This is a genomic window from Staphylococcus sp. HMSC13A10, assembly GCF_001808005.1.
Classification (GTDB): Bacteria; Bacillota; Bacilli; order Staphylococcales; family Staphylococcaceae; genus Staphylococcus; species Staphylococcus pasteuri.
Window position 1 is genome coordinate 1 of record NZ_KV791863.1, and the last position, 57,671, is coordinate 57,671.

General features: G+C 31.7%; 55 protein-coding genes. 37 read left to right on the forward strand and 18 right to left on the reverse strand.

What is annotated here, in order from left to right; all coding sequences use genetic code 11:
* Positions 1–44: 44 nt before the first annotated feature.
* Entirely contained in the window at positions 45–602 is a 558-nt protein-coding gene (locus HMPREF3125_RS08080) for a choline uptake/conversion transcriptional regulator CudC (protein WP_070453015.1), read from the reverse strand.
* A gap of 383 nt (positions 603–985) precedes the next feature.
* On the opposite strand from HMPREF3125_RS08080, the gene betB reads away from it, so the two are divergent.
* The 14 genes from betB to HMPREF3125_RS08150 all read left to right on the forward strand — a co-directional run bounded on the left by betB (position 986) and on the right by HMPREF3125_RS08150 (position 19,636).
* Entirely contained in the window at positions 986–2,476 is a 1,491-nt protein-coding gene (gene betB, locus HMPREF3125_RS08085) for a betaine-aldehyde dehydrogenase (protein WP_070453018.1), read from the forward strand.
* A 144-nt stretch (positions 2,477–2,620) separates the two neighbouring features.
* Entirely contained in the window at positions 2,621–4,330 is a 1,710-nt protein-coding gene (gene betA / locus HMPREF3125_RS08090; RefSeq protein WP_017636651.1) for a choline dehydrogenase, read from the forward strand.
* Between the two features lie 156 nt (positions 4,331–4,486).
* Positions 4,487–5,662: an amidohydrolase gene (locus tag HMPREF3125_RS08095; RefSeq protein ID WP_070453021.1), complete on the forward strand. Its 1,176-nt coding sequence runs from the start codon at positions 4,487–4,489 to the stop codon at positions 5,660–5,662.
* Between the two features lie 388 nt (positions 5,663–6,050).
* A complete protein-coding gene (locus HMPREF3125_RS08100) occupies positions 6,051–6,260 on the forward strand; it encodes a YozE family protein (protein ID WP_017636649.1) in 210 nt (69 codons plus the stop codon).
* 31 nt (positions 6,261–6,291) lie between these two features.
* Positions 6,292–6,765, forward strand: a complete 474-nt coding sequence (locus HMPREF3125_RS08105; RefSeq protein ID WP_070453024.1) for an antibiotic biosynthesis monooxygenase family protein — start codon at positions 6,292–6,294, stop codon at positions 6,763–6,765.
* Between the two features lie 173 nt (positions 6,766–6,938).
* The gene (mbcS, locus tag HMPREF3125_RS08110; protein WP_070453027.1) at positions 6,939–8,528 is read left to right on the forward strand and encodes an acyl-CoA synthetase MbcS; all 1,590 of its coding nucleotides are present in this window, start codon (positions 6,939–6,941) and stop codon (positions 8,526–8,528) included.
* A gap of 241 nt (positions 8,529–8,769) precedes the next feature.
* Positions 8,770–11,400: a pyruvate, phosphate dikinase gene (gene ppdK / locus HMPREF3125_RS08115; RefSeq protein ID WP_017636646.1), complete on the forward strand. Its 2,631-nt coding sequence runs from the start codon at positions 8,770–8,772 to the stop codon at positions 11,398–11,400.
* Between the two features lies 1 nt (position 11,401).
* Entirely contained in the window at positions 11,402–12,226 is an 825-nt protein-coding gene (locus HMPREF3125_RS08120) for a pyruvate, water dikinase regulatory protein (protein ID WP_070453030.1), read from the forward strand.
* A 256-nt stretch (positions 12,227–12,482) separates the two neighbouring features.
* Positions 12,483–13,976 (forward strand): L-lactate dehydrogenase (quinone), encoded by a 1,494-nt coding sequence (gene lqo, locus HMPREF3125_RS08125; RefSeq protein WP_017636644.1) that lies wholly within the window; start codon positions 12,483–12,485, stop codon positions 13,974–13,976.
* A gap of 127 nt (positions 13,977–14,103) precedes the next feature.
* Positions 14,104–15,543, forward strand: a complete 1,440-nt coding sequence (locus tag HMPREF3125_RS08130) for a 6-phospho-beta-glucosidase (protein WP_070453032.1) — start codon at positions 14,104–14,106, stop codon at positions 15,541–15,543.
* Positions 15,544–15,574: 31 nt separating this feature from the next.
* Positions 15,575–15,898, forward strand: a complete 324-nt coding sequence (locus HMPREF3125_RS08135; RefSeq protein WP_070453035.1) for a YciI family protein — start codon at positions 15,575–15,577, stop codon at positions 15,896–15,898.
* A 164-nt stretch (positions 15,899–16,062) separates the two neighbouring features.
* Entirely contained in the window at positions 16,063–16,944 is an 882-nt protein-coding gene (locus tag HMPREF3125_RS08140) for a LysR family transcriptional regulator (protein ID WP_070453038.1), read from the forward strand.
* Positions 16,945–17,077: 133 nt separating this feature from the next.
* Positions 17,078–18,922 carry a subtype A tannase gene (locus HMPREF3125_RS08145; protein WP_070453041.1) on the forward strand — a complete coding sequence of 615 codons (1,845 nt, stop codon included), beginning with the start codon at positions 17,078–17,080 and terminating at the stop codon, positions 18,920–18,922.
* Positions 18,923–19,057: 135 nt separating this feature from the next.
* Positions 19,058–19,636 (forward strand): PadR family transcriptional regulator, encoded by a 579-nt coding sequence (locus tag HMPREF3125_RS08150; protein WP_070453044.1) that lies wholly within the window; start codon positions 19,058–19,060, stop codon positions 19,634–19,636.
* Between the two features lie 58 nt (positions 19,637–19,694).
* Here HMPREF3125_RS08150 and HMPREF3125_RS08155 read toward each other — a convergent pair whose 3' ends face one another.
* Complete coding sequence (locus HMPREF3125_RS08155; RefSeq protein WP_017636636.1) at positions 19,695–20,585, reverse strand: fructose bisphosphate aldolase; 891 nt, start codon at positions 20,583–20,585, stop codon at positions 19,695–19,697.
* A 155-nt stretch (positions 20,586–20,740) separates the two neighbouring features.
* Between HMPREF3125_RS08155 and HMPREF3125_RS08160 the strand changes: the two genes are divergently transcribed.
* Positions 20,741–21,199, forward strand: a complete 459-nt coding sequence (locus HMPREF3125_RS08160; RefSeq protein ID WP_029055942.1) for a P-loop NTPase family protein — start codon at positions 20,741–20,743, stop codon at positions 21,197–21,199.
* Positions 21,200–21,356: 157 nt separating this feature from the next.
* Complete coding sequence (locus tag HMPREF3125_RS08165) at positions 21,357–22,574, forward strand: putative glycoside hydrolase (protein WP_029055943.1); 1,218 nt, start codon at positions 21,357–21,359, stop codon at positions 22,572–22,574.
* Between the two features lie 64 nt (positions 22,575–22,638).
* Here the strand turns inward: HMPREF3125_RS08165 and HMPREF3125_RS08170 are convergent, their stop codons facing one another.
* Positions 22,639–24,000, reverse strand: a complete 1,362-nt coding sequence (locus HMPREF3125_RS08170) for an FAD-dependent oxidoreductase (protein ID WP_070453047.1) — start codon at positions 23,998–24,000, stop codon at positions 22,639–22,641.
* Between the two features lie 215 nt (positions 24,001–24,215).
* Positions 24,216–24,773 (reverse strand): cell surface protein, encoded by a 558-nt coding sequence (locus tag HMPREF3125_RS08175; protein ID WP_070453050.1) that lies wholly within the window; start codon positions 24,771–24,773, stop codon positions 24,216–24,218.
* A gap of 304 nt (positions 24,774–25,077) precedes the next feature.
* On the opposite strand from HMPREF3125_RS08175, the gene HMPREF3125_RS08180 reads away from it, so the two are divergent.
* On the forward strand, positions 25,078–26,010 hold the full coding sequence (locus HMPREF3125_RS08180; RefSeq protein WP_017636631.1) for a hypothetical protein: 933 nt from the start codon (positions 25,078–25,080) through the stop codon (positions 26,008–26,010).
* Between the two features lie 57 nt (positions 26,011–26,067).
* Here the strand turns inward: HMPREF3125_RS08180 and HMPREF3125_RS13060 are convergent, their stop codons facing one another.
* Entirely contained in the window at positions 26,068–26,499 is a 432-nt protein-coding gene (locus HMPREF3125_RS13060) for a hypothetical protein (protein WP_072291833.1), read from the reverse strand.
* Between the two features lie 263 nt (positions 26,500–26,762).
* On the opposite strand from HMPREF3125_RS13060, the gene HMPREF3125_RS08185 reads away from it, so the two are divergent.
* Positions 26,763–28,100 carry an aspartate aminotransferase family protein gene (locus HMPREF3125_RS08185; protein ID WP_070453053.1) on the forward strand — a complete coding sequence of 446 codons (1,338 nt, stop codon included), beginning with the start codon at positions 26,763–26,765 and terminating at the stop codon, positions 28,098–28,100.
* 73 nt (positions 28,101–28,173) lie between these two features.
* Here HMPREF3125_RS08185 and HMPREF3125_RS08190 read toward each other — a convergent pair whose 3' ends face one another.
* On the reverse strand, positions 28,174–29,628 hold the full coding sequence (locus tag HMPREF3125_RS08190; RefSeq protein ID WP_070453056.1) for an APC family permease: 1,455 nt from the start codon (positions 29,626–29,628) through the stop codon (positions 28,174–28,176).
* Positions 29,629–29,961: 333 nt separating this feature from the next.
* Here HMPREF3125_RS08190 and HMPREF3125_RS08195 point away from each other — a divergent pair, with 333 nt between their 5' ends.
* The 5 genes from HMPREF3125_RS08195 to budA all read left to right on the forward strand — a co-directional run bounded on the left by HMPREF3125_RS08195 (position 29,962) and on the right by budA (position 35,375).
* Positions 29,962–30,648: a YoaK family protein gene (locus HMPREF3125_RS08195; protein WP_017636628.1), complete on the forward strand. Its 687-nt coding sequence runs from the start codon at positions 29,962–29,964 to the stop codon at positions 30,646–30,648.
* Positions 30,649–30,679: 31 nt separating this feature from the next.
* On the forward strand, positions 30,680–31,561 hold the full coding sequence (locus HMPREF3125_RS08200) for a cidABC operon transcriptional activator CidR (protein WP_017636627.1): 882 nt from the start codon (positions 30,680–30,682) through the stop codon (positions 31,559–31,561).
* A gap of 346 nt (positions 31,562–31,907) precedes the next feature.
* Positions 31,908–32,861 carry an L-lactate dehydrogenase gene (locus tag HMPREF3125_RS08205; RefSeq protein WP_017636626.1) on the forward strand — a complete coding sequence of 318 codons (954 nt, stop codon included), beginning with the start codon at positions 31,908–31,910 and terminating at the stop codon, positions 32,859–32,861.
* Positions 32,862–32,971: 110 nt separating this feature from the next.
* On the forward strand, positions 32,972–34,636 hold the full coding sequence (alsS, locus tag HMPREF3125_RS08210; protein ID WP_070453060.1) for an acetolactate synthase AlsS: 1,665 nt from the start codon (positions 32,972–32,974) through the stop codon (positions 34,634–34,636).
* Positions 34,637–34,670: 34 nt separating this feature from the next.
* Positions 34,671–35,375 carry an acetolactate decarboxylase gene (gene budA, locus HMPREF3125_RS08215; RefSeq protein ID WP_017636624.1) on the forward strand — a complete coding sequence of 235 codons (705 nt, stop codon included), beginning with the start codon at positions 34,671–34,673 and terminating at the stop codon, positions 35,373–35,375.
* 62 nt (positions 35,376–35,437) lie between these two features.
* Here budA and HMPREF3125_RS08220 read toward each other — a convergent pair whose 3' ends face one another.
* Positions 35,438–36,316, reverse strand: coding sequence for an oxidoreductase (locus HMPREF3125_RS08220; RefSeq protein WP_070453062.1), 879 nt, complete (start codon positions 36,314–36,316; stop codon positions 35,438–35,440).
* Positions 36,317–36,392: 76 nt separating this feature from the next.
* Here HMPREF3125_RS08220 and panB point away from each other — a divergent pair, with 76 nt between their 5' ends.
* The 7 genes from panB to HMPREF3125_RS08255 all read left to right on the forward strand — a co-directional run bounded on the left by panB (position 36,393) and on the right by HMPREF3125_RS08255 (position 43,412).
* Positions 36,393–37,211, forward strand: a complete 819-nt coding sequence (panB, locus tag HMPREF3125_RS08225) for a 3-methyl-2-oxobutanoate hydroxymethyltransferase (protein WP_070453065.1) — start codon at positions 36,393–36,395, stop codon at positions 37,209–37,211.
* Positions 37,204–38,055 carry a pantoate--beta-alanine ligase gene (panC, locus tag HMPREF3125_RS08230; protein WP_070453067.1) on the forward strand — a complete coding sequence of 284 codons (852 nt, stop codon included), beginning with the start codon at positions 37,204–37,206 and terminating at the stop codon, positions 38,053–38,055. The genes panB and panC overlap by 8 nt, the downstream gene beginning before the upstream one ends.
* A 1-nt stretch (position 38,056) precedes the next feature.
* A complete protein-coding gene (gene panD, locus HMPREF3125_RS08235) occupies positions 38,057–38,440 on the forward strand; it encodes an aspartate 1-decarboxylase (RefSeq protein ID WP_070453069.1) in 384 nt (127 codons plus the stop codon).
* A gap of 160 nt (positions 38,441–38,600) precedes the next feature.
* Positions 38,601–39,542: a zinc ribbon domain-containing protein gene (locus HMPREF3125_RS08240; protein WP_070453070.1), complete on the forward strand. Its 942-nt coding sequence runs from the start codon at positions 38,601–38,603 to the stop codon at positions 39,540–39,542.
* Complete coding sequence (locus HMPREF3125_RS08245; RefSeq protein WP_256278084.1) at positions 39,529–40,614, forward strand: TcaA second domain-containing protein; 1,086 nt, start codon at positions 39,529–39,531, stop codon at positions 40,612–40,614. The genes HMPREF3125_RS08240 and HMPREF3125_RS08245 overlap by 14 nt, the downstream gene beginning before the upstream one ends.
* Before the next feature lie 345 nt (positions 40,615–40,959).
* Positions 40,960–42,045, forward strand: coding sequence for a zinc ribbon domain-containing protein (locus HMPREF3125_RS08250; protein WP_070453072.1), 1,086 nt, complete (start codon positions 40,960–40,962; stop codon positions 42,043–42,045).
* Positions 42,045–43,412 (forward strand): zinc ribbon domain-containing protein, encoded by a 1,368-nt coding sequence (locus HMPREF3125_RS08255; RefSeq protein WP_070453074.1) that lies wholly within the window; start codon positions 42,045–42,047, stop codon positions 43,410–43,412. The genes HMPREF3125_RS08250 and HMPREF3125_RS08255 overlap by 1 nt, the downstream gene beginning before the upstream one ends.
* A 74-nt stretch (positions 43,413–43,486) precedes the next feature.
* On the opposite strand, the gene HMPREF3125_RS08260 is transcribed toward HMPREF3125_RS08255, so the two are convergent.
* Positions 43,487–45,169: a CocE/NonD family hydrolase gene (locus HMPREF3125_RS08260; RefSeq protein WP_070453078.1), complete on the reverse strand. Its 1,683-nt coding sequence runs from the start codon at positions 45,167–45,169 to the stop codon at positions 43,487–43,489.
* Between the two features lie 146 nt (positions 45,170–45,315).
* Between HMPREF3125_RS08260 and HMPREF3125_RS08265 the strand changes: the two genes are divergently transcribed.
* A complete protein-coding gene (locus tag HMPREF3125_RS08265) occupies positions 45,316–45,903 on the forward strand; it encodes a TetR/AcrR family transcriptional regulator (protein WP_029055960.1) in 588 nt (195 codons plus the stop codon).
* Positions 45,904–45,962: 59 nt separating this feature from the next.
* Here HMPREF3125_RS08265 and HMPREF3125_RS08270 read toward each other — a convergent pair whose 3' ends face one another.
* Entirely contained in the window at positions 45,963–46,412 is a 450-nt protein-coding gene (locus tag HMPREF3125_RS08270; protein ID WP_070453081.1) for a VOC family protein, read from the reverse strand.
* Positions 46,413–46,575: 163 nt separating this feature from the next.
* Between HMPREF3125_RS08270 and HMPREF3125_RS08275 the strand changes: the two genes are divergently transcribed.
* Together HMPREF3125_RS08275 and HMPREF3125_RS08280 are read left to right on the forward strand one after the other, a co-directional pair.
* The gene (locus tag HMPREF3125_RS08275; protein ID WP_017636612.1) at positions 46,576–47,076 is read left to right on the forward strand and encodes a DUF3278 domain-containing protein; all 501 of its coding nucleotides are present in this window, start codon (positions 46,576–46,578) and stop codon (positions 47,074–47,076) included.
* Between the two features lie 145 nt (positions 47,077–47,221).
* Positions 47,222–47,908 carry an epoxyqueuosine reductase QueH gene (locus tag HMPREF3125_RS08280; protein WP_070453084.1) on the forward strand — a complete coding sequence of 229 codons (687 nt, stop codon included), beginning with the start codon at positions 47,222–47,224 and terminating at the stop codon, positions 47,906–47,908.
* A gap of 52 nt (positions 47,909–47,960) precedes the next feature.
* On the opposite strand, the gene HMPREF3125_RS08285 is transcribed toward HMPREF3125_RS08280, so the two are convergent.
* The gene (locus HMPREF3125_RS08285; RefSeq protein ID WP_371106449.1) at positions 47,961–48,269 is read right to left on the reverse strand and encodes a hypothetical protein; all 309 of its coding nucleotides are present in this window, start codon (positions 48,267–48,269) and stop codon (positions 47,961–47,963) included.
* A gap of 119 nt (positions 48,270–48,388) precedes the next feature.
* Complete coding sequence (locus HMPREF3125_RS08290) at positions 48,389–49,456, reverse strand: quinone-dependent dihydroorotate dehydrogenase (RefSeq protein WP_070453089.1); 1,068 nt, start codon at positions 49,454–49,456, stop codon at positions 48,389–48,391.
* Between the two features lie 237 nt (positions 49,457–49,693).
* Between HMPREF3125_RS08290 and HMPREF3125_RS08295 the strand changes: the two genes are divergently transcribed.
* Complete coding sequence (locus HMPREF3125_RS08295) at positions 49,694–50,551, forward strand: fructosamine kinase family protein (protein WP_070453090.1); 858 nt, start codon at positions 49,694–49,696, stop codon at positions 50,549–50,551.
* A 116-nt stretch (positions 50,552–50,667) separates the two neighbouring features.
* On the opposite strand, the gene HMPREF3125_RS08300 is transcribed toward HMPREF3125_RS08295, so the two are convergent.
* From HMPREF3125_RS08300 to HMPREF3125_RS08315, 4 genes are all read right to left on the reverse strand, one after another.
* Positions 50,668–51,501, reverse strand: a complete 834-nt coding sequence (locus tag HMPREF3125_RS08300; RefSeq protein ID WP_070453091.1) for an alpha/beta hydrolase — start codon at positions 51,499–51,501, stop codon at positions 50,668–50,670.
* A 42-nt stretch (positions 51,502–51,543) separates the two neighbouring features.
* Positions 51,544–52,545, reverse strand: coding sequence for an amidohydrolase family protein (locus HMPREF3125_RS08305; RefSeq protein WP_029055967.1), 1,002 nt, complete (start codon positions 52,543–52,545; stop codon positions 51,544–51,546).
* Between the two features lie 74 nt (positions 52,546–52,619).
* Positions 52,620–53,324, reverse strand: coding sequence for an SDR family NAD(P)-dependent oxidoreductase (locus HMPREF3125_RS08310; RefSeq protein ID WP_070453096.1), 705 nt, complete (start codon positions 53,322–53,324; stop codon positions 52,620–52,622).
* The gene (locus HMPREF3125_RS08315) at positions 53,317–53,880 is read right to left on the reverse strand and encodes a TetR/AcrR family transcriptional regulator (RefSeq protein ID WP_017636604.1); all 564 of its coding nucleotides are present in this window, start codon (positions 53,878–53,880) and stop codon (positions 53,317–53,319) included. The genes HMPREF3125_RS08310 and HMPREF3125_RS08315 overlap by 8 nt, the downstream gene beginning before the upstream one ends.
* Before the next feature lie 126 nt (positions 53,881–54,006).
* Here HMPREF3125_RS08315 and HMPREF3125_RS08320 point away from each other — a divergent pair, with 126 nt between their 5' ends.
* Genes HMPREF3125_RS08320 through HMPREF3125_RS08330 form a run of 3 tightly spaced genes read left to right on the forward strand, consistent with a single transcriptional unit; the run spans position 54,007 to position 55,569 of the window.
* Positions 54,007–54,309, forward strand: coding sequence for a DUF2316 family protein (locus HMPREF3125_RS08320; protein WP_029055970.1), 303 nt, complete (start codon positions 54,007–54,009; stop codon positions 54,307–54,309).
* Between the two features lie 17 nt (positions 54,310–54,326).
* Complete coding sequence (locus HMPREF3125_RS08325; protein ID WP_017636602.1) at positions 54,327–55,142, forward strand: NmrA/HSCARG family protein; 816 nt, start codon at positions 54,327–54,329, stop codon at positions 55,140–55,142.
* Positions 55,143–55,191: 49 nt separating this feature from the next.
* Positions 55,192–55,569, forward strand: coding sequence for a VOC family protein (locus HMPREF3125_RS08330; RefSeq protein ID WP_070453098.1), 378 nt, complete (start codon positions 55,192–55,194; stop codon positions 55,567–55,569).
* Between the two features lie 53 nt (positions 55,570–55,622).
* Here HMPREF3125_RS08330 and HMPREF3125_RS08335 read toward each other — a convergent pair whose 3' ends face one another.
* The 3 genes from HMPREF3125_RS08335 to HMPREF3125_RS08345 form a co-directional block, all read right to left on the reverse strand.
* Positions 55,623–55,859 carry a DUF896 domain-containing protein gene (locus HMPREF3125_RS08335; RefSeq protein ID WP_017636600.1) on the reverse strand — a complete coding sequence of 79 codons (237 nt, stop codon included), beginning with the start codon at positions 55,857–55,859 and terminating at the stop codon, positions 55,623–55,625.
* A gap of 12 nt (positions 55,860–55,871) precedes the next feature.
* Complete coding sequence (locus HMPREF3125_RS08340) at positions 55,872–56,825, reverse strand: LLM class oxidoreductase (protein WP_070453101.1); 954 nt, start codon at positions 56,823–56,825, stop codon at positions 55,872–55,874.
* 231 nt (positions 56,826–57,056) lie between these two features.
* Positions 57,057–57,623 (reverse strand): TetR/AcrR family transcriptional regulator, encoded by a 567-nt coding sequence (locus HMPREF3125_RS08345; protein WP_070453104.1) that lies wholly within the window; start codon positions 57,621–57,623, stop codon positions 57,057–57,059.
* Positions 57,624–57,671: the final 48 nt, after the last annotated feature.

Here is a 57,671-nt window from a genome sequence, read left to right on the forward strand (position 1 = left end):
TATAATTGTAGCCTGAGACATTGATTTATGTCTCAGGCTGATTTTTATTTATTATCATTATGTTCTGGAATAGGGAAGTAGTTAAATATTTCACCGGTTTCTAAGGCTTCGCTAAGCTGCGCTAACCACTCGTAATAAACCTTTGAATGGTCGAGTTGTGCTTTAACTTTATTAATGTCTTGACGTTCTTCATCAGTTAAATCGTTGTTATCCAGTAGCGGTTTTAGAAGTGTTTCCGCATCTTTAACAGCTTCCATATTAGTGTCAATTTCTCTTTCCCATTTTTTAGTGAAGAAATTGCGGAAGAAAGTGAAGAAATCTTTTTCAGCGATAAAGTGTTGCTTTCTACTACCTCTTGTAAATTGTTGTTTGACGATATCATAGTCTTGTAATTTTTTAACCCCTGCACTCATGCTAGGTTTACTCATTTGTAGTTGTTGTCGCATTTCATCAAGTGTCATACTTCCTTCAAACACCATGATACCGTAAAGGTTGCCGACACTACGATTAATTCCATATAAATCCATAGTTTCTCCAATGGAATTAATGACCAAGTCTTTGGCTTGCTCGACTTGAGATGAGTAGTTATTCGATTGTGTCATGACTGTACCTCCAATAATAATTATTTTATTTTACCACGTATCACAACAAATTTAACATGATTTCATTTTTTATATGCCAACATTTTATATATTTTATTTTAAAGAGATGAAAAACGACTATATATTATCATTATTTATTGATGAATATATGAAAAGAAGTTCTTTACCATTTCTTTGTTTCTCACCAATTCGAATCTGCTGAGATTAAAAAGGAACACCTTAGCTAAAGCTAATGCGTAAGTATCACTAACCTATTAAGAATAGGAGTGATACTTTATTCTCCAGACCTTTTTGATAAATTGACATATTTTCAATTTCTATGCTAACATAATTCTGTAAAATTCGTTAAATAAAAATTTAACAAACTTAACGGAGGTCATTTGATGGAACTTGTAAAGAACTTGTCTAATCGCCAATACATTGATGGTGAATGGGTAGACAGCTCAAATAAAAATACGAGAGAGATTATTAATCCATATAATCAAGAAGTTATTTTTACAGTAGCTGAAGGTACAAAAGAAGATGTAGAACGAGCAATTTTAGCTGCAAGAAGATCATTTGAAGATGGCGAGTTATCTTCAGAAACAGGTGAAGTCAGAGGTCAAAAAGTCAGAGCGATTGCAGATAAAATTAAAGAACATCGTGAAGAATTAGCTAAATTAGAAACATTAGATACTGGTAAAACATTGGAAGAGTCATATGCAGATATGGATGACATCCATAATGTATTTATATATTTTGCTGGTTTAGCAGATAAAGATGGCGGAGAAATTATCAATACGCCAATTCTAAATTCAGAAAGTAAAGTTGTTAAAGAACCAGTAGGCGTAGTGACTCAAATCACACCATGGAATTATCCTTTATTACAAGCATCTTGGAAAATCGCACCGGCTTTAGCAACAGGTTGCTCATTAGTAATGAAACCAAGTGAAATTACGCCTTTAACAACAATTCGTGTCTTTGAACTAATGGAAGAAGTAGGATTTCCTAAAGGTACAATTAACTTAGTATTAGGTTCAGGTGCTGAAATTGGTGACGTCATGTCAGGTCACGAAGAAGTAGATTTAGTGTCATTTACAGGTGGCATTAAAACAGGTAAACATATCATGAAACAGGCTGCAGACCACGTAACGAATGTAGCGTTAGAACTTGGTGGTAAGAACCCTAATGTTATTTTTGATGATGCTGACTTTGAATTAGCAGTAGACCAAGCATTAAATGGTGGTTACTTCCACGCTGGTCAAGTATGCTCAGCGGGTTCTAGAATTTTAGTTCACAACGATATCAAAGAAAAATTTGAAAAAGCACTTATAGATCGCGTTAGTAAAATTAAACTAGGTAATGGCTTTGATGATGATACTGAAATGGGACCAGTTATTTCTCAAGAACATAGAGATAAAATTGAAAATTATATGCAAATTGCAAAAGATGAAGGTGCAACAATTGCTATAGGTGGCAAACGTCCTGAAAGAGAAGATTTACAAGATGGATTATTCTTCGAGCCTACGGTAATTACAGATTGCGATACATCTATGCGTATAGTGCAAGAAGAAGTATTTGGACCAGTTGTTACTGTTGAAGGATTTGCAGATGAAGCAGAAGCAATTCGTTTAGCTAACGATTCAATATATGGATTAGCAGGCGCTGTATTTAGTAAAGATATTGGTAAAGCACAACGTGTAGCTAATAAATTGAAATTAGGTACAGTTTGGATTAACGATTTCCATCCTTACTTTGCACAAGCACCATGGGGTGGATATAAACAATCAGGTATTGGTAGAGAACTTGGTAAAGAAGGCCTAGAAGAGTATTTATCTACTAAACATATCTTAACTAATACAAACCCAGAACCAGTTAACTTCTTTAGTAAATAAAACATAACAATTATTCAGAGGTTTGAATGATGCGCTATTACTTAATAGGTCATTCGGCCTCTTACATATGTAAGAACGATTCAAGATAACTATGAAAGAGATGAATATAAAAACTAAAAAAATTAATTTCGGAGGTTATTTGTGATGAGTAGAAAACACGATTCATATGATTATATTATCATTGGCGGAGGTAGTGCAGGTTCAGTTTTAGGTGCACGACTAAGTGAAGATAAAGATAAAAATGTATTAGTATTAGAAGCGGGACGCAGTGACTATTTCTGGGATTTATTTATTCAAATGCCAGCAGCATTAATGTTCCCTTCAGGAAATCCTTTATATGATTGGATTTATCAAACTGAAGAAGAACCGCACATGGGACGTAAAGTTGACCATGCACGAGGTAAAGTGTTAGGTGGTTCAAGTTCAATTAACGGAATGATCTTCCAAAGAGGTAACCCAATGGATTATGAAGGTTGGGCAGAACCAGAAGGTATGGAAACTTGGGATTTCGCACATTGCTTGCCATACTTTAAAAAGTTAGAAACAGCATATGGATCAGCGCCTTATGATAAATACAGAGGTCATGATGGACCAATTAAATTAAAACGAGGTCCTGCAACGAATCCATTATTCAAATCATTCTTTGATGCTGGGGTTGAAGCAGGATATCATAAAACACCAGACGTAAACGGATTCCGACAAGAAGGTTTCGGACCATTTGATAGCCAAGTTCATCACGGACGCCGTATGTCTGCATCAAGAGCATATTTACGACCTGCAATGAGACGTAAAAATTTAGATGTAGAAACAAGAGCATTCGTAACAAAAATTAACTTTGATGGTAGAAGAGCTACAGGTGTGACTTATAAGAAAAACGGCAAAGAAAGAACAATCAATGCCAAAGAAGTTATTTTATCAGGTGGCGCATTTAATACACCACAATTGCTACAATTATCTGGAATTGGTGATTCAGAATTCTTAAAATCTAAAGGTATTGAACCTAGAGTTCATTTACCTGGTGTTGGGGAGAACTTCGAAGATCATTTAGAAGTGTATATCCAACATGAATGTAAAGAACCGGTATCTTTACAACCTAGTTTAGATGTAAAACGTATGCCATTTATTGGATTGCAATGGATTTTTGCTCGAAAAGGTGCAGCAGCTTCTAACCACTTTGAAGGTGGAGGATTTGTACGTTCAAATAACGAAGTAGACTATCCTAACTTAATGTTCCACTTCTTGCCAATCGCAGTTCGCTATGATGGTCAAAAAGCACCAGTAGCGCACGGTTATCAAGTACACGTTGGACCTATGTACTCTAATTCACGCGGTAGCTTAAAAATTAAATCTAAAGATCCATTTGAAAAGCCAAGTATAGTATTTAATTATCTTTCAACTAAAGAAGACGAACGTGAATGGGTAGAAGCTATTCGAGTTGCAAGAAATATCTTATCTCAAAAAGCGATGGATCCATTTAATGCAGGAGAAATTTCACCTGGACCTTCTGTACAAACAGATGAAGAAATTTTAGATTGGGTGCGTAAAGACGGAGAAACTGCATTACATCCATCATGTAGTGCTAAAATGGGACCAGCATCAGATCCAATGGCAGTTGTTGATCCACTTACTATGAAAGTACATGGTATGGAAAATTTACGTGTCGTAGATGCTTCTGCTATGCCTAGAACAACTAACGGTAATATCCATGCACCAGTACTTATGTTAGCTGAAAAAGCTGCAGATATTATTCGAGGTAGAAAACCTTTAGAACCTCAATATGTAGATTATTATAAACATGGTGTACATGATGAAATGGCAGGCGCTAAAGAAAACGATCCATTTTATAAACACTAATTAATTATATGATTTCAATCACTTCAATATGACAATGCTCATATTGGAGTGATTTTTTTCTAAATTTATGTCATTTTTAGTCAATAAAAGTGTGACGCAACAATAAACGGGAATAACATATTATAATGTAGATGTATAGATAAAGGAGAGGATTTTATGAGTAATACTTTAGTTGAAAAATTACGCGAAAAAGAAGATCGAATGATAGAAATTAGAAGACATCTTCACCAACATCCAGAATTATCCTTCCATGAAGAAGAAACACCAAAATATATTGCTGACTTTTATAAAGATAAAGATTGTAAATTGGAAACAAATGTGGGACCAAATGGTGTCAAAGTAACTATCGATAGTGGTAAACCTGGCAAAACATTAGCAATTCGTGCAGATTTTGATGCGCTACCTATTAAAGAAGAAACAGGATTATCATTTGCATCTAAAAATGATGGTGTTATGCATGCGTGTGGACATGATGCACATACAGCTTACATGCTTATTTTAGCCGAAACATTAATTGAAATGAAAGACCAATTTAGCGGTAAAGTGATTGTCATTCACCAACCAGCTGAAGAAATGCCTCCAGGTGGCGCGCAAGGTATGATTAAAGATGGTGTGCTTGATGGCGTTGACCATGTATTAGGTGTTCACGTTATGAGTACGATGGAAGCTGGAAAAATTTTTTACAAACCAGAATTTGTACAAACAGGTCGTGCTTACTTTAAATTAACAGTTCATGGTAGAGGCGGTCACGGTTCATCACCTCACATGGCAAATGATGCAATTGTGGCAGGATCTAACTTTGTAACAACTGCACAAACAGTTGTATCTAGACGTTTAAGTCCATTTGAAACTGGTGTCGTTACAATTGGTTCTTTCGATGGTAAAGGTCAATTTAATGTAATCAAAGATACTATTGAAATCGAAGGTGACGTGCGTGCGCTTACGGATGATACAAAAGATACAATTCAAAAAGAATTAACACATCTTGTTGAAGGATTAGAAGCTTCATTTGGCGTAAAATGTGATTTCGAATTTAACAAAGATTACCCTGCATTATATAACAATCCAGAATTCACATCTTATGTAGCTGAAACAATTAAAAATGCAGAAGGAACAGATATTCAAGGTGTAGAAGAATGTGAAGCACAACCACCTTCTGAAGACTTTGCATTTTATGCAGTAGAACTACCAAGTACATTTATTTATTCAGGAGCAGCACCAGAAGATGGCGAAGTATATCCACACCATCACCCTAAATTTAATATTAGTGAATCATCTATGTTAGTTGCTGCTGAAGCAGTAGGTACTGTTGTATTAGACTATTTAAATTAAGATAGATGACTATAAATTACAGATTAAAATATGTAAATTAAAATAATAAGTATGCCCGTCAGTCTAACAGCACTCTTATGTGCTATGTTGCTATTAGTACTGGCGGGCTACTCATACATATGACTATTGCGCTTATAAGTTTTAATATTTTAACTTATCAAACCCATGTTTAAACTTATATTTAACGTTGTTTAAATCATTAAGCAAACTGATGAACGAGACATCAATAACTAATGTATTAAAGAGAAATTTATGATATAAAAACGAACTAATTAATTTCGTCATTATTTTGCAAATAGAAAAATATATTAGACTATTTAATTTTGATTGGTGTTTTATTTACTAATTCGTGATATCATTAATATATTAAGTAAGAAGAGGTGATTTAGTGACGTTTTATGAGTTTATACAAGGATTTACTGGAGACCAAACACCTCTAGGAGAACTAGCCGCTTGGGTTGATAAAGATGTACAATTTCCAAAAGAAGAAAAATTAGCGAAGAATATTTTAAATTATTTTAAACAAATAACAAATTTAGATGATGAAATACTAGAAATAGTTAAAAGATCACTTTCAATATATGAACAAAATATTTAAACGTAAAATGAATTAGAATGAAGGAACTAATATGTTACTAAATGATTATTATAAAATGTATAAAATGAATGAATCTAATGATGAATTTATGATTGAGAAAAATAATGATGCACAATATTATGATATTTTAGAATCAATTAATCAATTATCAAATGATACATTTTGTGTGCTCAATCATTTATTTGTAAATGAAGATAAAGAAGACCAATTTGAAGATAAATTCTTATCACGTCAAAAACACCTTCAAGATGTACCAGGGTTTAAAGCATTGCGCTTCCTTAAACCTCGAACAAATCATAGACATTATATTATTGTTACATTATGGGAATCGAGACAAGCGTTTTATGACTGGCAAAATTCATCAGAATACGCACAAACACATCGTAAACGAGGTACTAAACAAGGCGTTGATAATCAAATTGTGAATCGTGATTTTTCATATAACATTAGAATAGAATTAGAAGATTTGAAAAAACAAATGCTAGATTATGAAGATATATTTTAAATCATAGAAGGGCGGATAGAAATCATTTTATGTAAATGCTATTTCGGATCCGTCCTTTTTTTATTATAAAAGATCATTTTAGTTTAGTAGATAGATACTAAAGAGTAAAATATATCAATGAGATTATACATTTGATAATATAATAGTGAATGTTAAGGAAAGGGAGTAATATAATGGAAAAAACTGATTTACTAGCACCAGAAAAATACAATATTACATCTGCAATCGAACAATATGCTTCAGACGCATCTAAAAAAGCAATCATTTATCGTGATTCAGAACATGATCATATAGAAGTGACTTATCAGGAATTAATAAAAAATGCTAATAAAGTAGGTAATATATTTAAAAAGCATGGTTTGAAATATGGTGACAAAGTTTTAATTATGATGCCAAGAGCTATTGCTACCTATGAATTATACATTGCAGCTTTAAAATTAGGTATTGCCATTATTCCAAGTTCTGAAATGTTACGTACAAAAGACTTACAATATCGTGTAAGTCATGGAGAAATTGATGCGGTTATTTCATTTGGAAAATTTATTAAGGAATTTGAAGGATTAAAAGAATATCAAAGCCTTACTAAATTTATCGTTGGTGATACACACGAAGATTGGATTTCGATTGAGGAAGAAAAAGCAAGTGTTAGTGATGAACTTGAAGCAGCAGACACATCTCGTGAAGATGTTGCTATATTATCTTATACATCAGGCACTACAGGAAACCCAAAAGCAGTTACTCATTCACATGGTTGGGGTTATGCCCACCTACAAATGGCACCTAAACATTGGTTATGTATTAAAGAAGATGATTTAGTTTGGGCAACTGCTGCACCTGGATGGCAAAAATGGGTATGGAGTCCTTTCTTATCAACTTTAGGTTCTGGAGCAACAGCATTTGTTTATAATGGTCGTTTTAAACCAGAAACATATCTAGAATTATTACAAGATTATCAAATTAACGTCCTATGCTGTACACCTACAGAGTATCGTATGATGGCTAAACTACAAAATCTTGATGAATATAATTTAGAACATTTGCATAGTGCAGTTTCTGCAGGTGAACCATTAAATAGAGAAGTTGTAGAACAGTTTAAAAAATATTTTGATATTATTGTTAGAGATGGATATGGTCAAACAGAAAGTACATTATTAATTGGATTCCTGAAAGATACAGCACCTCGACCTGGAGCAATGGGTAAATCTATACCAGGAAGTTATACAACAATTATTGATGACGATGGTAATGAAGTAGAAGCCAATGTTAAAGGTAATATTGCAGTCCCATTAGACTTACCTGCACTGTTTAAAGGTTACTATAAAGAACCAGAACGAACTGCTTCAGCAAGATTAGGCGATTACTATGTTACTGGAGATTTAGCACATCAAGATGAAGATGGTTATTTCTGGTTTGAAGGTCGTAAAGATGACATTATCATTAGCTCTGGCTATACGATTGGACCATTTGAAGTTGAAGATGCTTTAACAAATCACCCAGCTGTCAAAGAATGTGCTGTCGTTGCAAGCCCTCATGAATTGAGAGGTAATATTGTAAAAGCATTTATTATTCTGCAAAATGGATATGAAGGAACTGAAGAATTAATTAAAGAACTTCAAACATTTACGAAAAATGAAGTTGCACCATACAAGTATCCTCGTTCTATTGAATTTGTAGAAGATTTACCTAAAACTAATTCAGGTAAAATTAGACGTGTAGAATTAAGAGATGCAGAAATTGAAAAATATAATCAACAACATGAATAAATAAGTATATTAGACACCGCTTTAATTAAAGTGGTGTCTTTTTTTAATAGTTATTAGTATGACACATTTAACCAAAATAATATTAATAATTAAACTGTTCCAATTTGAGAATGTTTTATAACCAAATTATGACAAAATTAGTAACTAATAGAAAACGTTTACATATAAATCTTGTCTTTTTTAACTCAATATGACATACTCTAAAATGATTAGTATGACATATTGAGAGAGGTGCTTATTTATGGAAAAATTAATTTATGCATTTGATGAAGGTAATAAGACTATGAAAGATTTACTTGGAGGTAAAGGTGCGAATTTATCTGAAATGAAACGGTTAGGATTACCAGTTCCAGATGGTTTTACAATTACAACTGCAGCTTGTATTGACTATTTGAAACAAGGTGGTCAATTATCTGATAATGTGACATCACAATTACAAGAACATTTAAACGCATTTTCAAATCGAACAGGTAAGTCATTTTCATCACAAGAAGACTTATTACTTGTATCAGTGCGTAGTGGTGCAAAAATATCGATGCCTGGGATGATGGATACGATTTTAAATTTAGGATTAAATGACGAAAACGTTGAAAAACTTGCAAATAAAACTAATGACGCCAGATTTGCATATGATTGTTATCGTCGTTTACTACAAATGTTTGGTGACGTTGTATACGGCGTACCGATGAATCGATTTGATACATATTTTGATAACTATAAGAAGGAACATCAATTTGAGTCAGATGCAGATATTACTGCCGATGGATTAAAACATATATGTGAAAAGTATAAAGATATTTATATGGAGTATGGTAGTAAACCATTTCCTCAAGATCCTTATAAGCAATTAAAAGAAGCAATTGAAGCAGTATTTAAATCTTGGGACAATGATCGTGCACGTGTCTATAGAGATTTGAATGATATTCCTCATGACATAGGTACAGCTGTAAATATACAGGAAATGGTGTTTGGTAATAGTGGAGAACAAAGCGGTACTGGTGTGGCGTTTACTAGGAATCCAGTTACTGGAGAAAATAAATTGTTCGGTGAGTACTTATTAAACGCACAAGGTGAAGATGTAGTGGCAGGTATACGTACGCCACAAGATATTAATACATTAAAAGATCAAATGCCTGATGTACATAAAAATTTTGTCGAAGTAACAAAGCAATTAGAAACACATTATAAAGACTTACAAGATATTGAATTTACTATTGAAAATGGACAACTATACTTACTTCAAACACGTAATGGTAAACGTACAGCACGAGCAGCAATAAAAGTTGCAGTTGATTTAGTTAATGAAGGTCTTATATCTAAAGAAGAAGCTGTAACTCAAGTAGATGTTAAATCAATTGAAACACTTTTACATCCAAACTTTAAAGAAGAATCATTAAAGCAGGCAACTGTAATTTCTAAAATGGGACTTCCAGCCAGTCCAGGGGCTGCTACTGGTCAACTCGTATTTTCTGCGGAGGAAGCTAAAGAACAAGCAGAAAGTGGTAATAAGGTGATTTTAATGAGACCTGAAACATCTCCAGAAGATATAGAAGGAATGGTAGCTAGTGAAGCTATAGTAACAACTCATGGTGGAATGACATCTCATGCAGCAGTCGTTGCAAGAGGTATGGGAAAATGTTGTGTTACTGGATGTTCTGATGTAGAGATAGATACAGTGAATAAAACTGTAAATTATCCTAATGGAGATGTTTTACGTGAAGGAGATATTGTATCCGTAGATGGTAGTGCAGGTGATTTATATCTAGGGGAAATTGAAACAGTAAGTGCAGAACATAGTGATGAATTTGAACAGTTTATGCAGTGGTCTGAAGAAACGGCTAGATTACAAGTACGCATGAATGCTGAAACTCCTCAAGATATTAAATCTGGGTATGAATTTAATGCTAAAGGTATTGGTTTAGTAAGAACAGAGCACATGTTCTTTGGAGCTGAACGACTAGTAGAAATGCGAAGATTTATTTTAGCGTCAAATTATGAAGAACGTGTTGAAGCATTAAACAAAATTAAAACATATCAAATAGAAGATTTTGAATCTATTTTTAAATTATCGGATGGCCGTCCAACAATTGTACGTTTACTCGATCCACCATTACATGAATTTTTACCAGCTTCAGAAGAAGATATTCAAATTGTAGCCAAACAATTAGATGTCTCAACTGATTACTTAAAAAGAAGAATCAATGATTTGAATGAAGTCAATCCTATGTTAGGTCATAGAGGATGTCGTTTGGCAGTCACTTATCCTGAATTATATGAGATGCAAGTAGAAGCAATTATGAGTAGTGTATTTAACCTTCAACAACAAGGAATAGAATCCCAACCTGAGATTATGATTCCACTAGTTTCTACAGTAGAGGAATTTACGACACTAAAAAAACAATTAATTACAACAATCAATGATTTAGAGAATGAAACGAATAGCAAAGTACCATATTTAATTGGCACAATGATTGAAACACCAAGAGCATGCCTGATTGCTGGCCAATTAGCACAACATTGTGATTTCTTTAGCTTTGGAACTAACGATTTAACACAATTGACATATGGTTTCTCAAGAGATGATGCAGGTAAATTTATAAACGTGTATACTGAAAATAACATATTACAGCTTGATCCATTCCAAACATTAGATAATGATGGTGTAGGTCAATTGATTAACTTAGCCGTAACAAATGCTAAACAAGTCAATCCGTCTATTAAAATTGGAGTTTGTGGAGAATTAGGTGGCGATGCTAAATCAATTCATCGTTTTAATCAGTTATCTATTGATTATGTTTCATGTTCTCCATTCCGCGTGCCTGGGGCAATCTTAGCTACAGCTCAGAGTCAAGCTGAAGAAAGTGAGAGATAAGGTGAAAGAACATAATGAACAAGAATTAACGATTTATATTGTTTCTGATTCAATAGGGGAAACAGCTCAGCGAATGATTCATGCAACGCTAACTCAATTTCCAGATTTAACACAAATAGAAATTAAGAAATTTCCTTATATTAAAGATGAGATGGAGTTTCTTAACGTATTAGAATTGGCACGTGAAAAAAATGCCATTGTTGTTACAACATTAGTTAATGAATCATTTAATGCATTAGGACATCAATACGCGAACGAACATCAATTATCATATATAGACTATATGTCAGAGTTAATTACGATGATTGAAAAACATACGACATCTACGCCTTTAATGGAAAGTGGCGCGTTACGTAAGATGAATACAGAATACTTTAATAGAATTGAAGCTATAGAGTATTCTGTGAAGTACGATGACGGTAAACATTTTACTGATATTGGAGAAGCGGACGCATTAATTGTCGGAGTTTCTAGAACGTCTAAAACACCGTTAAGTATGTATTTAGCTAATAAAGGTTACAAAATTACTAATATACCATTAGTACCTGAAGTTACAATTCCTGAAAGTGTATTTCAACATAAAAATTTAAAAGTATTTGGATTAACAGCAAGCCCTAATTATATTGCCAATATTAGAAAAAATCGTGCAGAAGCTTTAGGTATTTCTAAAACATCAACTTACAATAGTTTAGAAAGAATTAAGAAGGAACTGTCCTACGCTGAAGAAATATTTAATAAATTAAATGCTATTGTGATTAATACAGAATACAAATCGATAGAAGAATCGGCATTTTATATCGAAAGGTTTTTACAACAGAAAGACTAAAAGTTAAAACTATTATGAAATGAAGTAAAGTAATATATAGATTTGCATGCTTTTGTGAATAAAATATAATCATAAACAAAACCAATTTCTATTATTATAAAGAATAATAATTTACTTTTCCGATAGCTTGATTTAACATAATAATAGAAGACTAGTTTGCGAGATGGATTGTTAGAAAAATTGTATTGAGCTTTGATTGAAAATACAGTTTTAGTGGACTGGTGTAAGTATTTATTATATTGGAGAGGTGAACAAAATGGCAAAGTCTGACAAAAAAGACGTAATTTTAATTGGTGCCGGTGTACTTAGTACAACATTCGGTTCAATGCTAAAAGAAATTGCGCCAGACTGGAATATTCATTTATATGAACGTTTAGACCGTCCTGGTATTGAAAGTTCTAATGAACGTAACAATGCTGGTACAGGTCACGCCGCACTTTGTGAATTGAACTATACTGTTCAACAACCTGATGGTTCAATTGATATTGAAAAAGCAAAAGAAATCAACGAACAATTTGAGATTTCTAAACAATTTTGGGGTCATTTAGTTAAAACTGGAAACATTGAAGATCCACGTGCATTCATTAACCCATTACCTCATATTAGCTTTGTAAGAGGTAAAAATAACGTTAAGTTCTTAAAAGACCGTTATGAAAAAATGAAAGCTTTCCCAATGTTCGATAATATCGAATACACAGAAGATATTGATGTAATGAGAAAGTGGATTCCATTAATGATGAAAGGCCGTCAAGATGATGGTAGCTACATGGCAGCAAGTAAAATTAATGAAGGTACAGATGTTAACTACGGTGAATTAACTCGTAAAATGGCTCAACACCTTCAAGAAACTGACAATGTAGATGTTCATTATAATCATGAAATCATTGATTTTGAACGTTTATCTAATGGTAAATGGTCAGTTAAAATAAAAAATCGTAACACTGGTGAAGTTTTTGAACAAGAAACAGACTATGTATTTATTGGTGCCGGTGGCGGAGCAATTCCACTATTACAAAAAACTGGTATCCCTGAAAGTAAACATTTAGGTGGGTTCCCAATTAGTGGACAATTTATCGCTTGTACAAATCCAGAAGTGATTAAACAACACGATGCCAAAGTTTATGGTAAAGAACCACCAGGCACACCACCAATGACTGTACCTCACTTAGATACACGTTATATTGATGGTGAAAGAACATTGTTATTTGGACCATTTGCGAATGTAGGTCCTAAATTCCTTAAAAACGGTTCAAACTTAGATTTATTCAAATCAGTTAAACCATACAATATTACAACATTATTAGCATCTGCTGTTAAAAACTTACCATTAATTAAATATTCATTCGACCAAGTGATTATGACTAAAGAAGGTTGTATGAACCACTTACGTACGTTCTATCCAGAAGCACGTGATGAAGATTGGCAAGTTTATACAGCAGGTAAACGTGTTCAAGTAATCAAAGATACTAAAGAACACGGTAAAGGTTATATCCAATTTGGTACAGAAGTAGTAAACTCTGAAGATCACTCAGTAATTGCATTATTAGGTGAATCACCAGGGGCATCAACTTCAGTATCAGTAGCATTAGAAGTACTTGAAAAGAACTTTGCTGAATATGCTGATGAATGGAAACCATTAATCAAAAAAATGATTCCTTCATACGGTGAATCATTAATTGAAGATGAACAATTAATGAGAAAAATCCGTAAACAAACTTCAAAAGATCTAAAATTAGGTTATTACGAATAGTAATAGATAGAATAACTCAACCAAAGTTGAACGAACACTTTGGTTGAGTTTTTTGTTTATTTTATCGAAAATTTGAAAAATAAATTGTTATAATAAAACCAATAAATAGAGAAATGAGGTTTTACAAATGTCTAAATTACCAAAAGATTTTCTATGGGGAGGCGCGTTAGCAGCCAATCAATTTGAAGGGGGATATGATCAAGGTGGAAAAGGTCTTAGTGTTATTGATGTCATGACAGCTGGCGAACATGGTAAAGCACGTGAAATTACACAAGATGTTGATCCTAATAAATATTATCCAAATCATGAAGGTATCGATTTTTATCATCGTTATAAAGAAGATGTGAAATTATTTAGTGAAATGGGACTGAAATGTCTTCGTACCTCTATTGCGTGGACAAGAATATTACCTAATGGCGATGAAGTAGAACCTAATGAAGAAGGTTTGAAATTCTATGATGATTTATTTGATGAATTACTAAAATACGATATTCAACCAATTATTACATTATCTCATTTTGAAATGCCACTTCATTTAGCTAGAGAATATGGTGGTTTTAAAAATAGAAAAGTAGCAGATTTCTTTGCTCATTTTGCAGAAACTGTATTTAAACGTTATAAAAATAAAGTTAAATATTGGATGACTTTTAATGAAATTAATAACCAAATGGATTTAAATAATCCAATTTTCCTATGGACGAATTCTGGAGTATTACTTTCAGAAGATGATAATAAAGAAGAAGTGCTATATCAAGTTGCACATAATGAACTTATTGCTAGCGCTAAAGCTGTTAAAATTGGTAAAGAAATTAACCCTGAATTTGAAATTGGTGCTATGATTTCTCACGTTCCAATTTATCCATATAGCTGCAACCCTAAAGATATGATGGAAGCAGAAATTGCTGGTAGATTAAGATTCTTCTTCCCAGATGTTCAAGTAAGAGGTTATTACCCAGGTTATGCTACAAAAATGTTCGAACGTGAGAATATGGATATTGGTTGGGTAGAAGGTGATGATCAAATTTTACGTGAAGGTACTGTAGATTATATTGGATTTAGCTATTATATGTCTACTGTTGTTAAATCTGATAGTGAAACAAGTGTTGAAGATAATATCATTAATGGAGGACTACCTAATTCAGTTGAAAATCCTTACATTCAAACAAGCGATTGGGGTTGGGCAATTGATCCAGTAGGACTTAGATTTACATTGAATGTATTATACAATCGTTATCAAATTCCATTATTCATTGTAGAAAATGGTTTTGGTGCTGTGGATGAGTTTGATAAAAATGGAGAAATACATGATGATTATCGTATCAATTATTTAAAAGAACATATCCAAGCCTCAATTGAAGCGGTTGATCAAGATGGCGTAGATTTAATGGGTTATACACCTTGGGGTATTATTGATATCATTTCATTTACAACAGGAGAAATGAAAAAACGTTATGGTTTAATACATGTTGATCGAGATAATGAAGGTAATGGTACACTTGATCGTACTAAGAAAGATTCATTTGATTGGTACAAACACGTGATTGAAACCAATGGTGAGGATTTATAGAAATATAATGACAAACTAAAGGAGACGCAAGATGGCCTATTATTTAGTAAAATTTGTACACACCGATATAGAACATTGGAAACAACATGTGAGAGATCATGCAATATATCTATATCAACTTGTTGAATCAGGAGATTTATTACTTTCAGGACCTATTGAAAATAATGATGATTATCAAAAAGAAGCTTATCTGGTACTCAAAGCAGACAATGAAGCACAATTAATGGCATTGTTGAAAGCTGATCCATTTTGGAAACAAGGATTAGTATCAGATTATACTATCGAAAAATGGACACCAATGTTTGGAAATCCTGGAAATATCTATATAACACCTCCAACAAATCAAGACAACTAAAAAATATATAACATTATAGAAGATGGAACTATACAATAATTAGAATTTGTAATTATTTTAGTTCCATCTTTTTTTAATAAGGTATATAATTTTTCATAATTATTAAACCACAATTATATCTTTATAATTTATTGAAAGATATCGAATTGAAGGAGTTGTTATTCATGGATATAAATCATTTAAAAGAATTTATACTTCTTGCAAAATATGAGAATTATCTTAAGGCTTCACAAGAATTGTTTATAGCACAGTCAACATTATCAAAACATATGACTGCTTTGGAAAATGATATAGGACATCGTTTAATTGATAGGACTAATAAGAAGATAGAATTAACTGAATCTGGTAGTCTATTTCTTCATTATGCTAAACAAATTTGTCAAAATGAAGAGGAATTAAAGAAACATCTTTCATTAAAAGATGTAGATGATATAGTAACAATAAATATGGGCGCTTCTCGTTTGATGATTGAATATGGTATTACGGAATTGGTATCTCAATGTGTGAAATTATATCCTAAGGTTAGATTTAAAATTACAGAAGGCTCGGAGATAGAATTAAAACAAGCTATTGATCAACAAAAACTTGATATTAGTTTTATTAGAGAACTTTCTCCGGCCAAAAGTAATAATAGTTTTGTATATATGAAAGAACAACTTTGTGCAATTGCTAAGAATACACATCCTTTAGCTAACCAAGATGAAATATCATTAGAAATGTTAAAAGATGAACAACTTTATTTGCCACCTGATTTTACAGTAGAACACCAAGCCTTCCTCAAATGTTGTGAGAAAGAACAATTTTATCCAATTATTTCATTTACTGCTCCTCGAATGGAGAATTTATTAGAAATGGTTAATATTAATGAAGGTATTGCATTGATAATGGAGCATCAAGCCCGTTTTTATTTAAATGAATCTTACAAGTTAATTCCATTGAAGCCGGAAATTGATTCTTATATTAATTGTAAGTTACATCATGACTGCCCAGATTCAAAAGAATTAGAGAACTTTATGTCTATTGCCCGTCAAAATTCAAAAAATTAAAGAAGGTAAGTCAAGAGACCAACGACTTAATATACGTTTCTAATTCAGAATACAAACACCTCTAAAATCGAATTGATAGTGCTTAGTTTCCTCGCTATGATTAAAATTATATTAATTAAAGGAGGAAACTTATATGAAAAAAGCCTTAGCCCTAATGTTAACAGCTAGTTTATTGCTAACTGGATGTGAGTCAGGTCATCACGATAATAATCAAAGTAAAACTCATACAAAAGGTGTGAATGTTTCAAATACTAAAATTAAAGATTATAAACAAGCATCCTCTAAATTAAAGATTGATAATACAAAATGGAAATATGATAGTAAAAATAAAGTGTATTATCAATTAAATATAAGTTATGTAAGTCATCCTCAAGCTAAAAATGTTGAAAAATTAGGTATATATGTTCCTGCTGCGTATTTTAAAGGTAAGAAAAATAAAGATGGTACATATACTGTTACTGTAAATAATGAAAACAAAGTAAATGGTTATTCAGCTAAAAATGCACCATTAGTGTATCCGGTTAATACACCGGGTTATGCTGAACAAAGTGCACCAACTTCATATAAATATAGTAATATTTCAAAATATATGAAAGCCGGATTTATATATGTAGAGGCTGGATTAAGAGGACGTAGTATGAATATCGGAAATAGTTCCAGTAGTTCATCTAATAAATCATATGAGTATGGAGCTCCATGGGGAGTTACTGATTTGAAAGCGGCTATTCGTTATTATAGATTTAATTCTAATGAATTACCTGGTAATAGTGAAAAAGTCTACACATTTGGTCACAGTGGTGGTGGCGCACAAAGTGCTATTGCAGGAGCATCTGGAGATAGTAAAACATATTATAAATATTTGAAAAAAATTGGCGCAGCAATGACTGATAAAAAAGGGAAATATATTAGCGATAAAATTGACGGTGTAATGTCTTGGTGTCCTATTACAAATTTAGATGAAGCAGATGCAGCATATGAATGGCAAATGGGGCAATATACAAACAGCAATAGTAGAAAAAACAAAACATTCCAAAAAGCATTATCTAATGATTTAGCTCAATCATATGGATCATATATCAACAAATTAAATTTAACTACTAATGGACAAAAATTATCACTTAATAAATCTAAACAAGGTTATTATACTGAAGGTTCATATGCAAAATATCTAAAAAAAGAAGTTGAAGAATCAGCTACTGACTTTTTAAATAATACTAAGTTTCCTTATAAGAAAACAGATAATCAACAAGCTGGAATGGGTCAAAGTAAGGCACCATCTAATGGTCAAAAGCCAAAAGGTAAAGGTGCTATGCCAAAAATGGGCTCTCAATCAAATAACAAAACATATAAAACTATGGATGCTTATCTTAAAGATCTGAATAAAAAAGGTAAATGGATCACTTATAATAAGAAAACTAAGAAAGCGCATATCACTAGTCTTAAAGACTTTGCCAAATATTATAAAACACCATCTAAATCAGTACCAGCATTTGATGATTTAAAACGTAGTCAAGCAGAAAATAATGTATTTGGCACAAATGGTAATCATACAAAACTACATTTTGATAAAACAACGGCTAAATTGTTAAAACAAAATCAAAGTAAATATTCAAAAATGAGTGGCTGGAAAAATAAATATGTAGATAATTATAATGATGACTTAAAACAAAAAGATAAACTTAACCAATCTGTAGAAACACGTATGAATATGTATAATCCGATGTACTATTTATCTAATTATTATAAAGGATATGGAAAATCAAATGTTGCGAAACATTGGAGAATCAGAACGGGAATTCAACAAGGCGATACAGCATTAAATACTGAAACAAATCTGTCATTAGCTTTAAAACAGTATGTTGGAAATAAAAATGTTGATTTCAAAACTGTATGGGATCAAGGCCATACAATGGCAGAAACTTCAGGAAATAGCGATACTAATTTTATCAAATGGGTAGAAAAAAATAATAAAAAATAAAGTGACAATTGAACCTGAAACGTCAAATAGATGTTTCAGGTTTTAATTTATACTAAAAAATAACGATATATCGTTGACTTATTTCGATATATCGTTTATGATACTGATATATCGAAATAGAGAAAGGTGATTAATATGTTTAATAGAAATGAAAATAGAATGAACGGTCATATGAGAAGATTTGAAGGATTTGGTATGAATGGAGGACCTGGTAGAGGACCAGGACAGTTTGGTGGCTTTAGAAAAATGAATGGCAAAGATAGATTTTTTAAAAAAGGAAATCTTCAATATGTCATTTTACAAATGTTACAAGAAGAACCAAGACACGGGTATCAAATTATTAAAGATTTAGAAGGAAGATTCAATGGATTCTATGCACCTAGCCCAGGTTCAGTATATCCAATATTACAAATGTTAGAAGATAGAGATTTTGTATCTATTCATAAAGAAGGAAATAAAAAAGTATATTCTATTACTGATGAAGGTACTCAATTTTTAGAAGAAAATCCTGAAAATGAAGACTTTAAGAAACGAATGGAACAATTTAAAAATGCTGATTTTGAAGGAATGAAAGCAGCACGTAAACAACTACATGAAGTGTTTAAATTATTTATGGAAGCATCACAACAAGCAATGAATGATAACGAGAAAAAAGAAAAATTTGATGCGATTATTAAAGAAACTAAAGAAAAATTAGAACAACTAACTAAATAATAGATAAGAATAAAAAAAGACACGTGATTTAATCACGTGTCTTTTCTATATTAATATATTAGTTTTTATTAACTGAAGCATCATAGATTGAATCTACTGCGTCACCTAATGCTTTATCGAATTCTTCTTGTGATTGACTAGCTCTTAAGTCACTAGCTAATGCACGAGAGAAGCTTGCGATAAGATCTTCGTTGTCTTTTAATAATTTATTAGCTTCATCTCTGCTGTAACCGCCTGATAATACTACAACACGTACAACATTTGGATGTTGAGCTAATTCTTTATATAAGTTAGGTTGAGTTGGGATAGTTAATTTAAGCATAACTAATTGATCGCTGTCTAAATTGTCTAAACCTTTTTTAAGTTCATCTTTTAAGACATTTTCAATTTCTGCTTTATCTTTAGCGTTGATATTTACTTCAGGTTCAATAATTGGAACTAAACCTTTAGCGATAATTTTTTTAGCGAATTCAAATTGTTGTTCAACAACATCTTTGATACCTTGTTCATTTAATTCTAAAATGTTTGAACGCATTTTAGTACCGAAAATATGACGTTCATTAGCACGATCTAAAGTGTCGTCTAAATCGTCAATTGGTTTCATTAATTGAACACCGTTTTGTTCTTCAGCTAAACCTTTATCTACTTTTAAGAAAGGAACAACACCTTTATCAGCTAAATAGTCTCCAGTATATTTACCTTCAACTTCACGATCCATAGTTTGTTCGAAAAGAATCGCACCTAAAATTTTATCAGCTGAGAATGATGGTGAAGTTACAACGCGTGTACGCATATCATGAACAAGTTTGAACATTTCATCATCATTGCTATATTCATCTTCATTAATACCATATTCTTTTAAAGCTTTAGGTGTACTACCACCACTTTGGTCTAATGCTGCAATAAAGCCTTTACCGTTCTTCATTTTTTCTAATTGTTCTTTATTCATACTTTCCACTCCTTAACTTAACTTTCATCTACAGTATGATAAAAATTAATCTGATTCTCAAGCGATTCAACTTATAAATTTCAAGAAAATTACACTATAATAGTATAAAGTCAAAAAATCGACTTATAATAATGTTCGTAAAGGTGGTGGGGATGATGTGTAGAAGAATACTAATCATTGGTAGTCCAGGAACTGGTAAATCAACTTTAAGCAATCTACTTAGCCATCAAATGAATTTACCACTTTATCATTTAGATGACATATTTTGGAAAAATTCAATTTCAACTATAAGCCAACAACAATTTATTAGTGAAATTCAGAAAATAATAATGTTAAATAAATGGATTATTGATGGAAACTATACAGATACTTTAGAAATGAGAGTGTGTAAGGCTGATACAATAATTTGGTTACAAGAAACACGATTAAAGTGTATGTTGAGAGCAGTTAAAAGATATATCAAACACGTTGTAACCAATAAAAATGTCGGTGCGAATCCTAAAACAATGAGTATAGAATTTCTAAAGTACATATGGGACTTTCCTAAAGAAAATCACGAAAAAATAAAAGCGATTAAACGTCAATATCCAGAGAAATTATGGATTATTAAATAACCAACAATTATTTCCGATAATTTATGTATGTAAAATACAAATTAAATGATGCAATGTGCTAATATATAATTAAGAAAAGTTTTCTTTAATTTAATATATTGTTTAAAAACATAAAATGGTTAAGAAATCTTTTTTAATACACATAAGGGGTTTAGGGATGAATCATAAAAAATTATGGGTGACATTAGCAGCAAGTTCAATAATTATCGCAGGTTGTAGTAATGGTAGCAATAATGGCAACAATGATAATAAAGATACTAATAAATCAGAACAAACAGCAAACCAAAAGAATAAAGTAGCATACCCTAAAGATGGTGTTAAAGGTATCTATGTTACGAGTAATTCAACACAAGGTGAGAAAATAGATCAATTGATTAAATATGTAAAAGATGCAAAATTAAATGCAATGGTTATCGATGTTAAAGATGACGAAGGTAATGTCACTATGAAATTTAATACAGGTAATAAATTGATAGATAAAAATACGATGGATATTGCAGAAGCAAAACCATTATTGAAAAAATTGAAAGATAATGATATTTATCCCATTGCTCGTATAGTCACATTTAAAGATACTAAATTAGCTAAAGAACACCCAGAGTGGTCATTTAAAGAAAAGGACGGCTCAGTTTGGCAAAATGGCAAAGGAGAAAGTTTTGTTAACCCATTTGTCAAAGATGTTTGGAAATATAATGTAAACATTTCAAAAGCAGCCGCAAAAGCCGGATTCCAAGATATTCAATATGATTATGTTAGATTCCCTGAAGGTTTTGAAAATGAAGCAGATCAATTAGATTATGATAAAGGCGATTATAAAAACAGTAAATTAAGTAAAGGTGACCAACGTGTAGATACGGTCACAAATTACTTAGAATATGCACATAAAGAATTAAAACCGTATAAAGTTAAAATATCTGCAGATGTTTTTGGTTATTCTGCACTAGTAAAAAATGCGCCAGGAATTGGACAAAGTTTCCCTAAAATCTCTAAAAATGTTGACGCTATTTCTTCAATGATTTATCCGTCCCATTGGAGTCCAGGCGATTTCGGATTAGAAGCGCCAGATACAGAACCATATAAAACAGTAAATAGATATATTCAAAAGGAAAATAGTATTTTAGATGAATTAGGTAAGAAAAAGCCAATTTCAAGACCTTGGATTCAAGACTTTACTGCTTCTTATTTAGGAGAGGGAAATTATAAAGAATATGATGCACAAGCATTATCTGATCAAGTCCAAGCTTTAAAAGACAATGGTGTGAATGAATTCTTATTATGGAATGCAGGTAATGACTATACTGAAGGCGCTAACTTTAATCCTAAAAAAGGTGAAAACCAAGATAAAGATTATCAAAAGGATAAACAAAATAAGTAGAAATTAAAAACACCTCTTGTGGCCAATTAACCACAAGAGGTGTTTTACAATCAATAATATTGAATTAGAATAACATTTGATCGCTACCGAACGTATCATTTAATGCTTGTTGAGCTAATACGTTTAAATAGTTCCAAGGACGGTCATAATCTGGTTGGAAGAAGAAGTCTTGTACTGCTAATTGTTCTAAAGTATAACCAGCAGAGATTGCAATAGAAATAGTATTAATTGCTTCTGTGACGTCTTCTTTAGACATTAATTGAGCACCTAGAATTCTATGACTATCTTCATCAAATATCACTTTCATGTGAATGTCTGTTTCATCTTGCATGAATTTAGGTCTAATAAGTTCTTTGACATATTTTTCACCTAAATTACCATCATAGCTGTCTTTTTCAGTTCCATGAACACCAGTTTGACCAAATTTATAATCAAATAATTGTAATCCTGAAGTACCAGAGACACGTGGCATTTCTACGTCATGACCTAACATATTTTTAGCAGCAGTCACACCTTGACGTCTTGAATTAGTAGCTAATGCAATATAACGGTCTTCTTCAATAGGTGCAAATGGTACTAATGTAGCATCGCCACCAGCATAAACATCTTTAGCTGAAGTTTCTTGTTTATGATTAATTTCGATAATACCTTTATTACCTAGTTTAATTTTGCCGTCTAACCATTCAGTAGCGGGTGCAACACCTACAGCTATTAATACTGTATCCGCTTCATATTCATTTTTATCAGTTACTACTTTATTTACATTACCTTCATTGTCGCCTTCTAAAGCTTTTACTGATTCGCCGCCAATAAATTCTAAGTTATGTCCTTTACTATTTTGTTCTAAAATATCAGTGAACTCAGAATCTAAATAGGTATTTAAAATACGTTCAGCAACATCGATAACTTTTGTTTCAATACCTGCTTTAGCAAATGCCTCTGCTGCTTCAATACCGATATAGCCGCCACCAACTACAACAGCTTTTTTAGCATTAGGCATGCGTTTTTTAATTTGATCTGCCCATTCGCGACCACGCATAAATAGTACGTTGTTATATTTATCTATACCATCAAAAGGTGGTGCAACGGCTTTACCACCGGGACTTAAGAATAATTTATCATAAGATACTTCTGAACTATTGCCATCTTTTTCAACTGTAACTGTTTTATTATCTGTATCTAAATCCGTTACAGTACTATTAACATGAATATTAACACCTTGGTCTTTGTATGATTGTTCGTTTGCATAGTGTAAAGAATCTAAAGAAGGTGATACATCTTCTAAATAGCTTTGAATACCACAAGAAAGGAATGAAGGTTTGTCACCACTTTCGAATACTTCTATTTCTGCATTTTTATCTTCTTTTAAAATAGTTTGAATAACTTCGTAACCTGCATGGGATGTACCTACAATTACATATTTCATTATTACATTACCTCCTAATGTATTTATATATATAAGCGTTTATATATTGAATTTGTCTACAGATAATATATACCACGACATAGTTTTTTATTCAGGTTGTTCTAAAATAGTAGGCATTTTTCAAAAATTCGTCACTATTTAAATGAGAAATTATATAAAAAATAGAGAGCTATCATTTTAAAAACGATAACTCTCTACATATATATATATTGAATTTATGAGGTTTTTCTTAATTGTCTTTGGCTAATAAGTATTGTACCTGCAACAAGTGACATACCAGCTAATGCTTCATTAGGTAGTATATCTTTTTGGCCAGATTCAGGTAGTTCATCTGATTTTACATGACCAACATAGTAAGCATTTAACTCTTTTGTACTGTCTACAGATGTATTTTCTTGTTTAGCATGTTCTTTTTCGTTATAGGATTTTGAACTAATACCTTGTGCAGTATAATTATCTTTTGAATTTAAAGTACTATATTCTCCAAAGTTACCACTTTTATATTCAACTTCACCATTTTTATATACTTTATATGTTCCAACGCCAACACCAGATTTATTGTTTATACCAATGATGAAATATTGTCCTTTATCTTTAACTTGATTAAAGTTTTGCAAGTCGGGATTACCACCACTATTTGTCATAGCCTGTTTTGCCACTTGGACGGCATTGTTTGTTGTGACTTCCTCAGCTTTAGCTTCACTAGCAAATGATGTTGAAAAGAGAACAGCAGTTGCTAAAACAGTTGTTACTAGTATAGAGCGTTTCTTCATAATGAAAACCCCATTTCCAATTAGTGAATGATTTAATATTTCTTACATCAATAGTGTACCACCCATTTTTTATAAATAAGCTAATTTAAAGTAATCAACACTTAAACTTTAAGTTATGTTAAAGAACTTAATAATTCATACAGATGGGACTACAACGATTTAAATTGATGTTGAAAACAATACTATTGTTAAAGTTATGTAAATTACAACTATTGTGTAAATGGATATATGTTTTTGAAATAATGTAGTTTATAATAAAATTATAATGTAATGTATATACAAAAATAACAAAGGGGATTGTTTAATGAAAAAGGTAGCAGGGGCTTTATTAACAGCATCTTTACTTTTAGCAGGGTGCAGTTTTGGAAATAATGACAATGACAAAGGAAGTTCTAAAGTATCTGATGACTCAACTAGTGAGAGTAATAGTAACAGTGATAATAAATCGAATAACAATCAATCTTCACAATCTAGTAGTAGTTCAAATAATTCATCTTCAAATCATTCAAAATCACAACAAGAAGATACAAACTCTGAAGAATATTATGCTAAAGTTTGGTTAACTGCGCTAGATAGTTATAGAGGTTCTAAAGAAAGCCAATTTGAAGATTTAGAAATCCAACATGGAGATGCGTCAAATGGGCTCGTTAATCCATACATGCCTAAAAATTCTGCTCGTTTACCAGAAGGTACTCAAGTATTATTACCGAGTGTTAATGCAGCAGGTCAGGTTGTATATAAAAATAACAATGATGGCACAATCACACTTTATAATGTTCCATCACATTTCCAAGGAAAAGAATGGGTTACACCTAGTTATTCCGATAGAGAAACACAAAGAATTATAGATGAAGCGAAAACAGTTAAATTATATGATGCGAGTCAATCCGAAATTGATAAAATGTTAAAATACATGTCATCTGAAGAAGTTAAAGGTTTTGGAGAACCTATTGATGAAAATCAAGATTTTAGTGAATCAGACGATTCTGATGATAGTGATAGTTCTTCAGATTCTGAAGACACAACTGTAACGCGTGATAACGTGATAGATAAAGTTGAAGATTATGAAGGTCACAAATTAGATACTGACACATACACATATAAAGAACCAGAAAAGAATAGTGATGGAGAGTGGGGCTTCTCATTCACTGATAAAGACGGTGACCTAGCAGGATCATATATTGTTGACGAAGATGGTAATGTTACTAAATATGATGAAAATGGTGACGAAGAATAGAAAAAGTTAAATAAGCTAAAAAAGGTCGATGCATGAATTTGCGTCGACCTTTTTGCTTTATCTATATTTATTGTTCCTACTAATGAAACTGATACTGATATACATTAATAAAGTGAAAATAATATGTGCAATCATCCACCACATGTATTCTAACCAACTAAATGTGAAAAATGATCTTTGAGCAATACTAATAAGTAAAGGGTACATAATTACAAATATAATCATTAATGGTAGATAAGCTAAATGATAAAAATGTTTAGAAATATAATACAAAATCACAAAAACAATATAAATGCTAATACCAATAAATAGGTGAATAATTATCTCCATCCAAGTTGGTACATTTTGAGGATTAGTTAAAAAATCTATATTAAGTAACAATTGAGTTAAGTGCGTATGTTGTAAAAATAAGTCTATAACGACATTACTTATTAATAAGATAAAGGAAATGATTATAGCACTTAAAAAATGGTATAAAATTTTTAAAATAAATAACACATCCTAACAGTTATTTGATAGTAATGATTTCCCTATTTACTACTATTTATACACAAATATTTCAGTATAAATAGTAGTTATGATTATTTTTAGTTAGAATTTTCGGAAAATATTTACAAATCTGAAAAATATTAGTATATTGAGTACTATCATCAAATCGAAATCATTTTATAACTGAGGAATAATGAATATTATTTTATCTAATTAATTAACAGTAATGAAGTGAAGTTCAATCATGGAAGGATGATTTGATTATGAGTAAAGCGCACGACTTAATAAAAGAAGATGAGCAATATTTTGCTAAATCTGGAAGAATCAAATATTATCCTTTAGCCATTGATCATGGCTATGGTGCAACATTAGTTGATGTTGATGGCAAAGAATACATTGATTTATTAGCTAGTGCAAGTTCACAAAATGTAGGGCATGCACCAAAAAAAGTAACAGATGCAATTAAAAAACAAGTCGACAAATTCGTACATTACACACCTGCTTATATGTATCATGAACCATTGATTCGTTTGTCTAAAAAATTATGTGATATTACACCAGGTGACTACGAAAAAAGAGTGACATTCGGTTTAACAGGATCAGATGCTAATGATGGCATTATCAAATTTGCCCGAGCATATACTGGTCGACCATATATTATTAGTTTTACTAATGCCTATCATGGCTCAACGTTTGGGGCTTTATCCATGTCAGCGATTAGTTTGAATATGAGAAAAAGTTATGGACCGTTATTGAATGGTTTTTACCATATTCCATTTCCTGATAATTATAGAGGTTTATTTGAACAACCCGCTTCAAATACTGTAGATGAATATTTAGCACCACTTCGAGAAATGTTTGATAAGTATGTCCCAGCTGAAGAAGTCGCTTGTATTGTTTTAGAAACGATTCAAGGCGATGGAGGTTTATTAGAGCCAGTGCCAGGTTATTTCAAAGCTTTAGAAAGTATTTGTAGAGAACATGGCATACTCATTGCTGTAGATGATATTCAACAGGGATTAGGTCGCACAGGTACATGGAGTTCAGTTGAACACTTTGATTTTACACCTGATTTAATTACATTTGGCAAATCATTAGCTGGTGGATTACCTATGTCAGCTATTGTTGGCCGTAAGGAAATTATGGAGACACTAGAAGCTCCGGCTCATTTATTTACTACGGGTGCTAATCCTGTTAGTTGCGAAGCGGCATTGGCGACCCTTGAAATGATAGAGGAAGAACATTTACTTGAAGCAAGCACTGAAAAGGGTAAATATGTGCGTCAAACAATGGATCGATGGGTAAAAGATTACGACTGTATCGGAGATGTAAGAGGTATAGTATTATCAATAGGTATTGATGTCGTATCTAATTCTATAGAAAAGACACGTGATCCAGAAGCTGCATTAAAGATTTGTAACTATTGCTTTGATAAAGGCATAGTTATTATCGCAGTTGCAGGTAACGTATTAAGGTTCCAACCTCCATTGGTTATCACATATGAACAGTTAGATTATGCTTTAACTACAATTGAAAATGCGATAAAAGCATTAAATAATGGAGAATTAAATCAATATGAAATAGAGGGCCAAGGTTGGTAATCTATAGTGAAAATATCTAAAAAAAGAGAGTTCCACAAAGTGAATTAAACTTCGTGGAACTCTTTTTTTGTTTTTAAGATTTTTTAGGTGAGTGATATGCATCGTCACGGTCTTTTTTAGAATGTCTCATTCCATAAAATAGATAAATGATTATACCAACAATAAACCAAATTAATGTATATAATTTAGCTTCAAAACTTAATCCCCAGAATACTAATAGAACAAGGATAAAAGTTACTGCTGGTAATACTGGATACAATGGTAACTTAAACGATGGAACAGGTAAGTCTTTACCTTCACGTTTTCTAAGTTGATACATTGCTAACGAAACAAACATAAATGCTATTAATGTTCCAGCTGAAATTAATTGTGCTAAGAAAGCAAATGGGAACATTGATCCAATAATAACGGCGACGATTGTTAAAATAACTAAGGATCTATTTGGTAAATGTTTGTTGTTAAGTTTTCCTAACCAAGCAGGTAACAAACCATCACGTCCAAATGAATATAGCAATCTTGAACCTGCTAACATCATTCCAATTAAAGCAGTAAACATACCAATAACTGAGATAGCTTGTACTATAGCTGCAATAATACCATGACCACTTTCACGTAATGCCCAACCTACAGGCTCAGCATTATCAGCGTACTGACTGTAATGGAACATACCTACTAATACTAATGCTACCGCTACAAATAATATGACAGCAATGACTAAAGAACCTAAAATACCTCTAGGCATTGTTTTAGAAGGGTTAACCGCTTCTGCAGAGTTAGCAGCGATTGAATCAAATCCAATATATGCTAAGAAAATCATAGATACGCCAGCATAAATACCTTGCCAACCACCGAAATCACCTGCATCAGTTACTTTATGTTCAGGAATAAATGGAACATAATTGCTAAAGTTAAGGGCAGTTAAACCTACAATTACAAATAATATGATAGCTAATACTTTTAAAATTACTAAAATATTTTCCATACGAGCAGCTTCACTCATACCTCTTGATAAAAGTAATGCAGTTAAAATAATAACAATGGCAGAGACAATATCAATGACACCGCCATTACTACCTAATGGATTCGATAATGCTTTAGGTAATTCTATACCGAGAGGCTTAATTAGACCCCTTAAATTGGCCGAGAAACCAGATGCAACGAATGCAACGGCAATGAAGTATTCTGCTAATAAGGCCCATCCTGCAACCCAACCAAAGAATTCACCAAATAAGACATTGATCCATGAATAAGCAGAACCAGCAAAGGGCATTGTAGAGGCCATTTCTGCATATGTAAATGCAACTAATCCGGCTACAATAGCTGCTAATAAAAATGATAGAGCTACTGCTGGACCTGCATGTTCCGCAGCTACTACCCCAGGTAATGTAAATATTGATGTGGAAACGATAGTACCCACACCTAATGCAAGAAAATCACGAACACGTAAAGTTCTTTTTAAATGACCATCTTTACTTTGATAGATGGAAGGATCTTCTTTTTGTGTTAAACGTTTAAAAAAACTAGACATACTAAACCTCCGTAAATAAATGAGTTATATTTAACTGTCATTTTAATAATTTATATAATAGCATAAATCGTTTATATTTTGTCTAAAAATTCTGAAAAATTAAAACTTTCCGTTTTAATTGGAGGATATTGTTGACAAAATATTCAAATATAAAAGGATAAACTTGATTATAACAGAAAATAACTCTATAAAAAGTATTTTTTTTAATAAATGTGAACTATATTTTAGCTTTTTACAATTTATTCTTTACAATAGAGTTATATTGAACTTATCAATAAAATAAAGATTATCACGTTTTAATATTTTAAAAGTAAAAAAATAGAGGCGATAAATGTGGCTTTAGAAAAATTTATTAGAGAAAATATATATCAAAGTAAAGAAATTGCCGTACTTCTTACCTTTGTAGGCGGATACATTGATGCATATACCTTCTTAACTAGAGGTGGCACACTGGCAGCCGGACAAACAGGAAATATTATATTTCTTGCGTCAGAGTTATCACATAGTGATTTAAATGGAGGAATGTTAAAAATTTCGTCAGTCATTTCATTTATGGTTGGTGTCATGTTCGTCTCTTTAATCCATCATCAAATGGCAACACGATATTGGAGATTAGTATCTTTAGTGCCTATCACATTAAGTTGTATTATTGTCGGGTTTTTACCTACTTCTGTTTCAAATTTATATATTCTCCCTCCACTAGCATTTGGTATGGCAATGCTTACAACATCTTTTAGTAAAATTGAGGGTGAAGGATATAATAATACCTTCTCTACAGGAAACATTAAGAATGGTGTCATTGCATTGAGTGAGTATATGTTAAATAGGGATAAGGCTCAATTGAGAAAGGCTCAACTTTACATTAGAATAGTATTAAGCTTTATTATTGGTGCCATCGTCTCAGCAGAAGTTCAACTATTTTTAGGAACTTATGCCATATTAGTTGCGGCAACAATATTGATAGTCATTTTTATATTTTACAGTTCATTAATTTATAGAAGAGAACATACAGCTGAATAACTACTAAACTTTAATTTAAGAGGTAAAAGCTATGGAAATAAAACAAATCAAATACTTTGTTGAAACAGTCAGACGTGGTGGTATGACACAAGCATCAGAACATCTATATATCGCACAGTCAACGATAAGTAAAGCAATCAAAAGTATAGAAAATGAATACGATATAACATTATTCGATCGTTCTCAAAAGCAAATCAAACTGACAGATATTGGTCAGACATTTTATGATAACAGTTTAGAATTTTTAGCGTTATTTGAAAAACTATCATTAGAGATGAATGATGTCATGAATGTGCAAAAAGGACATATTAGAATAGCCTTGTCACCAATGATGAATGTTCAATTATTTACTGATAGTTTGAATCAATTTCACCAGTTATATCCGAAAGTGACTTATGAAGTCATGGAAGGTGGAGGTAAAATAGTTGAGAACCTCACAGAAACAGATGAAGTAGATATTGGAATTACGACGTTACCTGTCGATGCATCATTATTTCATTCAGTTTCACTATATAATGAAGAGTTATTGTTAGTGGTTAGTAAAAATCATTCACTAGCACAACAAGAAAAAGTCGATTTAGCTGAACTTAAAGAGGAAGAATTTGTATTGTTCCATGATGATTATTATCTTAAAGATCAAATTATTGAAAACTGTAAGCGACTAGGATTTTATCCTAAGACTGTAGCTAATATATCTCAAATTAGTTTTATAGCGAATATGATTAGTCAAGGTATCGGAATTAGCGTGGTACCAGAGAGTTTAGTTCGTTTAATGGGAGATAATGTAAAAGCATTACAATTAGAAAATGCAGATTTATCATGGCATCTAGGTTTAATTTGGAGAAGAGATGCATATCTTAATTTTGTAACACGTGAATGGATTCAATTTATAAAAGACTTAAGAACGAAATAGACATTTAATTTAATATCAGAACAGTAAAAAATACTTTAATGGACATGTACATTGAAGTATTTTTTCTATTACTTTTTTCTATATCAAACCTATTCCTTTTTGGAATGTTATTAATCGAAATTATGTATTTTATTAATACTTAACAAACTACTATAATTAAGTGCGTAGGGAACTTAAAACCAACAAATTAGTGACGTTAACATCATTTGAACCCTTGTATGTTTACACACAAATATTAATAAAGTATATTTAAAATGAAAGTGGATTATATGTAATTAAATATATGTATGAGGCGATAACATATGCTTTGTATTCAGTCTCATCAAAAATGAAGGAGTTTTTCGATATGAAAAAATTTGGTAAAAAAGTTGTTTTAGTTGGAGATGGCTCAGTAGGATCTAGTTATGCATTTGCAATGGTAACTCAAGGTGTTGCAGATGAATTCGTAATTATCGATATTGCTAAAGATAAAGTTAATGCTGACGTTCAAGACTTAAACCACGGCGCACTTCATAGTGATTCACCAGTTGTCGTTAAAGCTGGAGAATATAGTGATTGTAATGATGCAGATTTAGTTGTAATTACAGCTGGAGCACCACAAAAACCAGGTGAAACACGTTTACAATTAGTAGAGAAAAACACAAAAATCATGAAAGATATTGTAACTAGTATTATGGATAGTGGTTTTGATGGTTACTTCTTAATCGCTGCAAATCCAGTAGATATCTTAACTCGTTATGTTAAAGAGTTAACTGGATTACCAGCTGAACGCGTTATCGGTTCAGGTACAGTATTAGACTCTTCAAGACTTAGATATTTAATTAGTAAAGAATTGAATGTAGCACCTGCAAGTGTCCACGCTTCAATTATTGGTGAACACGGTGATTCTGAATTAGCTGTATGGTCAAAAGCCAACATTGCTGGTATTTCAGTTTATGACACACTTAAAGAACAAACTGGTAGCGAAGCTAAAGCACAAGAAATTTATGAACAAACAAGAGATGCTGCTTATGAAATCATTCAAGCTAAAGGTTCAACTTATTATGGTATTGCACTAGCATTATTAAGAATTTCAAAAGCATTATTAAATAATGAAAACAATGTATTAACTGTATCTTCACAATTGAATGGTGAATATGGATTTAATGGTGTATATGTTGGTGTACCAACTTTAATCAATGAAAATGGTGCAAGCAAGGTTTATGAAACACCTTTAAGCGATCATGAAAAAGAATTATTCAAACAATCTGTTGAAGCATTAGAAACAACTTATGATTCAGTGAAACATCTTTTAGATTAATCTATCAGAATATACTTTAAATATTTTATCAAGTAATGGGGAATCATTTTCACACTGATGTTATCGTCACGATAAAATAAATATGTGAAAAATGGAAGGAAATGAATAGCATGGCAGACAAACAATATACTGCAGCCGATATGGTAATTGATACTTTTAAAAATAATGGTATTGAGTACGTATTTGGTATTCCAGGTGCAAAAATTGATTATTTATTCAATGTATTGGAAGACGACGGACCAGAACTTATTGTAACGCGTCACGAGCAAAACGCGGCAATGATGGCACAAGGTATAGGACGATTAACTGGTAAACCAGGTGTCGCACTTGTTACAAGTGGTCCAGGAGTGAGTAACTTGACTACTGGATTATTAACAGCAACATCTGAAGGAGATCCCGTATTAGCATTAGGAGGACAAGTTAAACGTAATGACTTACTTCGTTTAACACATCAAAGTATCGACAATGCTGCTTTATTAAAATATTCAACAAAATATAGTGAAGAAGTTCAAGATCCTGAATCTTTATCAGAAGTTATGACAAACGCAATGAGAACAGCGACATCAGGTAAAAATGGTGCAAGCTTTATTAGTATTCCGCAAGATGTCATTTCAGCACCAGTTCAATCTAAAGCAATCGCACATTGTGAAAAACCTAGTCTAGGTATTCCAAGTGAACAAGATATTAATGATGTGATTGAAAAGATTAAAAATGCTGAATTCCCTGTTTTACTTGCTGGTATGAGAAGTTCAAGTGCTAACGAAACGAACGCAATTCGTAAATTAGTTGAAAAAACCAATTTACCAGTTGTAGAAACGTTCCAAGGTGCTGGCGTGATTAGTCGTGAATTAGAAAATCATTTCTTTGGTCGTGTAGGATTGTTCCGTAACCAAGTTGGTGATGAATTACTTCGTAAAAGTGATTTAGTAGTTACAATAGGTTATGATCCAATTGAATATGAAGCAAGTAACTGGAATAAAGAATTAGATACTAAAATTATCAATATTGATGAAATTCCAGCAGAAATTACTAATTATATGCAACCAATGAAAGAATTAATTGGTAATATTGCAGGAACAATTGAAATCATTTCTAACAAAGTTGATGAACCATTTATTAATCAACAACATTTAGATGAATTAGAAAAATTAAGAGCGCATATTATTGAAGAAACTGGTATTAAAGCAACACATGAAGACGGTGTGTTACATCCAATCGAAATTATCGAATCAATGCAAAAAATGCTGACTGATGATACAACTGTGACAGTGGACGTAGGTAGTCACTATATATGGATGGCTCGTAAGTTCAGAAGCTATAATCCAAGACATTTACTATTCAGTAATGGTATGCAAACATTAGGTGTTGCTTTACCTTGGGCTATTTCAGCTGCACTTGTAAGACCAAATACACAAGTTGTTTCAGTTGCTGGAGATGGTGGTTTCTTATTCTCAGCACAAGATTTAGAAACAGCCGTGCGTAAAAATTTAAATATCATTCAATTAATTTGGAATGATGGTAAATATAATATGGTCGAATTCCAAGAAGAAATGAAATATGAACGTTCATCAGGTGTAGATTTTGGTTCAGTTGACTATGTAAAATATGCCGAAGCATTTGGTGCTAAAGGAATACGTGTCACTAACCAAGAAGAACTAGAAGCAGCTATCAAAGAAGGATATGACACTGATGGTCCAGTATTGATTGATATTCCAGTTAACTATAAAGATAACATGAAGCTTTCAACAAACATGTTACCTGACGCATTTAACTAATAAAGATGAACACGAATTAGGAGTGAAATTGTTTATGACTAATGTCTTATACCAACACGGTACATTAGGAACATTGATGGCAGGATTACTAAAAGGGACTGCATCAATTAATGAACTATTAGAACATGGTGATTTAGGAATAGCAACACTTACTGGTTCTAATGGGGAAGTAATATTTATTGATGGTAAAGCTTATCATGCTAATGAACATAAAGAATTTGTTGAATTAAAAGGCGATGAATTAACACCTTATGCTACAGTAGCAAAATTCACAGCAGATACGACTTATCAAACTAAAGATAAATCATCTGAAGCGGTCTTTAATGAAGTGAAAGAAAAAATGCTTAGTGAAAATTTATTCTCAGCAGTAAAAATTTCTGGAGTTTTCAAAAAAATGCATGTACGTATGATGCCAGGTCAAGAACCACCGTATACTCGTTTAATTGATTCAGCACGTAGACAACCTGAACAAACTGAAACGAATATCAAAGGTTCTGTAGTTGGTTTCTTTACACCAGAATTATTCCATGGTGTAGGTTCAGCAGGTTTCCATGTTCATTTTGCTAACGATGATCGTAACTTTGGTGGTCACGTATTAGACTTTGAAGTCGAAGACGTTAAAGTTGAAATACAAAACTTCGAAACATTTGAACAACATTTCCCATCATATGATGAAACATTTACAAATGCTGATATTGATTATAAAGATATTGCAGATGAAATAAGAGAAGCTGAATAATTATAGTAAAACTGAGGCGTGATAGATCACGTCTCAGTTTTTTGTTTGTCTATAAAAATAAATTATTGTGAACTTGAATTTTGAATAATACGTTGTTGATAGCTAGATAAAAATGAATAAATAGTATCTAAATAAGGCGTATGTAATTGATGTTGTCGTGCCTTATTGTATATATAGCCCTGTATTGCTTCCATTTCTAAAGGCCGATCAGACATGATATCGTAATACATACTTGTTCCCATTTGATCAGGATAACCTTCATATATTGTCATAATAGAGTTTAGCGTGCTTTCATCAAAAGTGATTCCCTCAGCATTTGCTACTGTAATACCCTCTGAAATAATTTCTCTACAAATATGTTTAATATGAGCTGAATGCAAAATTTTAGCTGTATCACGACCTACTGCTGTTATTGAATTAATTCCTAAATTGACTAATAGTTTATACCATATTTTTTGTTCAATATTATCTTCAAGTATTATTTCAATTTTAGTTTTGTTAGTTAACTTTTGTAATTGTCGTGTTCTTGGTGTATTTTTCAAATGAAGACAATAGTCTCTATAATGCACGATATTATTATTGTTTTTCTGACCACTAATATAGACTACAGCTTGATATGCATGTTCATAAGGAATTTTCTCTAGATATCCATATCCGTTTTGAGCAAGGATAATTAATGTATTTTCATGTATGATTGAAGATAATTTTGAAAGTACAGAATCTAGTTGGTATGTTTTAACGGCAATGAATAGTACATCAAGAGGTTGAATTATATTCTGATAAGGTGTAACAGACATTGTGATTGCTTCTTTTTCATATTCTGGGAAATAATGTAATTCTTGTCTTTTTTTACCAATTAATAAAGTGTCAGGATATTTCTTTTGTAATTCAATAGCTATAGTCGTTCCAACAGCTCCAGGACCAATAACACCAATTGTCATAATATTTATGCTTTCCTTTCTTGATTAGATTCATTATACTATTGCTAATAATATAGGAAATTGAGGATGAATTGAATTGAAAACTTTAGCTCAGTTAATTGAAATGAAACAAAAAGGTAACAAAATTTCAATGGTTACTGCTTATGATTTTCCTAGTGCAAAACAAGCACAACAAGCAAATATAGATATGATACTAGTAGGAGATTCCTTAGGGATGACTGTGTTAGGTTACGAAAGTACAGTTCAAGTTACAATAGATGATATGATACACCACGCAAAAGCCGTACGTCGTGGAGCGCCAGACACGTTTGTAGTCGTAGATATGCCAATTGGTACGGTTGGTATCAGTGATGAGTTGGATTTACAACATGCTTTAGATTTATACCAACAAACGAACGCAAATGCGATTAAAGCGGAAGGTGCACATTTAGCAACGTTTATAAAAAAAGCGACTAGAATGGGTATTCCCGTTGTAGCTCATTTAGGTTTAACACCACAAAGTGTAGGCGTAACAGGATACAAATTACAAGGTAGTACTAAAGAAGCAGCTTTACAATTAATTGAAGATGCTCGCCTTATGGAAGAATCGGGTGCAGTTGCATTAGTTCTTGAAGCAATACCAAGTGATCTTGCCCAAGTAATTAGTGAAAAATTGTCGATTCCAGTCATAGGTATCGGTGCAGGAAAAGACACTAATGGGCAAGTATTGGTTTATCATGACATGCTCAACTATGGTGTTGAACGTCATGCAAAATTTGTTAAGCAATATAGTGACTTTTCAATTGGTATTAATGGTTTAAAACAGTATAATGAAGAAGTTAAATCAGGCGCATTTCCCTCTGAAACACACACGTATAAGAAAAAAATTATGAGTGAGGTAAATAACAATGACTAAAGTGATAACAACGGTAAGTGAAATGCAAAATATTGCTAAAGAATATAAGACACACGGACAAACGATAGGTTTTGTACCTACTATGGGTACTTTACACGAAGGTCATTTGAAAATGATGGAATTATCATCAGAATTTAATGATGTAACTGTAGTGAGTATTTTTGTTAATCCACTACAATTCGGACCTAATGAAGATTTTGATGCATATCCTCGCCAAATTGATAAAGATGTTGAAATGATAGAACAAATTGATGTTGATTATGTGTTTTATCCAAGTGTAGAAGAAATGTATCTTGATGAACTAGGTGTAACACTTAAAATTGGTAAATTAGCACATGTACTTGAAGGTGCACAACGTCCGGGACATTTCGAAGGTGTTGTAACTGTAGTTAATAAATTGTTTAATATTGTAAGTCCAGATTATGCTTACTTTGGTAAAAAGGATGCGCAACAACTAGCAATTGTAGAAAAAATGGTCAAAGATTTTAATCATCCAATTGAAATTATAGGTGTGGATATTGTTCGAGAAAAAGATGGATTAGCAAAAAGTTCAAGAAATGTTTACTTAACAGTAGAGGAAAGACAAGAAGCGGTTCATTTAAGTAAGAGTTTGAAATTAGCACGTGAATTATATAATAATGGAGAACGCAATAGTTCAGTTATTATAGATGAAATTACTCAATATTTACTTGATTACACAAGCGGTCAAGTAGATGAAGTAGCTATCTATAGTTATCCAGAGTTAGAAGAACAAACTAAAATTGAAGGTCAAATCTTTATTTCATTAGCCGTTAAATTTTCAAAAGCACGTTTGATAGATAATATAATAATTGGAGCTGAATAAGTTGATAAGAACAATGATGAATTCTAAAATTCATAGAGCAAGGGTGACAGAAGCTAACTTAAACTATGTTGGAAGTATCACGATTGACTCAGATATTTTAGAAGCGGTTGATATATTACCAAATGAAAAGGTTGCAATCGTAAATAATAATAACGGTGCGCGCTTTGAAACTTATGTCATTGCTGGTGAAAGAGGTACTGGTAAGATTTGCTTGAATGGTGCTGCAGCTCGCTTAGTTGAAATAGATGATGTAGTTATAATTATGACTTATGCTCAATTAAATGAAGAAGAAATTAAGCATCATGCACCAAAAGTAGCTGTATTGAATGAACATAATGACATCATTGAAATGATACATGAAAAAGAAAACACAATTGTTTTATAACAGTGATAATTAAATATATAAATGCAAGTCCTAACAAATTAGTATAATTTATTGTTAGGACTTTTTAAATATTAATAAATAAAATAAAAATAATATAGAATAGGGTGTTGAAATGTAATATAATCTATCTAAATAGTTATAGTGGAGGAATTAAAAATTCATGAAATGTCTTAATTGTGGTCAGAATCATCAACCAGAAGATCGATTTTGTGTTCAATGTGGTGCAGAAATAATTAAACCAGATGAAGCGAGACAAAACGTTCCAACAGCATCTACAATGACAGAGGACCAACAACTTCAAAGTACTTCAAAGCAATCTCAGAAAAAAGATGATGTTAATAATGAACGTCAATTATATAAAAAGACGACATCGGTTCATCAAACAACGAGAAAGCGATCTACACTTGAAGAAAATGACTCATTTGTTGAAGAAATAACAGATGATAATATGTCATCGATGGAATATTTCTTTAAAGATTTACAAATTGAAGGTAAAAAATTCTTCACCCATGTATTTAAATCTGTGGATGATATTTTTGAGAATCAAGTCACATTTAATTATCGTTTTTTATTATCATTAGTATGTATAGGAACGTTGTTGAGTACTTTACTAATAATCATTTTATCTTCAGATTTATTTTTATTTATGGCAAGCAGCTCACCTTTAAAGATAACTTTCTATATATTGATGACAATGTTAGGTAGTACAACTTTATCAATTGGCGTGTTGTATAGTGTTTTGAAAATAAGTTTAAATACGAAAGTCCAACTTCACAAGGTCGTGTCTGATTTCATTGTCGTTAATACGTTTTCAGTCATAACATTATTAATAGGATTGATATTAGCTATACTAGGCGTAACAAAATTAGCTATCATTATCTTAGTTGTTGCTAGTGTTTTGTTATATATCATTTCACCGTCATATATTTTGGCTAAATATAGTGTTATGTATAGTACAAAAATCGCAAGCATATATAGTATCATTATCTATCAATTGGTAATGACAATTTTAGTTTATTTATTAGGTCATATGATTATAGAACAATTAATCAACGATTATCTTATGAAATTATGGGATAGTGGTTTTAATGGCTTACTGTAAACAATGCAAGAAACCTATGTATATTAATAATGATTACTGCACAAGATGTTATCATTCTATGTTAGCTGCAAAACAATATACAGAAAGATATTCGCATCAAATTCATTTTTCTCGTGCGTCTAAAAGGTATCGATTTCGCAAACCTAAAAAACCATTGTCACTTATAATACTGGTACTTTGTTTGATGACGATCATATTAATTAGTATTTTATCTTTCTATAGATTAGAAAACGCACTAGATAAAAAGGTTCAATTATTTTCAGATGCAATCGATCATAAAAATACGGACCAATTGATTGAATTAGTAATATCCAATAATCAACAGTTAGCAAATGAAGAAGCTAAGGCATATTTATCTTTAATTAATTCATTTGGTGGTAATAAAAAATTCTTACATCAATTAACATCTGCAGCATATCATTTAAAACAAAATAAAGTTAAAACACAAGATGTTGAATTAGAAGGAGTAACAATCTTAACGATACATCAACAGATTCATTTATTCGGTTTGTTTAAAAACTTTCAATTTGAAATACCACGATTTAACTTTACATTAGATGCTAAGGATAATGGTAAATTGACATATCGTTTAAATAACAAAAAGTATGATGTACGTTTAGTAAAAGGTCATATCGTTAGTTTAAATGCTGTACCTTTAGGTGAATATAAATTAGACGCGACTAAAAAAATCGGAAATCGTACATATGACGGTAATATTATTTTTAGTTTGAAAAAATATGGTACTTTAGCTAAAGAAGATTTTAGTGAAAAACGATTTAAAGTAACAACTAAAAATAGTTATATGTTTAATAAAATGGATTTAGTTATTAATGATAAAAATGTTGGTAGATTAAAAGACTATATTACTTATGGACCTTTTAGTGGAGAAGATGACTTGCTTGTTTATGGTGTAGGTTATGTAGGGAACCAAGCATTTAAATCAAATGAAGTGAATGTACCATCTATTAATAGTGATGAAAGTCCTGTTAATGTTGTTCTTACATTTAATGAAGCAGAAGTGTTTAGTAAATCTGATCCTCAACTAAATAAGAAAATACATAAAAATAAATAATAATAATTAAGAACCTGGGACATATCTTTTAGAAAAATGGCTAGTAAATGAGTTTATCAAAACCTCGTTTACTAGCTTTTTTATTTACAATACATCGTATTTTTGTGTGACTTTAAATTAAAAAATAAAACGCTTTTTATATTAGTAATAATTGTATCACCAATTACTTACTATCTATTAAAAAATATTTTTTTAGTAAAAATATCTATTAAGGTATTTGATATATCTAAAAATATAACAAACTTTATTAAAGGTTTTTAAAAATATTTGAAATTTCATAGAAAACAACATAAATAAAATGTTATAATTTGCAAAGATAAACAATAAAATACTGGAGGTACCATTATGAAATGCCCTAATTGTGGTCATCAAATCGAACAAGATGATGTATTTTGTGGAGAATGCGGCACAAAAGTTAATCGTCAATCTAATGCAGTTACATCAGCAGAGGACGATATTAAACAAGCTGATTCTCACTCAAATAAACAACAGGCCACTCAATCAACTCATAATAGCACAATGAATTCTACTAGCAATGCCTCACATGAACAATCACAATCAATGAATCAAAGTAATGCATCTGCAGAAACTCACGCAAATCACAATCAATACCAACACTCACAACCTAACAACACACAACAGCAATACCAAAATCAAAATCAAAACCCAAACCAGAATCAAAATCCAAATCAGAACCAATACCAGAATCAATATCAAAACTATAATCAAAATCAACAGTATCAACAACAACCACATCAGTATCAACAACAAACAAATCAGTTTAGTGAACAAGCTAAAGAAGTGACTCAAGAAAGTAAAGGTTTCTTCAAAAGTGCTTTTGTAGATCCTGATAGAGAGATTAAAAGTACTCATACATTCAGTTTTAAATTATTAGGTTCACTATTAGCAATTGGATTAATCGTACTTGCAATCATTCTTTTCTTAGCTATTCCAGAAGAAGTATCTTTATTTACTTCAGAATCCAAAATCGTGTTCTCTATTATTATTAGCTTAATTATTCTTTTAGCTGCAATTGTAGGTACAATATTCGGAATGACAAGATTAGTTGTAGTTCAAGCGATACCATTTAAAAAGGTATTTTCTGATTTCATATTAATTAATAGTGTCACAGTTGCAATGTTACTTGTATCTATCATTCTATTAGTTATGGAAGCATACACATTTGGCATGGTTGTCTTAATGTTATCTTTCGTTATACTTGTAGCTTCTGGTGTATATTTAATTGCAAAATATAGTGGTATTAACTTTACTAGATTTTCAAGTTTTTATGGTATTGTTATTTACTTAATTGTTATTTTTATCTTGATGAGAATTTTCGGAGAAGTAACACTTTCAAGTATTTTAGAATCATTTGATGAAACAAGAGATTCATTCTTTAATAACTTATTCGGTGGAGGTAGTGGTTATTAATGAAATATTGTAGTAATTGCGGTAAACCCTTACGCCAAGACGTTAAAATTTGTACTAATTGTGGGGCACCAGTTAACGCATCTCAGAATTCACAACAAAATTCTCACAATCATACTCATTCACAACAACATAACCAAGGTTATAATAATGCATCTATGTATCAACAATATGAACCACAACCGAAGAAAAGTAAGAAAAAAACAATATTAATCATTGTTATATTTGCAGTTGTTTTAGCAATGTTAATTGCTATCTTTGCGATTTTAAAACATCAATTTTCACCTGAAAAACAAGCAGACCAAATCGCACATGCAGTTAAGAAAGATGATGCAAAAGGTCTAGCTAAACAAGTGACTTCAGCAGATAATAAATTGAGTGAACAAGAAGCACGTGCTTATTTAAATTACCTCAAGGCTGAAGGCGACTTAACTAACGTAGCAAACCAAATTGAAAGTAATACGAAAGAAGTTGAGCATGGTAAATATCATAGTTTATCTGTTAATACAGACGATGATAATGTATTAAATATTGAAAAAGACGGCAAAAAATATTTATTCTTTAATAACTATAAATTCAATATTCCACAAAAAAAGGTATATATTGAACCTACTGATACCGGTGATATTACTTATAAATTTAATGGGGAAAAACATCATCTTTCTGTTGATGAAGCTGAAAGTAAACCAATGGGCACGTTCCCAATTGGAGATTATAATTTAAAGGCCTCTAAGAAAATGGAAGGTAAAACATTCGATGGTGCGATTAACATTACTATGAGTGAGGAAGACGGTATTGCGAAAGAATCATTTAGACAAAAGCGATTCAACGTAACTACTGAAGGTGGTTCAATGTTAGATGATATTAACATCTATGTGAACGATAAAAATGAAGGCGATGAATCTGATACATTTGGTCCTTATGATCCTGACGAAGATGTCATCGTATATGCACAAGGTACTTTAGAAGGTGAAACATTTAAATCAAGTTCTGTAAATGTTTCAAGTGCTAGTGAAGAAGATAATGGCGTATCAGACGTAACAGTCAAATTTGATGAAGACGCTATAGATGATTATTACGATAAGAAAATGGAATCAGACGATGATGATGACGATGATAGTGACAGCGACAGTGATTCAGAAGAAGTAACTCGTGATAACGTTATCGACAAAGTTGAGTCATATGAAGGACATACATTAGATACAGATGAATATACGTACAAAGAACCTGAAAAAACAGATGATGGCAAATGGGGATTCTCATTTGAAGATAAAGATGGTGATTTAGCAGGTTCATATACTGTAGATTCAGATGACGGTTATGTAACTGAATATGATGAAGACGGAGAAAAAGTAGGTTCTGGATACTAAAAGTTCCAGAAAGTAATTAATAATAAATGACCACCCAAAAGGAGCAATCCTTTTGAGTGGTCATTTTAATATATTTATTTTGTTATGGGAATGATTAGTTGAGAATCGTATTGTCCGCCAGTGTGAATATGATGATGTCCTTTATTTACTGTTTCGTTATGTTCATAACGTGTACTCATACCTGGTGTACTATTACCTTTTACTACTTCGCTTCCTTTGACGACAACTTCTAGTGTTTCGCCTTGTTTAAATAATGTACCTGAAGGTAGAAGTTCAATTTCTACAGGAACGACTTCACCATTATTAAGTTTTAATTCTTGTTCATGTGTATGCCAAGGTTGAGCAATGGTTGATTTTTCTTGATCTAATTCGCGATGTGAAGCACGTAACCAACCAGTTGCAACTTGACCATTTTCAATATGGTTAAAGTCAGGGAAGTGCACTTCATTACCACGACGATCTAATTTTTTAATACCTGCAAATAAATCCATATCGTCTGTATCATCTGTACTTACCCATAATTTTAAGTTCATATTACCTACTAATTCTGTATCTTTATCAAATGTATAACTGAAGCGTACTTCGTCTTGTTCATTTTCAGAATCATAACTAGTTGTATTTTCTTCAGAGACAGCATTTTGATTTAATGTTAATTCTTTACCATTTAAATATAGAGGAGTATATTCAGTATTTGGTAATGGGAATGATGTTGCTGTTTTGAATTCACCTCTATAGAATTGGTCTCTTACTTCATAAGTGACAGTTGGTGTGTCTTTCCAATCATTATCTTCTTCTTTTAGGTAATAATCGAAGAACGCTTTTTGACGTTCAAGATTTTCTCTAGCATAATAGCTTTCCCATTCTTTACGACCATGGATATATAGCCATTTGTCTTCTGAGCTTGCTTGTTTAAATCCTTCAAATGAACCACGATTGTGTAAACCTTGAGTTGACCAACTTGCACAAGCTAAGATAGGTGTTTTGATTTGATGAAGTGGTGCTTGGCGTTGTTTCCAGAAATCATCGAATAATGGATGGTCTTTTTGAGCTTGAATTAAATCTTCAATATTTGGATTATCTGTCCATCTCGCAAAGATTCCTTGAATCCAGAAACTATAGAATCCTGTATCTGGAATACCGCCGTGGAAAGCAACTTCACGATACATATCGTTTAAACCTTCCCATGGAATCATAGCTTTTAAATGAGGGGGATTTAATGACGCAACCCACCATTGCGTAACTGCAAGGTATGACACACCATTAGTTCCGATATTACCATTACTCCATTCTTGTTGTGCAGCCCATTCAATCACTTCATAGTAATCTTCTGCTTCACGTTTTGACCATGGAGATAAGACACCATTAGATTTTGAACTACCTCGTAAAGCAACTTTGATAACAACGTAATCTTGAGGTACCCAGAAACCTGGATCTGGTGATTCTTCAGGCGTGAAGCTTGAAGTAGGTATAGCACCTAATGTTGGCCAATTAGCCCCCATATTAGTTATTTTTGGTTTGTTATCTTTACCATACGTATCTGCAGACATCACTACTGGGAATTGACCTTCTTTGTTAGGACGGAAAATATTCACATATAATTTTTCGCCATCTTTCATTTCTACAGTAACGTCTTTTTCCATAATCATTTCTTGATTACCAAATTGTACACTATCTACAACAATATGATTTAAACCTTCTTTGACATCGTTAACATCTGTAACAGTTAATTTTGGATTTCCTAATAATTTGCTTGTCATATGAATCATCCTTTACATGATTTCTTTTTCTTTACACCTTCATGATAAGAGGTAATAATCAGAATTCCAATCATCAATGTCCTTAATTTGTGTAATAACCAACAAACAACGTATAATTGTTGTATAGAGATAAAGGATGTGACATTATGCCGCAAGATCGACGCATTAGAAAATCACAGCAAGCAATCAGACAAGCATTTATCGATTTATTGCATAAACAGGAATTAGAACAAATTACAGTTCAACAAATTTCAGATTTAGCAGACGTCAATCGTAGTACATTTTATACGCATTACATAGATAAATATGATTTATTAGAACAAATGGAAGATGAGCAGGTTAAAGAAATTAAAGTATTTATTGAAGAAAATGATGTATATAGTAATAAAGCAATATCAGCTGATAATATACGTACGATTATGGAGTTTTTAATTGGTAATATAGAAGAGAATATGTCGTTTTATCAACTTATGTTTAATATTGGTAAGGATTCCAATTTGCATGAGAAGCTATATGAACTTATCACAGGACATTTAAATCATTTTAAAAACGACAATAATAAAATTGGTAACATACCATTTTCTTATTTTATGAGTTATGTATCTGGAGCGGGGCTTTCATTTATACGTCATTGGGTAGAGGATCCTAACCGTATATCGAAAGAAGAATTGATTCAATATTTTTATGATATTGTCAATAACGGCCCAGCTACAATAATACAACGAGAGAAATAATAAAAAGGAGAGGTAACTTTATTTTTAAATAATACCTCTCCCTTTTTTAAATTTACTTTTTATTGTTGCATCGCATTATAATCTTGACCATGTAACATCCATCTTACGCCATATTTATCGTTGAAGACGCCCATTTTACCGCCCCAAAATTGTTCTGATAATGGTAGTTCAATAGTGATAGACTCATGGTCTTTAATTTTATCGTAGAAAGCTTCTACTTTTTCAGTTTCTTCTTTATCATTAACATCAAAATCAATTAATAATGAAATACCGTTATTATTTGGTTGAATACGTTCAAATGAATCTGCACCTAAAATTTTCACACCAACAATTTCAAATTCTGCATGCATAGTTGCTTCTTTAGCTTGTTCTTTTGTCATTCCAAAATGTTCTGCTTGATCTTCTCCAACTTCTAAACGTTTAATATTCGTCGCACCAAATACTTCTTCGTAATATTTTAAAGCTTCTTTAGTGTTTGGAAATGCTAAATAGGGTGATAATTGAGTCATAAAACTGCTCCTTAGTCTTTTATATTATATTGCTAACAACATCATACAATGTTCTATGTTAAATGAATACAATTAAGTACTAATGTCATTTATATTTGACATTAATACATGTGTCATATATATTAGACATATACTAAAATTACTAGTTGAAAGGGGTATTCATATGAGTCAGTTGAATGAAAAGTTATTAAATTGGATTACTAATACATCAACTGAAAAAGATGAAAGGGAGAGAACACTTTTAAATCAAAAATTGGCTACTACATTTATAATTACTTATATTGGTATGCCTATTTTGTTACTGTCTAACCTAATCATTGATGCGTATCACCAAACAATTTCATTAAATACAATATTACTATTCATTTTCTTTTTTATAATTAATGGCGTATTGTTATATAAAACAAAATCTGATGAACTAAATAAAGATAAAGTTTATTCACCAGAAGAATATAAAAAATTAGTGAATAAATATCGAATTAAAAGTGTGATTTTGATGCTTTACTTCGGAAGTGCTATGTTTCTCTTAGGTTTAATCATAAAATATTTACAGCATACAAGTATTCAATGGGGTATGGAAATTATTACTGCCATTATTGCGGGTATTGTATTTGGTGGATTTATGTATGTTTATCAAGTAAATAAAATCATGAAAGAATATTAAACTTAATATTGAATTAAATAAAATAAAAGTAATTCCTCTGAGAACACTCTTTCATTATCGATTTATTGTATAATATTCATAAATTATATAATAAATAATGAAGGGAGTGTTTTCTTTTGATTGAAGCGGGCGACATTTTGAAAAAATGAAAAATCAAAAGGTAAACTATGACAAAGTGTTAAGGAAAATGATTCAACAATGGGAAAGGGAAAACGAGCGTCCTAAAATTTTATTACATAGCTGTTGTGCGCCATGTAGCACATATACTTTAGAATTTTTAACACAATATGCTGATATCGCTATTTATTTTGCCAATCCTAATATTCACCCTAAGAATGAATACTTAAGACGTGCCAAAGTACAAGAAATGTTTGTTCAAGATTTCAATGAAAAGACAGGTTCAAATGTGAAGTATATTGAAGCTGAATATAAACCACATGAATTTATGAAAATGGCTAAGGCTAAAGGGTTAACTGAGGAGCCTGAAGGTGGTCTAAGATGTACTGCTTGTTTTGAAATGAGACTTGAATTAGTAGCAGAAGCAGCTATTAAATATGGTTATGATTATTTTGGTAGTGCGATTACATTATCTCCTAAAAAGAATGCACAATTAATTAATCAATTAGGGATGGATGTGCAAAATGTATATAACGTTAAATATCTACTTAGTGATTTCAAGAAAAACAAAGGCTATGAACGTTCTATAGAAATGTGTAATGACTATAATATATTTAGACAATGTTATTGTGGATGTGTCTTTGCAGCAATGAAACAAGGTATTGACTTTAAACAAATCAATAAAGATGCAAGTGCATTTTTACAACAATTTTAAAAATACCCAGAGTTAAAAGGCGAGAGCCTTAACTCTGGGTATTCTAATAAAGTTAAATCATTTTATGAATGAAACGTATAATTGCCATAATGGCGATAACTAACATAGCAAGGAAAGAGAATAGTTTAAAGCGTTTATTTTCTTTCTTTACTTCTTTGTCATCATTTTCCATCATTTCTTGTAATTCGCGTTCAATTTCTAAATCAAGATCTGTTTTGCGATAACCATGTAGCCCTTTACGTTCATCTTCTTCGTTACTTTCAGCCTTGCTATTGTTATCGATATTATCTTGTTGCGTTGAATGATTCATATCTTTTTCTCTTGTTTCTTCTCGCACTTTAAGAATGCCTCCCATATTCATGACACATAACATTGAGTAAGTTTTAATTTATAACTATCTATGATTACTTTAATTTATATCCTATATAAAAGACCTATACAAAGTAAAGATATTATACTATTAACTGAATTATTAGTACGCTACTTTGCATCTAATCCAATAATATCACTAATATTTTGATAATCATTTTGTTTTAAATACTGAGCGATTTCTTTATTTATTTTCTTAGTTAGACCTGGACCTTCTATTACAAGAGATGAATAAATTTGTAGTAATGAAGCTCCATTACGTATCATTTTAATTGCGTCTTCAGAACTAAAGATGCCACCAGTACCAATAATTAGTAATTCTCCATTAGTTTCTTGGTATGCTAATTTAACTAATTTTAAATTACGTTCAAATAATGGACGACCACTTAACCCACCATCTTCAACACGATTGGCTGATGTTAAACCATCACGTTGACGTGTCGTATTCGCAAGAATAACACCGTCAAAATGTTCTTTAATAGTTGGTAAGAGTGATTTTAATCCATTTTCATCCATGTCGGAAGTAAGTTTTAAGAATATAGGTACATTAATTTCATTTTGTGCTTTGAATGTTTCTAAAGCACTACATAACATTGAAAATTCATCTTTGTCATGAAAATTTTGTAAGTTCTCAGTATTTGGAGAACTAATATTCACAGTGAAGAAATCCACGTCATTTTTAAATGTATCTATAACTTTAATGTAATCTTGGTAACGGTTATCATAGGAAGTCATTTTATTTACACCAACGTTAAGACCGATTGGCGTATGATAAGCATGACGTCGTAAGTTATTAAGTGCTTTATTCATTCCAATATTATTAAAGCCCATACGGTTAATTAAAGCATCGTCTTCTAATAATCTATACATACGAGGTTGAGGATTACCAGGTTGTGGTTTTGGCGTGATACCACCTAATTCTAATGCACCAAATCCAAGGTTTTCTAAAGCTTTAGGTACTTCACAAGATTTATCATAACCAGCGGCAAGTCCAATAGGATTTTCAAATGTGATACCATGGATATTTTGTGAAAGAATTGGGTTTTGATAGTCGAATAATTTTTTCATAATAGGTAATACATATGACTGTTTTTGTGTGATTTTTAGTGCATCAATTGTTAATCCGTGTGCTTTTTCAGGTTCGATTTTGAATAATAATGGTTTGATTAGTTTATACATATTAACGCTCCTAGTTCATTATATTTGAGGCTTACTATCCTCAATTTAATATATTTGAAACTTTTCCTTTTAATAGACTAGCACTTTCATATTAAATTTCCTAGTTAAATTATAAAAATTTAAAAAATAGTCGAACTTCTAAATAATGATTCATTCACATAGGTGACATACTTAAAGATTAAAAGTGATATATTTAGGAAATATAAGAAGTATTACAGATAAATGGAAGGTGAGATAATGGCAATAGATTGGAAAGAACAATTACCTCTAGATTATATTAAAGATATTACGCCTGTAAGTGGTGGGGATGTTAACGAAGCATTTAAAGTTACTACACAGCAAGACGACACATTTTTCTTATTAGTTCAACGAAATAGAAATGAATCTTTTTATGCTGCGGAGATTGCAGGTCTTAATGAATTTGAAAATGCTGGCATTACTGCACCAAAAGTTATCGCAAGTGGGGAAATTAATGACGATGCTTATTTATTATTAAGCTATTTAGAAGAAGGTACTAGTGGAAGCCAAAGAGAATTAGGTCAATTAGTTGCTAAAATGCATAGCCAACAACAAGAAGACGGTCAATTTGGTTTTCGATTACCTCATGAAGGTAGCGATATTTCATTTGAAAATACATGGACAAATTCATGGAAAGAATTATTTATAGAACAACGTATGGATCACATTAGAGATGAATTATTGCGCAAAGGATTATGGAATAAAGAAGATAATAAAGTATATGAACAGGTCAGAGAAGTAATGGTCAACGCCTTAGACAATCACCAAAGCAAGCCATCATTATTGCACGGTGATTTATGGGGTGGCAATTATATGTTCTTAACGGATGGTCAACCAGCTTTATTTGACCCAGCACCATTTTATGGCGATCGTGAATTTGATTTAGGTATTACGACAGTATTTGGTGGGTTTACACAAGAATTTTATGATGAATATGAAAAGCATTACCCATTAGCTAAAGGCGCATATGAGCGTTTAGAGTTTTATAGATTATATTTACTTATGATTCATTTATTAAAATTTGGCGGTATGTATGAAGGTAGTGTTAATAGCTCCATGGAAACAATATTAGGATAAAGAAAAAACACGCGTTGAGAAGGTAAATCTCAACGCGTGTTTCTCTATATATTCGACGCTACGTATAAATACATAACATTTTATAACTAGATATTGTCTTTAGTTTAAGAATAATTTTAGTTATTCCACATTTTTAATAATACTTCTGCAAAGCCTTCAGGTTTTTGAACGTAACCTAAGTGACCGCCTGGAATATCAACAATTGGTAAACCAATTTGTTCATTGATATAGAAGTTCACATCTTGTGGGAATGAACCTTTAGAGTCAGTACCATTTAATAAAGTAATTTTATCTTCATGTTTTTTGAAATCGTCTAAAGTAATATCAGAATGTGTATATGGACGGATTTCATATTCTACCCAGAACATTGAACGTTGATATTGCTCTTTTTTAGCTTCTTCTGATTCAGGTTGAGCAGTCATCATTTTAGCATCAATAGGTGCAATTTTTAATGATTCAGCAAAGTCTTTCATACCAACTTCTAAACCTTCAGTTAATACTTTGTTTACGATATCATCATTTTTGTCTTTCCAATATTTACTATCAGGTAAGAATGTGTTGATAGGTGGTTCATGGAAAGCAATTTGTTTAACGATTTCTGGATAATCTTTTAATACGTGCATAGCAACGATTGAACCAGAGCTTGAACCTAATACATATACTGGCTCATCACTTAATGATTGTGCAAGTTCTGCAATATCTTTAGCATCACGTTTTACACGATAATCATCATCTGGGTTAGCAGCTGATTCAGGTAGTGGCTCTGTTAATTCACTTTCACCATAGTCACGACGATCGACTGCTACAACTGTAAAATGATCTTTAAGTTGTTGAGCAAGTGGCATAAAGATATCACCAGTACCATTAGCTCCTGGAATGTAAATTAATACAGGTCCTTGTCCGATTTGATGATAGCGTAATTTAGCACCTTTTAGTTCTATAGTATTCATATAAAATACTTCCATTTATTATTAACAATGATTATTGGAATATTATTCTAATCCTAATAATTTAGCACCATTTGTATAACTTACTTTCTCTTTTTCTTCGTCAGTTAAACCTAATTCATCTAAAAATACGCCTAAACGTTCAGGTTCGATATATGGGTAGTCAGCAGCATAAAGGATACGGTCGATGCCCATTTCTTTTTTAACTAAATCAAATTGAGGTTTAGTTAACATACCACTTGGTGTTACATAGAAATTATTTTTGAAATAATGACTAACTGGTTGTTGTAAATGATCTGCAAATAATGTGTCATCCATACGTTCTAAGAAGAATGGAACGAATTCTCCCCAGTGTCCAATAATCATATTTAAGTTAGGATAACGATCGAAAACACCAGATAGTACAAGATGAATAGCATGGATACCTACATCAACATGCCAACCATAACCGAAACAAGCAAATGTTGCAGCAGTTACTTCTGGATAATTACCTTTATAATATGCTTGATATACATCGCTATTAACAGGAGCTGGATGTAAGTAAATTGGTACATTTAAAGCTTCAGCTGTTGCAAAAATGCCATCATATTTGTCTTGATCTAAGAAGCCGTCTTTAGGGCGTCCCATAATAAGCGCACCTTTGAAACCTAATTCATTGATACAACGTTTAAATTCTTCAACAGCTGCTTCAGGTTCGTTAATAGGTAATGTAGCAAAACCGACAAAACGGTCTGGATATTCTTTAACATATTCAGCTAAAGTGTCATTAGCTTTTTTACAAAGGTCAATTGCTTGTTGTCCTTCTAAGTTAGAAGGTGCGCCGTTACCATATGATAAAACTTGCATTTGAACATTTTGTTCATCCATAAATTTGATACGTTTATCATGGTATTTAATTTCATCAGCATCAGTGAAACCAGACTTTTGTTCTAAACCTTCAAGCATTGTTTTCATTGGTACGCCATTAGGATCAGCAGATGCTGCTTTCATTGTTTCTTTTTGAATCTCATCGATGACATAGTGTTCTTCAAAAGTAATACTTTTCATTATAAAATCCTCCAATAGAATGTATGTTATTTACATCATTTGTTATAAAGTTTTTAGTTCTAACTTTCAAAAGTTTACCAAGGCATTTTGCCATCAGCATTAATAAATGTGCCAGTTGGTCCATCCGCATCAATTGTTGCTAACTCTACAATTGGTTTAATACCTTCTGTTGCTGGTTTAGCATTGTTACTAAAATCGCCAACTAAGTCAGTATTAGTAGAACCAGGATCTGCAGCATTGATTTGCATATTTGGTAAACCTTTAGCATATTGAACAGTTAACATAGTTACTGCAGATTTAGATGAACAATATGCTAATGAATTAGCATGATATTCTTGAGTATTTGGATTAGTGACCATACCAAATGAACCAAGACCACTTGTGACATTAACGACAACTGGTTGTTCAGATTGTTCTAATAATGGTACAAATGTATTCATCATTCTGACAATACCGAAGACATTTGTTTGATAAACTTTGTTCATATCTTCAACTGTAATATCAGCAGGTTTAGCAAATTGACCAGAGATACCTGCATTATTTACTAATACATCTAAACGGCCTTCCTGTTCTTTGATATAATCGAATGCTTTTTTAACTGATGTATCATCAGTGACATCTAATTGAACAAGTTGAGCGCCAATTTGTTGTGCTGCTTCTTGTCCACGGGATTCATCACGTGAACCGATATATACTTTATGACCTTGGTCGATAAGTGATTTAGCTGTTTCAAAGCCTAGTCCTTTATTTCCACCTGTAATTAATGTAATTTTAGCCATTTGTTGCCACCTCGTCTGTAATATATAGTTTGATTAAATAGTCTCTAATTGATTCGTTTGAAAGACCGCGCTTTTCTTTTTGTAATTCAAAAGAATTGGTAGATAAAGATTTAAGTAACATATCTACTTTAAATGTTGTCCATGGTGTACTTGTATTATTGCCAAGAACTTCATAATAAAACTTAAATAATTGTAAATAAATGTCGCTATTGTAAAAGTCATTTTTATCTGTTGTGTCTTCAATACAATGTAATAACTCACTATTATTAGATTTAAATGTTAAAAAGATGTCTAGTGAATCACTAAAAATCAGTTGTTTATCACTGTTCTTGTTTTTAACTTCATACATTTCGTTGATAATGTCAGTAAAGTCATGTGCAATGATAGTTGCACATAATGCACTTTTATCTTTGAAATGACGATACAATGTTCCCATTCCAATATTTAAGTCTTTTGCGATACGATTCATACTTACTTCTTGAACGCCATGTTGGTTAAAGAGTTCAATTGCTTTTTTCTCAATACGCTGTCGATTTTCTAGGGCGTCTTTACGCAAATACATCACCTTCTTAAAATAAGTTTGTTGACAAACGGACAACTATCCGTTTATTATAAAGCCTATCATATAAAAAGACAAATAAAAGAGATGTAGATGTTTTAATAAAAGGGAAGAGTGATGTAGATGTCATTAAATAAAGAACAAAGACAAATTACAGCTAAAGAATTACAAGAGCATTTTGATGAAACGACTTTGAGTTTGAAAAATATAGCAGATGAAATGAATATTTCAATTAATGAGGTATCTCATGTATTACAGATGAAAGCACCAAACAAATTGTTTGGAAATCATTTACATCAATTTATTCATTTAGTATGGGATATAAGAGATTTAATGAATGAAAATATATGGCATATGGGTAAATCACCTAAAGAATACACTTATTTAAAAGGTGAGAAGGAAGATTATTGGTTTTTACAACAGTAATAAAGGAGAGAAAATAAATGAAAAGTATTCTAGTTATTGGAGCTACAGGTAAACAAGGTAATGCAGTTGTAAGACAATTATTAACTGATGGTTGGCATGTACGTGCTTTAACTCGTAATAAACATAATGATAAATTAACTTCTATTGAAAGTGATCAACTTGAAATTTTTGAAGGTGATTTGAGTAATCAACAAAGCTTAGAAGAAGCAATGGAAGGACAATATGGATTATATAGTGTTCAACCAATCATTAAAGATGATATTGAGGAAGAATTAAGACAAGGAAAAATGATTATTAAATTAGCTGAAAAACAACATATTGAGTATGTTGTGTATAGTACAGCAGGCGGTGTAAATAGAGATAGAACAGGACCCCATTTTGAAGCGTTAGCTGAAATAGAAAATGAACTGAAAGCATCATCATTAAACTTCTCAATTATTAAACCATCATTCTTTATGGATAACTTCCTTAGAATTGCTAAGAAAGAAGACCAACAAATAACAATACCTGAGTTTATCAATCCTGAAGTTAAATTCGCAATGATTTCTTCAATTGATATTGCGAAAGTTGCTGCTAATTTATTTAAAAAAACAGAACAATATAATCATCAAGCCATCGAAATTGCGTCAGATGAATTAACTTTAAATGAAGTGGTTAAAACATTTGCAACTGTCACTGGTCTACCTACAGAAATTAAAGGTGAATTTGTGAGTGGTACAGCTGAAAGAAGTTGGTTAGAAGATAAAGGATATGTGGTTGATTTTGAATTAATGAATCAAATTAACCCTGATAAACTATCTCTAGCACAGTGGATTGAACATGTACAATTTTAAGTAGAAATATTGTTGCGATTTAAATTAACCAATTAAAGGAGCCGAATTTATGATTAAATCAATGTGGTTTAATTTGCATGTGAAAGATTTGAATAGAAGTGAAGCATTTTACCGAGCTTTAGGTTTTGAAATTAATCATAACCCAGAGATGTTAGATAAAATGGTAGGGATTAAAATAGGCAATACGATTGTTATTTTAATTGAAAATAATCACTTTGAAGCGGTTACTAAAGATACGGTAACTTCTAATGCGAATGAAACAATTATTTCGTTAGGTGTTAATACGAATGAAGAAGTATACCAACTTATCGAAAGCGTCGAATCAGCAGGAGGTACTATTTTAGAAAAACCTTGTGTTAAGCAAGGTTATTATGGTGCAATGTTTGCTGATCCAGATGGCCATAAATTCAATTTTTTAGTTTGTTAAATAACAAAGGCACTTAGTTTCCATTTGGAGACTGAGTGCCTTTTTAAATTTAGTTATTCATTTTCTTGAATGTTGCCATATTCTTTTCGCAAATCATAAACTTTGTCTGGTGTTACATCTTGACCAAGTGGATCAACGACTTTCATAGTTGAAAATGTATTTAACACTTGTCCTCTGATCATTTTTAAATAATCTTGTCTAAGCGCTTGTTGTTCTTGTTTTTCTTCTACACTCAATGTTTGTACTTTTTCTTTATTTGCTAATTCATTTATTCTGTTTAAAATTTCCATTATTAATTCCTCCTAAATTTGGTGAGTTGGAAAGTAGGGTACTATATACGTTCCAACTTCATTGATGATATCTTTTAGTTGTCTGTCTTTATTGATAAATCGTAATATTATATGGTTTGTACCTATTGTTTCGTATGCTTTTAAAATTTCAATTAACATTTTTCTACCTGTTCGATAGCCGCCTTTAATAGGTTTGACTGTCTCATTAGGATTACTAGATAAATCGACGAACAATATATTTATGAAAGGTTTAAAAATTTCATTATCTTTATGCCATTGTTCTACCAGTTGCTTTTGATCTTGAAAATGTTGAGCATAAAATATCCAACCATCCATATTTTGTTTAAGCCATTCTATAGATTGTTTTGAGTATCCAGTACCAAACATTGGAATAGCTTTATGTTTAGGTAAAACCTGTAAACCAGAATCTTCAATTAGTTCAAACATAGCATTTGAAATGTCAGGCGCATTTGATTGCCATAACTGTCGTAGTGATTTAATAGATGTACGATATCGTTCTGCTAGTTCATCTTCATTCACTTTAAAAGCTGGAAATTCAAACGATCGATCACCTGTAGCCATACCTAATAATAGTCTTTCGTGGGATAAAATATCGAGAGATGTAGCTGCCTTAGCTAAATGGAGGGGATGACGTAATGTAGCAACAATACTTGCTGTGCCAAGAGATATTTTGGAAGTATGGGCAGCTAAGTAAGTTAAAAATACAAATGGGTCGTAATTCTCGGTTACGTTACCTAAATATTTGCTATATAACGGATTGTCCCTTACAAATAGGCTTGAGTAATCCAACTCTTCAGCTAATTGAGCTAATTCAACTAATTCAACTTGTTCATCGATATTAATTTGTTTCTGTTTTGGCTGATCGAACGGAATAGATAATCCTAAAGTTAAATGCTTATCTTTGAATGTCCGCTTAAATCCCTCGTGATCCTCTATTGTTGTCATATCATACCCTCCAATCTTTTCAGTTTAACAACACATATTATCTATACAACATCTGTTGTTTAAATATAATATATACCTTAATCTAAAAAAGTGCAAACAACATGTTTATAAGATTGTCGTTTAACTAACATATTTTAAAATGTGTTGCTAAAAATAAAAAATCTATTCATAAATTAACGTTTTAGAACGATTTTTATGAATAGATATATAGGTGAACTTTGAATAAGAAAATTATAAATGCGCAACATGGTGAATAAGGTATGGAAGATTTTTCTCTATAAATACTTTAGCAGTTTGTTGACTTGTATTAAGCCAGTGTTTACATAAGCCACATAGACCAGCCGATAAGAAACTAGCACTGTTGACGAGGATGTCTCGTTCATGATTAGGGTAACTATTTTCTAACATAATCGTGAATATATCTTCTAATTCTTCATTAATACGTTGATGTGCTTGGTTACAAAATACGTCTTGATTTAACTTGCAAAAATTTTGAACATCTACCATATAATCACAGATAGTCATAAATAATTGTGAAAGCACTTGTTCATTTATAAAATCTGAAACCTTCAATGTATCGTTTAAATCTTTAAGAATGGTTACAGATAGTGAATAATCCAAAATATCATATTTATCAGTGAAATGGGCATAGAAAGTAGCTCTATTCACTGTTGCTTCGTCAGTAATATTTTTCACGGTTAATTGTGAGAATTGTTTTTCTCGGGATACGGTTTGAAATGCTTCAACTAATAGTCTTTTAGTACGTAAAACTCGTGGATCTATTTTAGTCGTATTCATCTTTTTACCTACCTAACATGTGTTGTATATCTTTATTAAATTATCTTG

What these genes read in the sequence shown, in the direction of transcription:
- HMPREF3125_RS08140 (WP_070453038.1), top strand. Translation starts at nt 16,063, where the DNA reads ATGGATATAAATCATTTAAAAGAATTTATACTTCTTGCAAAATATGAG.
- HMPREF3125_RS08080 (WP_070453015.1), bottom strand. Translation starts at nt 602, where the DNA reads ATGACACAATCGAATAACTACTCATCTCAAGTCGAGCAAGCCAAAGAC.
- HMPREF3125_RS08340 (WP_070453101.1), bottom strand. Translation starts at nt 56,825, where the DNA reads ATGACAACAATAGAGGATCACGAGGGATTTAAGCGGACATTCAAAGAT.
- HMPREF3125_RS08325 (WP_017636602.1), top strand. Translation starts at nt 54,327, where the DNA reads ATGAAAAGTATTCTAGTTATTGGAGCTACAGGTAAACAAGGTAATGCA.
- betA (WP_017636651.1), top strand. Translation starts at nt 2,621, where the DNA reads ATGAGTAGAAAACACGATTCATATGATTATATTATCATTGGCGGAGGT.
- HMPREF3125_RS08305 (WP_029055967.1), bottom strand. Translation starts at nt 52,545, where the DNA reads ATGAAAAGTATTACTTTTGAAGAACACTATGTCATCGATGAGATTCAA.
- HMPREF3125_RS08265 (WP_029055960.1), top strand. Translation starts at nt 45,316, where the DNA reads ATGCCGCAAGATCGACGCATTAGAAAATCACAGCAAGCAATCAGACAA.
- HMPREF3125_RS08285 (WP_371106449.1), bottom strand. Translation starts at nt 48,269, where the DNA reads ATGAATATGGGAGGCATTCTTAAAGTGCGAGAAGAAACAAGAGAAAAA.
- HMPREF3125_RS08240 (WP_070453070.1), top strand. Translation starts at nt 38,601, where the DNA reads ATGAAATGTCTTAATTGTGGTCAGAATCATCAACCAGAAGATCGATTT.
- HMPREF3125_RS08165 (WP_029055943.1), top strand. Translation starts at nt 21,357, where the DNA reads ATGAATCATAAAAAATTATGGGTGACATTAGCAGCAAGTTCAATAATT.
- HMPREF3125_RS08255 (WP_070453074.1), top strand. Translation starts at nt 42,045, where the DNA reads ATGAAATATTGTAGTAATTGCGGTAAACCCTTACGCCAAGACGTTAAA.
- HMPREF3125_RS08290 (WP_070453089.1), bottom strand. Translation starts at nt 49,456, where the DNA reads ATGTATAAACTAATCAAACCATTATTATTCAAAATCGAACCTGAAAAA.
- HMPREF3125_RS08260 (WP_070453078.1), bottom strand. Translation starts at nt 45,169, where the DNA reads ATGACAAGCAAATTATTAGGAAATCCAAAATTAACTGTTACAGATGTT.
- HMPREF3125_RS08330 (WP_070453098.1), top strand. Translation starts at nt 55,192, where the DNA reads ATGATTAAATCAATGTGGTTTAATTTGCATGTGAAAGATTTGAATAGA.
- HMPREF3125_RS08135 (WP_070453035.1), top strand. Translation starts at nt 15,575, where the DNA reads ATGGCCTATTATTTAGTAAAATTTGTACACACCGATATAGAACATTGG.
- budA (WP_017636624.1), top strand. Translation starts at nt 34,671, where the DNA reads ATGACTAATGTCTTATACCAACACGGTACATTAGGAACATTGATGGCA.
- HMPREF3125_RS08190 (WP_070453056.1), bottom strand. Translation starts at nt 29,628, where the DNA reads ATGTCTAGTTTTTTTAAACGTTTAACACAAAAAGAAGATCCTTCCATC.
- lqo (WP_017636644.1), top strand. Translation starts at nt 12,483, where the DNA reads ATGGCAAAGTCTGACAAAAAAGACGTAATTTTAATTGGTGCCGGTGTA.
- HMPREF3125_RS08245 (WP_256278084.1), top strand. Translation starts at nt 39,529, where the DNA reads ATGGCTTACTGTAAACAATGCAAGAAACCTATGTATATTAATAATGAT.
- panC (WP_070453067.1), top strand. Translation starts at nt 37,204, where the DNA reads ATGACTAAAGTGATAACAACGGTAAGTGAAATGCAAAATATTGCTAAA.
- HMPREF3125_RS08250 (WP_070453072.1), top strand. Translation starts at nt 40,960, where the DNA reads ATGAAATGCCCTAATTGTGGTCATCAAATCGAACAAGATGATGTATTT.
- HMPREF3125_RS08220 (WP_070453062.1), bottom strand. Translation starts at nt 36,316, where the DNA reads ATGACAATTGGTGTTATTGGTCCTGGAGCTGTTGGAACGACTATAGCT.
- HMPREF3125_RS08335 (WP_017636600.1), bottom strand. Translation starts at nt 55,859, where the DNA reads ATGGAAATTTTAAACAGAATAAATGAATTAGCAAATAAAGAAAAAGTA.
- HMPREF3125_RS08280 (WP_070453084.1), top strand. Translation starts at nt 47,222, where the DNA reads ATGAAAAATCAAAAGGTAAACTATGACAAAGTGTTAAGGAAAATGATT.
- HMPREF3125_RS08155 (WP_017636636.1), bottom strand. Translation starts at nt 20,585, where the DNA reads ATGAATAAAGAACAATTAGAAAAAATGAAGAACGGTAAAGGCTTTATT.
- HMPREF3125_RS08130 (WP_070453032.1), top strand. Translation starts at nt 14,104, where the DNA reads ATGTCTAAATTACCAAAAGATTTTCTATGGGGAGGCGCGTTAGCAGCC.
- alsS (WP_070453060.1), top strand. Translation starts at nt 32,972, where the DNA reads ATGGCAGACAAACAATATACTGCAGCCGATATGGTAATTGATACTTTT.
- HMPREF3125_RS08180 (WP_017636631.1), top strand. Translation starts at nt 25,078, where the DNA reads ATGAAAAAGGTAGCAGGGGCTTTATTAACAGCATCTTTACTTTTAGCA.
- HMPREF3125_RS08105 (WP_070453024.1), top strand. Translation starts at nt 6,292, where the DNA reads ATGTTACTAAATGATTATTATAAAATGTATAAAATGAATGAATCTAAT.
- ppdK (WP_017636646.1), top strand. Translation starts at nt 8,770, where the DNA reads ATGGAAAAATTAATTTATGCATTTGATGAAGGTAATAAGACTATGAAA.
- HMPREF3125_RS08310 (WP_070453096.1), bottom strand. Translation starts at nt 53,324, where the DNA reads ATGGCTAAAATTACATTAATTACAGGTGGAAATAAAGGACTAGGCTTT.
- HMPREF3125_RS08175 (WP_070453050.1), bottom strand. Translation starts at nt 24,773, where the DNA reads ATGAAGAAACGCTCTATACTAGTAACAACTGTTTTAGCAACTGCTGTT.
- mbcS (WP_070453027.1), top strand. Translation starts at nt 6,939, where the DNA reads ATGGAAAAAACTGATTTACTAGCACCAGAAAAATACAATATTACATCT.
- HMPREF3125_RS08300 (WP_070453091.1), bottom strand. Translation starts at nt 51,501, where the DNA reads ATGAATACTATAGAACTAAAAGGTGCTAAATTACGCTATCATCAAATC.
- HMPREF3125_RS08185 (WP_070453053.1), top strand. Translation starts at nt 26,763, where the DNA reads ATGAGTAAAGCGCACGACTTAATAAAAGAAGATGAGCAATATTTTGCT.
- HMPREF3125_RS08345 (WP_070453104.1), bottom strand. Translation starts at nt 57,623, where the DNA reads ATGAATACGACTAAAATAGATCCACGAGTTTTACGTACTAAAAGACTA.
- HMPREF3125_RS08160 (WP_029055942.1), top strand. Translation starts at nt 20,741, where the DNA reads ATGTGTAGAAGAATACTAATCATTGGTAGTCCAGGAACTGGTAAATCA.
- betB (WP_070453018.1), top strand. Translation starts at nt 986, where the DNA reads ATGGAACTTGTAAAGAACTTGTCTAATCGCCAATACATTGATGGTGAA.
- HMPREF3125_RS08200 (WP_017636627.1), top strand. Translation starts at nt 30,680, where the DNA reads ATGGAAATAAAACAAATCAAATACTTTGTTGAAACAGTCAGACGTGGT.
- HMPREF3125_RS08275 (WP_017636612.1), top strand. Translation starts at nt 46,576, where the DNA reads ATGAGTCAGTTGAATGAAAAGTTATTAAATTGGATTACTAATACATCA.
- HMPREF3125_RS08145 (WP_070453041.1), top strand. Translation starts at nt 17,078, where the DNA reads ATGAAAAAAGCCTTAGCCCTAATGTTAACAGCTAGTTTATTGCTAACT.
- HMPREF3125_RS08270 (WP_070453081.1), bottom strand. Translation starts at nt 46,412, where the DNA reads ATGACTCAATTATCACCCTATTTAGCATTTCCAAACACTAAAGAAGCT.
- HMPREF3125_RS08150 (WP_070453044.1), top strand. Translation starts at nt 19,058, where the DNA reads ATGTTTAATAGAAATGAAAATAGAATGAACGGTCATATGAGAAGATTT.
- HMPREF3125_RS08320 (WP_029055970.1), top strand. Translation starts at nt 54,007, where the DNA reads ATGTCATTAAATAAAGAACAAAGACAAATTACAGCTAAAGAATTACAA.
- HMPREF3125_RS08170 (WP_070453047.1), bottom strand. Translation starts at nt 24,000, where the DNA reads ATGAAATATGTAATTGTAGGTACATCCCATGCAGGTTACGAAGTTATT.
- HMPREF3125_RS08295 (WP_070453090.1), top strand. Translation starts at nt 49,694, where the DNA reads ATGGCAATAGATTGGAAAGAACAATTACCTCTAGATTATATTAAAGAT.
- HMPREF3125_RS08205 (WP_017636626.1), top strand. Translation starts at nt 31,908, where the DNA reads ATGAAAAAATTTGGTAAAAAAGTTGTTTTAGTTGGAGATGGCTCAGTA.
- HMPREF3125_RS08095 (WP_070453021.1), top strand. Translation starts at nt 4,487, where the DNA reads ATGAGTAATACTTTAGTTGAAAAATTACGCGAAAAAGAAGATCGAATG.